Here is a 44,914-nt window from a genome sequence, read left to right on the forward strand (position 1 = left end):
TCCAATAATGGTCGATGCTACCGGAGCAATTGCACCGGCACCAAAACCCTGTATAAAACGAAATAAAATCAATTCATGCATCGAATCGGCAAACCCACACAAGACAGAGCCGATTAAAAAGATAATGATTCCAATAAGTAAAATTGGTTTTCTGCCAAATAGGTCAGAAAGTTTTCCATATATCAAAACCGTAACTGCATTCATAAGCAAGTAACTTGAAAACACCCAGCTATACAAAGAAAACCCGCCAAGGTCTCCAACAATTGCAGGCATCGCTGTCGATACGATCGTTCCCTCTATGGCATTCATGAACATTGCCAGCATCACTGCAGCCAGCACGAAGGTACGCTTTGTCACCTTTTCTCCACTGTTTTTTCTTGCTGTCTGTTGCACTTCGTTCACCCTCTATGTTTTCAATATGTATTTTTTCCAGAAGGCAAACATAACGCCCCCGGTAAAGGGAGCGTTATGTTTGCCTATTTAGCAGCATCCAGAAGATCTCGATTAACTTTTTTCAAGATTGCTCTTCTTGTTAAAATTCCTTCAAATATTCCATCTTCATCAACCACACAAACAAAAGGATGATCAATTAATAGTTCAAGCCCTTTTTTTATTTTATCTTCAATATGAAGACGCGGAATAGTAAGGGTCATAATCTCAGAAACTTTTTTGTTTTCAAGTTCCTCGAACTCAATTCGCTGCAGGCCTAAGATGGACTCAAGGATTACCGGTGTACTGATAAGACCGTGTAGTTTATACATAGGGTCTAACACTGGAATAGCTGTATACCCGCTTTTAGTTAATACAAGCAGGGTATGCTCTAGGTTGTTCGTCACTTGGACGTGCGCAACCCTTTCAGAAGGTATCATCATGTCTTTCACGCTGCATTCGAGTAAATTCCCATCATGAATACCAATCATGTCAAAACTCCTTACCTAATAAAAGTAGTCATATTTTTCTTACAGTTCTAGTGTAACATAGGAAAAGGAAAGATTCTTTCTTTGAAATAGAAATTTTGTAAGCCGTTTCAATGGCGTTTCATTACCCTTTACTTACCTGGATGTTACGAAGTGTGTAATCACACTCTAAACATTTATAAATTACATTTTGATTTGATTGTGCCGTTATCACTCTATTCAAATCATTTGTTTTGTTACACAAAGGACATACACATTTAGGCATTTTCATTTTTCAGCCCTCCTGCTTTAGGATACAGCAGAAAGTGAAATAAATACCTATTACTAGGATTTCTTATTCAGATTAGTTTCTATTTTTTCAAGTGTCTGCCGAATGGCAGCTAATTCTCTTTTTGCGAAAATGAGCTCTGCCCACAACAAAAGCACCCCAAAAAATAATAATACCAAAATGAGATATAAACCCATTGTCCACCTCTTTCAAACGCAAGAATTTTGCTAAAGTAATGAACTTGCAAGCTTTTGATTGTTCCAAAAACTCTCCATTGCCATCAGAATGTTATCGGACGGATACGGGCTTTAATTATACCACATGTTTCCAGTAAAAAATAATTTGTTGACTATCATCAAAAACAAGCTTACCAAAAAAAACAGCCTGAGATAACATCAGGCTGTTTTCCTATTTGTGATGCTTTACAGTAAAAGATCAAAGATTTCAATTGTAATCATATCAATATTATCAAATTGATATTTAGAAGACTTGTTCTTATCACTAAATACTTCTAATTCAAACATTTCCGTTTTGCTGAAATATGTAACTTGGCATTTTTTCACTCCATCTATTTCAAAAAAACGCTCTGCAGATTCGGTTTCCTTCGCCTGCTCTTGTAAACTTTTCAATCTGGTAAGAATGCCCTGTAATTGAGACATACTCCCACTCCCTTCTAATAAAAACCTATTCGATAGGTTTCACTATATCACAAAAAACTATCCAATAACACGCATGTTTTAATTTCAGAATCTTAAAAAACTTTAATATAATCGGACAGACAAATTTTACATATTAATTAGCTGCCAATAATAAACAGTTATTAGGAGAATTCCTCCTAAAAAGTCCAAGCAAGGACGAAACTGCCTTCAGAGTAAAAGAAGAAAGAAATGTGTTGATACGGTTTTCTATTCAAGCTCTTCAATTTCTTCTATAATAATAAAGCTATTACTTTTATCTGGAGGTTTCTGAACAATGACTAACGTAATACTCTATACTCAACCGGACTGCCCGCCATGCAAAATTGTTAAATTGTTTTTTAAAGAAAATAAAATTACGTATACTGAGAAAGATATACGCGCTGATTCTACAGCGATGATTGAGCTGACAAATAAATATGGATCATATTCAACTCCAACGGTCATTATTAAAGATGAAGTCATAATTGGATTTGAAATAGACAAAATGAAAAAAGCATTATCCATAGACTAAACGCATAAAACCCAAGCCCGCATATGGGCTTGGGTTTTATTTTAGCAGGATATCATCAATTGTTGAAAAAGCCTGAGATTGAAAACGATTAAAGGAAGTAATAATACTCTGTGGAAGCATCCCAAATCCTAATGTTTCTGTACTTAATTTTTTTATTGTAAATTTACTGCTTAGTTGATTATCCTTTACTTGTTTGTTTTTCTGGTTTTTTTCAGTTTCAAGGCTTATTTCATGCACTTTCCATTTTCCTTGCTGCTTGACCAATATTACTATTTCAGAATCCGTATAAGTTATCGGACCCTCTGAATGTTCAGCCAAATCTTCACTAATCACCAGTTTTTCTTCGTCCTTACTTTTTTCTATAATTGTATGCTCATTATAACTAAAGAATGGAATATAGTTTTCTGCGGAATCTGATCCTAAAGTGGCATAACCGCCATCCACTTCTACAACATTTTCTTTAACAAATTTATTAATCATTTCACTCGTAAAATACGGTTTCAGTTTTTCTTCAATTTCTTGGATGCTTCTTGCTTTCTCACTGATCTCAACTTGTTGATTGAAAGCTTTTTTAAGTGTGGTAAAGACCTCATCTCTAGTATTCTCAGCAGAAGTTGTTTGTGCCAAGGTAAACAGACTAAATAGGAATACCCCTGCAAATAATGCCCGGAATTTATTCATAATTCGCCTCCTAAGATGTGTTGTAACGGTAAGTTATTAATTATGTACCCGCTTGTCTAGAAGGCAAACGTCATTCTTTAAGTTTCTCTTTTGAACACGTTCGAGATAACACAAAAAACTTGCAGGCTTTATCCTGCAAGTTTTTTGTGTTATTTAAAGACATAATAAAAAATAAAGCCGGCTACTACTACTGCAGCAAAAATTAGTGCAAGAAAAATTGGATTTAATAAATAAGGGTGATCATGAGCAGACCCTTCAACAGAGGGATCCAGTTCTCGTTTTTTATCTTTTTGTGTTTTAAGTACCACCAGGCTATAGTAAAGGGAATATAGAATAATGATGATTACTAAGATGCATAAAATCCAAATAAAGGTACTCAATGATTACGCTCCCATCATTTGTTTCCTATAGCTTGACACTTGATACCCTAGTTTATGCATCAAACGGGTGATTATAATAAGTCATCATTTTCATACAAATACTCATACGAAAGATCGATAAATAAATAGCTGTTATGATCGAGTGGGAAGGAGAATGTTCGAATGGTTTCCCCTGATTCGATATCACTATATAAATCAGACAAGATTCCTTTTTTTTCATGCTTCATCTGAACGATATTTTCAAGGAAATAAGGACGCCAGCTCCAATTCTTCCCCATATATGTTTCCTGTACAATCCAGTTTCCTTCTTTTTTCAGGATATTAGGTGAAATTTGAAATCCTTCTTCGTTACAAATATAAAGACGGAAGGACATCGATTCAATTTTTTCAGCCAGAGTATGGAGCCATTCTCCATAGCCGGCAGTTTTTTTGTGTTTAACCATAAAGGACTTCATGTCTTCATTAAATTTATTAGTTAATTGATAGACGTTTTCCAGCTTTTTCATTTCTAAAGTGATAAAGCCACGACATTCTTTCTTGAAATTTTCCCGTAATATATCCCGGTCAACCAGCTCTAATTCAGGTTTGGCGAGCAAGAACCCTTGATAATAACGACCTCCGTTTTTCCATGCATACCTTAATTGATATTGGCTCTCGATATGTTCAAACAACAGATTAGCCCCAATTTTTCTCGCTAAAAAACTTAAAGAAAATAGAATGACCTGTGTAACTTCACCGCTCGTTTTTCGCAGTTGTTCTAAATTCACCTTTAAAATATGAGGTGATATTTGCGCAATTCGATCCATTTTACTTTCTGCCCCATTATGATCAAGCGCAATTTTCATCCCAAACGTTCTATAATACGATAGTACATGCTGTAACGAATCAAGAATCTCCTCATAATCGGTATCCGATAATTCGAGAACGATTCGTGAAACGGCATCCCCCTTAAAATAGGTTTGGATAATGGATAAAAACTGTTCTCCATGGTCAATCATCAGCAAATTGGGATCTCGATTAATAAAGATTAAAAAATCCTCTTCTTTAGCGGAAAGGATGGCTAATGCTTTATCCAGTAAATTGTTATCCACTTCATTTCGATACTCCATTGGAATTTTGCTATCAAGGAAAAACGGACCCAGGCTCTGATAACCGGTTTCAGTTTTATAACGGCCTAATATTTCAAACCCTGCCACACGATGCTCATCAGCACTAAAGATAGGTTGAAAAAAAGGCTGGACCCGGTCAAGGTTAGCTAATATATCTTCTGAATTCAAGACGTTCCCCCCTATCATCATCTCTACATAAAAAGTATATCATTAGTTGACTGGTACGAAAATTCAAAATAATAGATAAAAAAATCCGTACCTTAAAGGTACGGATTTTTTTGGGGGAGTCCATTTCCCTTAGAAAGGGAAAAAGAGCGGGATGGTCACAATTACAATAAGACCAATTAAGACTTGCATTCCTATTCCAACAATGGCAAAGTCTTTATAATTATAGTCACCAGCTGTCATAACCAGTGCATTTGTTGAGGATGCTCTTGGAGTTGAAAACGCCAGAGCAGCAGCCACTGTTACACATACTAAAATGGGTATTGGACTATAATTCATATTGACTGCCACAGTATATGCAATTGGAGCTATAAACATTGTGATCGCAATATTGGAGACAAATTGAACACCAATCAAGGTCATTATATAGAGTAATGCTAATAAACTATAAGGACCGGTATCTCCAATTATTTGTTCAATCCAAATACTTACCTGAATCAAACCTCCGCTCTTTTCAAAAGCAGCCATGAGTGGGAACATCGCGACCAGAAGTATAATGGATTCCCAGTTGATTCTCTGATATGCTTCTTCCATCGATCGAACACACCCAGTAATCACCATAAGAAATGCTGCCATTAATACAGTATAAACCTGGGGAATGACATTAAAGGCAAGCAGAAGAATCATAAGGATCACGATAGAGGCAGCAATTGGTGCTTTCGCTTCCTGAACAAAATCACTTTCTTCTGTCGCACTGCCCAGAACAATAATATCTTGCAGGTCAGCCGAAATCATTTCAATATTCACCCATTCACCATGAATGAGAAGTGCATCCCCTGGTTTTAATATTTCGGTACCAAGATCAGCTTGAATATATTCACCTTTACGATTAATAGCTAGTACACTGCATTGATATTTTTCCCGAAAATGAATATCTCGCAAGGTCTGATTTTCATAATCAGAATGAGGCATAATTAAAATTTCCGTCATCCCAAATTTACTATTAGCCAGATGTTTTTTTACTTCTTCCTGGTTAAAAGGCCGTGTTTCTAATTCATAATCGACTGTTAGACGAGTTACCGCTTCTGCTTCACCAAAAACTAAGATTACATCGTCTGGATGAAATACTTCGTCTGCTTTTGCCGACAAATTTTGATGTTTAGAAAGGAGACCGAGTTGCTTATCTTTGGATTTTCGTTTAATTTCAATTACTGTAATCTCATAATTAATAGGCAGCACCAAATCAGAAAGCCTTTCACCTACTAAATCAGAGTGTTTAGGTATTTGGAGATAATGAAGCCTATCATATACCTTATACATCCCAGCTAGTTCACCAGCTGATAGATCTTTCCCGCTGCTTTTGGCAGCCAAATGCTGATGAGGCAGCAGCTTTTTACCCATAAACAGAATTAATAAAAGAGCTGCTAGGAGCGTAATAAGACCAATTGGCGTCAATGAAAAAAAGGCTAATGGTTCATAATTATTTTTTGTCAGCACCTCATTTATAATTAAGTTAGATGGTGTACCCACTACTGTCAACAGACCTCCTAATCCACTTGCAAAAGCTAAAGGAATTAAAAACTTCGAAGGACTTCTCCGCTGCTTGAGGGCTGTACTCATAACAATAGGGAGCATGATTGCAACAATCCCCGTACTGCTTAAGAAACCTCCAAAGAACCCGGCTGAAAGCATAATAACGATCATTAGTCTCCGCTCACTGCCTTCACTCCATTTCAAGAGCGGATGAAAAGTTTTCTCAACGAGTCCAGTATTAAATATACCAGCTCCCACTATGTACAGACTGGCTAGAATAATCGTGATTGGATTAGAAAATCCAGCTAATAGTTCCATTGGTTCTAATATGCCGATTATTCCTAGCATCAGCATAGAACCAAGTGCAACAATATCTGCACGGAATTTTCCATAGATAAATAGAGAAAATACACATAACAGGATGATAATCGGTAAAAACATTGACTGCGTAGTCATAAAGTACCCCCGTAAAGATGTTCAAAATATAAGTGATAGTGAATGCCTATTTGCGGTTCGCACAAGCTTATACTTTGATTTAAATGCAATAAAAAACAACATATTCTTCTTTTTATGATTATTCTTTGTTAGTATGAGGTAGTAATATTTTTACAGAATAGGTTGATTAATAGTGAAAAAAAATATGTCGAGAAGATCTTTTTTAAAAAAATCTGCAGGAGCTTTACTAAGCATTACAGGACTTGGCATGGGCGGCCATTATTACGCCCATGATATCGAGCCTAGCTGGATCGATATCAAACGAATAACGGTCAAGCACAAATTAATTCCTGAAGGCTTTAATGGTTTTAAAATCGTTCAATTTAGTGATACACATCTTGGATTTCAGTTTCAAATTAAAGACTTGATCTCTGTCATTACCAAAATGGAAAAGCTTCATCCAGATGTCATGATATTCAGCGGCGACCTAATGGATCAGCCGAACGAATATCCAATGCCTGAAGAAATCATTCCATATTTAAAGAAAATCAAAACACCATTCGGTAAATATTGTATATTTGGAAACCATGACCATGGTGGAAATGGTTCTGAAATTTATCGTAATATTATGGAGAAGTCCAATTTTAAAGTACTTCAAAATGCTCATTCTAAGCTTTCACTTATGAGTGGAGAAGCCATTTATTTAGCCGGCATTGACGACGCCATGCTTGGAAGCCCAGACTTTAAAAGTGCACTATCGGGAATTCCAGATAATGTTTATACTATTCTTTTATCTCATGCACCTGATCTAGCTGATAAGGCTGTTGACTATAATGTTCAGCTGCAGCTCAGCGGCCACAGTCATGGGGGACAAATCCAAATTCCTTTAGCAGGAGCCTTAGTCACTCCGCCATATGCCGAAAAGTATACAGAAGGCACGTATGACATTCAAAATATGGTCCTGCATGTCAATAGAGGACTAGGGACAACGAGGCTGCCCTATCGTTTTCTTTCTCGACCTGAAATAACTTTATACGAATTACAGAAAGAATAAAAGAAAATCCGGAAAAATAAGCAATCGTGCCTAATTCACTACTAAAGTCCCATTCCAATGAATTATATCATTAGTTTGGTAATAGAAAAACAGCTTTTCTTCTTATTTCTGCAATTATGTGTTTGGCAACGAGCTTTCGGCACAGAAATGCCATGGATGATTCCATGGCTTTTTTATGAGCTTTTCTAATTAGGCTATGATTAAAAAAATTCGTCCCTTATAGCAGGTAACCTGCTGAAAAGAGCAGCATTCCCCCAAAAACGGTTACTACAATATAGATAGCAAGATGCAGGTAGCTCCCTTTTTTAAGTAATTCAATAGACTCCATACCAAACGTAGAGAAAGTAGTAAATCCGCCTAGTATACCAGTGATCAAAAACAATTCAGAGGTTTTCGACACATCTCTATTATCTGGAAATACAAACCCGATGACCAGTGCACCAATTAAATTAACAGAAAGAATTCCCCATGGAAAACTGGTAATAATTTTTCTGGATAGGTACGAACTTATACCAAACCTTGCAACAGCACCAATAAACCCTCCAATCAGTACTGCCAATATATCTATCATCCCTGTACCTCACCTTTTTGAAGAAATATAAATTCCTATTAAACCGAAAATAATTCCTAGGATTAGAGTAGCACTGATATACAAACTTGAAAGCCACACGGACGTTTCAAGTAATCGTATCGATTCCGCTGTGAAAGTCGACATTGTCGTAAAACCACCACATAAACCCGTACCTAACAAAAGAGGCACTGGTTGATTTCTTTTTGAAAAGTGCCCTGTCAGCATCCCTAGGATAAAGGTTCCGATAAGGTTGACACTTAAAGTAGCTAAAGGAAAGACTGGTATATGGATAAATACATTTACTCCATAACGCAGAAAAGAACCTAAAGCACCGCCAATTCCGACAAAGAGATACTTTTTCAGCATTCCCAATCCACGTCCATTTCATATATTCATTCTTACATTATATCAGAATCAGTATAAACAGGCTCTTTTCAATGAAAATGTCATAGAATGAAAAGAACTATAGAAAAGGAGGTCTTTTCATGCACTCCCCCTATCCAGTTTATTCCCCTGTCTATCAACAGCAGCACATGAGAAATGGCTACCCGCCTCCCCAGAACGGGAGATTTGTTCCATTCTTTCCATTACTTCTTCCTTTTGTAGCTGGTTTGGCTGGCGGAGCACTCGCCGGCGGTGCATTGTTATATAACCGGCCGCCTTATCCATATCCATATCCTCCGCAGCCTTATCCGGGCTATCCACCAGGGTACCAGCAAGGCTATCAAGGCGGTTACCCCGGCTATCAAGGATATCCTCCACAAGGTTATCCCGCAGCCTTTGGAACCCAGCAGGCAGTAACCGACAATATTAACATCTATACTGGTTCTGGAAGATTAACAAATCTATAATCGACATTCCGCACCAACTGTAGGCTGACGAGAAACTTCGACAGCCTTTTTTATTGGCCTCTAATTTTGGTCTATGACCTAGATTTGCTATAATATAGTCAGCGTACTAATCTAATTAAACTTCTTCCGTTTCACCTCTTCATCTCCAACTAATTTCAATGTTTTTTTTTCTTCCCTTCCTTTCAATAGTGATAATGGTATAATATGTACTGCAAGGCACCAGTATTTTAGGAAAGGAGTTTCTATATGAAACCAACAACCGGGCAACGGGAGCAAATTTCCCCATCCGATAACACTCTTGCCCAAGCTATTTTTATTGTCAATAAACATGCGAAAACAGCACCTGAACCCAAAGCTTTATATGAATTAAAACGCTTGACCATACTAAAATTATTAAGCGAGGGGAAAGCAAAAAAGTTAGGTCTTCACTTTTCTGATAACCCTAAGTTTTCTGCACAACAATCCGATGTAATTATCCAATGTGGAGATTATATCTTCCATCTTCCTCCTACCAGGGATGATTTAAAAACCCTTCCTCACCTCGGGAACCGCTCTTCATCCGTTCGAAACCCGAAAGCTGTATTATCCTTATCACGTGCGAAACTAATTTTGCAAACGTATATTGGACAGACAGTCGAGACAAAAATGTCCAATGTGAATACCGGCAAACCTAATCAACCATCACGCCGGCAGCAAAATCAAAAATACGAAAATACATTTCTTTCGTCATTTTTAGGAAAAGGATATAAATCACGTTAGCTTCTGCGATCTCCTAAACGTTTAACTTTCCCTAATACTCTCCAAAAAGAGAAAAATCGGTGCATGAATTGCCCGATTTTTCTCTTTTTTAGATACGTTTATAAAATTAGTTCATCAATCAGTAAGATCAATTCGGCAATTTCCGGCTTACTAACCTGTGCATCTGCTCCCACAAGTTGTCCCTTATGACGAAGATCCTCCGTGATCAAAGAAGAAAAAATGATGATTGGCAGTTTCGCTAACTCTTTATGCTCTTTAATTCGTTTGGTCAAATGATGTCCATCCATCTGGGGCATTTCAACGTCTGTTATAACCAACTTCACTTCAGAAACCGCGTTTCCCCCGATTTCAATCAAATTCTCCAAATAGTTCAAAGCATCTTTGCCGTTCTCAAAAAATTCGAGGTTTTCAAATCCTGCTTCTGTTAACGTGTCATGTAAAAGCTGCCTTAAAAGTGGTGAATCTTCTGCGACGACGATTCGTTTATTCGACCGTTCCCGCTTCCCTAACTTCTTTACCTGTTTACTATTAATTCCTGAATCCGGATTAATATCCACTACTATTTTTTCAAAGTCCAGCAGCAACAGCATTTCACCATTCAACCTAATAACCCCGGTCGTCTGACTTTCAAGGCCTTGAAACATTTCAGAAGGCTTTTCTATTTGATTCCAAGAAAGCCGGTGAATCTGAGTAACTGTATGAACATGAAAAATTATTTTTTGTTGATTAAATTCGGAAACGATAAACTTATCTTGACTTGGGTTCTTCGAAGGTGGAAACCCCAGCGCTTCAGCAACATTAACGACTGGAAGCACTTCTCCACGCAACTCAATAAGTCCTTCGACATTTTTATTGCGTATGCGGGACAAAGGTAACGGGTACAGGATTGATAATTTCCTTCACTTTAATAACATTAATCCCAAATTTATTTGTCCCAATTCCGAATTCTACAATTTCCAATTCATTGGTCCCGCTTTCCAGCAGGATTCCTTGTTTATTTTCCATCTCGCACTTCCAATCTTCATGTTTCAATTTAACGATCTATTTGATCCAATCAGTAGATCTTTCTTTATATAAATCGGAATAAACAGACCTCATGTTAAGGGATTTAAGAAAAAAAGCCGATTTCTGTGGAAGAAACCGGCTTTTTTCTTAAAATTATTTTTTCACAACTAATGTACTTGCTATCATATCATGCAGTGTTTGTTTTTTTCCGTAAAAGCAGCCATCAAATAACCGATGTAAAATATCATCCCTGACAGTATCGTTGCAAAGTATCTGCCGGTCGCACGACCAAAGGTAAGACGATTTCCATTCAAATCTGTTACAATTAACCCCATTATTTTTTTCCCTACAGTACCTTGCATTTTCGACGCTGTTGTCAAAATATAATATAATGCTATAGCTACTAACGCGATAATGTAAATAACGGTGTACCCAAGAAGCATCGTCACCATTTCTCCATCAGTAGCAGTACCTTCATTTGGTGCCATAATAAAGCTGTAAATGATGAAGAGAACGCTCAGTGGAACTGAGATAATGATTCCATCAATGATTGAAGCAGCCACTCGAACCCAAAAGCCTCCATACCTTTCACTTACATTTCCATAGTTATTTACAGCTACTTTACTCACAATACCTTACCTCCTTTAAACCTAGTTAACTACTAATAATTGCATATTAATTGTACCAAAGTTGTGTTATTTTAGCCAAAATCTTCATAGGAAAATCCCTAGAAAATAAGGAAAAAGGATGCTATTACTTTATCTATTTTTTGTAAGTTTCATCCTTATTTCCTATTTTTTCGATTGATGGTCAACCAATTTTTTTGACAAAGTACATAAACATACACAACGCAATTCCACCCATACCCCCAAGAACTATGTAATAACCATAATGCCATTCAAGTTCCGGCATGTTTTTGAAGTTCATACCGTAAACTCCTGCAATAAAAGTTAATGGCATAAAAATCGTTGTAATAACCGTTAACGTCATCATTGTTTCATTCATATTATTTGAATTAACTGAGAGATAACTGTCCCTAATATCTGAAGAAAAATCACGATACGAATCAAGCATTTCTGACAGCTTCAATAAATGATCATAAACGTCATTGAAATATAGATGCTGATCAGTTAAGAATTTCAGTCTGTCAGAATGAACCATGCGATATAACAAGTCGCGCATCGGCAGAATAGTTTTTCTGAATATTGATAGGTCTGATCGTAAATCAAATAAACGATCCATTAAATGACTTATGTTTTTATTGGCCCGATTATCTTCAATCTCGTTTAATTCCCGCTCCATGTGATAAATTAACGGGAAATATTCATCCACCAGCTTATCGATAATTCCATGCATTAAAAAGAAGGGTCCTTTCAATGGCTGTTGACTTTGGGTAACCTTGTTCCAGGTTTCCTCTATCTCTATAATAGCTTCTTTATGAAATGTGACAATAAAGTCATGGCCGACGAACATGTCCAGCTCCACGGCATTTAGTCGTTTTTTTTCAAGCGCATGGATGACTAAAAATTCATAGCCATCATAAAAATCAAGCTTCGGTCGCTGCTGATAATGATCTAAGCAATCCTCAATAGCTAAGGGATGAAACTGAAAAAAAGAAGCTAATTGTTCAATTTCACTTTTTGACGGCTGGTTAAAATCTACCCAGTACCATTCGACATGATCTTTTTTCACTTCTACTAGCGGACAATCTATGATCATTTTATGATCTTTAGTAATAACAAACGTATTTATCAAGTCATCAAATCCTCAACTGTTTTTATTATATATATGGCTTAAAAGTCCAGTTTATTGGATGTTTCGTCTAACGATAGAAATTCACCCCATTAAAGTGTTAAAATAAGTAGTAGTTAAAAAGGGGGCACTATAAACATGGAGCATTTACTTAACCCACTCGTAAAAAAAGTTGAAATCTCAGGAATTAGAAAATTTTATAACTTGGTGTCTGGAAACCAGAATATGATTTCATTAACCATAGGTCAGCCTGACTTTCCTACTCCTGATCATATTAAAACAGCTGCTAAACAAGCCATTGATGATAATTATACCGTGTATACGCATAATGCAGGCGATATTGAGCTGAGAAAAGCCGTTTCAGCATATATTTCAGGGAAATATCAGCTGCAGTATGACCCTGACCAAGAAATTATTGTGACCAGCGGTGCTAGTGAAGCCATTGATATCACGTTCCGGACAATTTTGACACCAGGAGTTGAGGTCATTTTGCCTGGGCCTGTATATCCTGGATACGAACCTATTATTAAGATGTGCGGTGCAACGCCGATATATGCTGATATAACACAAACTGGTTTCCGAATGACAGCTGATATTATCGAAGAGTTACTCACACCAAATACGCGCTGTATTGTGCTTCCTTATCCTTCTAATCCAACAGGAGTAACACTTACTGCTGAGGAATTGCAGGATATTGCAGCTCTCATTAAGGATAAAGAGATTTTCATTCTTGCAGATGAGATCTATAGTGAACTCGTTTATGAAAAAAAACATACCTCCATTGCGTCGTACCTTAGACAGCAGACAATTGTTTTAAATGGTTTGTCAAAGTCCCATTCCATGACAGGCTGGCGAATTGGTTTTTTATTTGCCCCTGCTGTGATTGCTCAAGAAATTCTCAAAGTACATCAATATAATGTTACCTGTGCTTCATCCGTTTCACAAAGTGCCGCTCTAGCTGCAGTTACCGATGGTTACGATGATGCCACACCAATGAAAATGGAGTACGCTAAACGACGAGACTATGTATATAATCGGCTTCTCGATATGAACCTAACTGTTATCAAGCCCGATGGAGCTTTTTACTTCTTCATTCAATTACCAGAAGGTTTCAACACATCACTCTCATTTTGTCTCGAGTTAGTGGAAAAAGCAGGCGTAGCAGTTGTTCCAGGCAATGCCTTTTCTGAGCTTGGGGAAGGGTATTTCCGTTTATCTTATGCGTACTCTATGGATACACTTATAGAAGCAATGAACCGTATGGAAACATTTCTTTCTAACAAGACTAAATAATAAAAAGATGAAGACGAGCTTAAGCAGTATCAAGCTCGTCTTTCTTTTTTAGTATGACCAGTGCTTTAAAATCGCTTGTGTACCACTGCTTTCTTCTCCTGCTTCTGCAAGCTCTTCATATAGCGACTTTGCCAGCTTCAATCCCGGAACATCCATCTGCATTTTTTCTGCTTCTTCAAGGGCTATCCCCATATCCTTAATGAAGTGTTTTATATAAAATCCGGGAGCAAAATCTCCTTTAATCATTCTAGGAGCAAGGTTGGATAGTGACCAGCTTCCTGCAGCTCCTGCTGAAATACTCTGTAATACTCTTTCCGGATCAAGACCTGCTTTTTTTGCATAGACGACTGCCTCAGCAACCCCAATCATGTTCGAAGCAATCGCAATTTGATTACACATCTTTGTGTGTTGACCAGCCCCAGCTTCACCTTGATAGATAATATTTGTACCAAAGATCTCTAAAATACTTCTAATATCTTCAAAGTCATCTTTCGAACCCCCGGCCATAATCGTTAACTTACGCTCTCTTGCCCCAATATCTCCACCAGAAACGGGGGCATCAAGTGCCTTCACCCCTGCATCAAGTGCCTTCTCATAGATTTTCACAGCTAAAGAGGGGGTTGAGGTGGTCATATCAATAACATATTTAGTCCTTCCAGTATCCTTTAAAATTCCTTTTTCACCTAAATAGATTTCCTCAACATCTTTTGGATATCCAACCATTGAAATGATTACATCTGCCTGCTGTGCAAGCTCCTCAGGTGAAACCGCCCATTTCGCTCCATTTTCCAGCAGATCTTGAGCCTTTTCTTTGGATCTTGTATATACGATGAGTTGGAATCCTGCATCCAAGATATGCCGGGACATACTGTTCCCCATCACGCCTGTACCGATAAAACCAATTATTGTTTTTTCTTTTATGATCCTCACGTATTTCACTCCTGTTTTTTACTTTTTTAGTTTATCCATGAGTCATATTGACCTGACATTACCACCATCAACCAAGAAGGATTGACCTGTGACATAGGAATTTGCATCTGAAAGCAAGAATGCTGCAAACTTAGCAAACTCTTCTGGTTGACCATATCGTTTCAATGGTATTTTTGCGCTTACTTGTTTCTCTACTTCTTCAATTGTCATTCCCTGTTTATCCGCGGCAATGGCATCTAATTGTGCCAGCCGATCTGTAGCAATACGACCAGGTGCAAGAGTATTAATCATAATATCAGGTGCTAATTCAACAGCAAGTGTCTTTGCTAGGCCAACAACCGCAGTTCTAAAGGTATTCGATAAAATTAAACCCGGCAGAGGTTCCTTTATCGCAGACGACGCAATATTTATGATTCTCCCTCCATCCTTACGCAAATAAGGAAGGCTTGCCCGAATGACTCTAATATAACTCAATAAATTAAGTTCATACGATTTTTGCCAATCTTCATCCGTCATTTCACTAAACAATCCACTTGGCGGACCCCCAGAGTTATTCACGAGAATCTCAAATCCACCAAACTCCTCAACTGTTTGTTTAACCAAAGCTTCTACCTGATCCGCCTTTGTAATATCCACTGTTTTAAAAGACACTCTCCCGCCTAAACCGGTTAATTCCTTTTGCACTGCCGCGAGTTTCTCTTCATTTCTGCTCGCCAGCATAACATCTGCACCTTCCTTAAGCAATTCAGCAGCAATTGCTTTTCCAAGACCTTGACTAGAAGCAATAACAAGCGCACGTTTATTACGTAAACCTAAATCCATTGTTCCTCCTCCATTTCTTTACCGAATGATTACATAATTATAGCTTATCTCAATTAAATTTTAAGCGAAAAATCAGACAATGTTAAGCATACTTTTCTAAAATTGGATTTTTTGTGACTATTTGTATTTTTTATTTCTATCTTGTGTAAAACGATGTATGTTAGAAACAAAGTATGTTTATGAAAGGGTGAAGAAGATGTTTCTATACTATTTACTAGGCATATGTATGTTTGGATTTATTGGCCTTTTTACCCCTGAACTTCTTAAGAAAAATTAAGTTATATTTTCTTTCCTCAAAAAAAAACCGGCTTATCCTTACTTAGCCGGTTAAAAAGGGGGAAAATGAGAATGTCAGCTGCTTTTACCATACTAAAACAACTGTGCTTGCTCTATTAATACCCACTGTTACATGCTCTAAACATTTTGTTGAAAATAAATATAAAGAACCCAATCAACATTCGTTGATTGGGTTTTTACCTTTAATTAAACTTAGCAACTGCATCTTCAACAGCGGCTTTAACAGCATCATTGGTATCCATAGCTAATACAGATACAGCTAATGATTCCATCTCTGATTGTGACAATTTAGTAATCAGTGAGCGAGCCTTCAGAATTGATGTTGCACTCATAGAGAACTCATCAAGTCCAAGACCTAATAACAACGGAATCGCAACTTCATCCCCTGCCATTTCACCGCACATACCTGCCCATTTTCCTTCTTTATGAGCTGCATCAACAACCATCTTGACCAAACGTAAAATAGCTGGATTGTATGGTTGATACAGGTAAGAAACCTGCTCGTTCATTCTATCCGCTGCCATTGTATATTGTATCAAGTCATTTGTACCGATACTAAAGAAATCTACTTCTTTAGCAAAAGTATCAGCCATTACAGCCGTTGAAGGAATTTCAACCATGATTCCCACTTCGATATGATCTGAAACAGACACACCATTTTTTAGAAGCTCTTGCTTTTCTTCTTCAAGAATGGCTTTAGCCTGACGGAACTCACCAAGCGTTGCAATCATAGGGAACATAATCTTCAAGTTTCCAAACGAACTTGCTCTAAGAAGAGCACGAAGTTGTGTACGGAATATTTCCTGTTCTTCAAGGCATAAGCGAATTGCACGATGGCCAAGGAAAGGATTCATTTCTTTCGGTAAGTTCAGGTATGGAAGTTCCTTATCTCCACCGATATCAAGTGTACGTACAACAACTGGCTTTCCTGAAAGACCTTCTAACACAGCCTTATAAGCTTCGAATTGTTCATCTTCCGTTGGAAGCTGATCGCGGCCCATATACAAGAATTCAGTACGATAAAGGCCTACACCTTCACCGCCATTTTGAATAACACCGGTTATATCTTTAGGTGTTCCGATATTAGCAACCAATTCAACTTGTTTGCCGTCAACAGAAATAGTTGGCTCATTTACAAGTTTAGCCCATTCAGCTTTTTGTGCTTCATACGCTGTATACTTATCTTCATAGCGCTTTACTAATTCTGGAGTAGGATTAATATGAACGACCCCTGTTAATCCATCAACAATGACTAAATCACCGTTCTGAATTTCTGCTGTTGCTGCTTTTGTTCCAACCACTGCAGGAATTTCCATAGAACGAGCCATAATTGCTGAGTGAGAAGTTCTTCCACCTACATCAGTAGTAAAACCTTTAACAAATTGGCGATTTAGCTGTGCTGTATCAGAAGGAGTTAAATCTTCTGCAATGACGATTACTTCTTCTGCAATCATGCTAGGATTAGGAATTTGAACGCCTAATAAGTGTGCAAGGACACGCTTAGTAACGTCACGAATATCAGCTGCACGCTCCCGCATATATTCATTGTCCATTTGTTCAAACATCATAACAAACATATCTGCTGTTTCTTTAAGAGCAAACTCGGCATTTATGCTTTCAGTTTTAATTCTATCTTCAATGGGAGTCAAGAGTTCTGGGTCAGATAAAACAAGCAAATGCGCCTCAAAAATAGCTGCTTTATCTGCGCCCAAATCTTTTTCTGCTTTATCTCGGATGCTTTCAAGTTCTTGTTTTGACGTTTCAATGGCTGCTCTGAACCGTGCTTGCTCATCAGCTGGAACTTCTATTGTCCGTTTTGATGTGCTTAATTCTGGTTCAATCAAGCGATACGCTTTAGCAATTGCAATACCATTTGAAGCGGCAATCCCATTTAATAATGATGACATTACTCAGCTAATCCTTCTTTATTCAAAGTATCAGCCAGCGTACGAAGCGCATCCTGCTCGTCACTACCTTCAGCAGTAATTGTAATATCAGCATCTTTACCAATTCCAAGAGACATTACGCCCATAATAGATTTAAGATTTACCTTTTTACCATTAAATTCAAGATTAATATCAGAATCAAATTTACCCGCAGCTTGTACAAGTAGTGTTGCTGGACGAGCATGAATTCCTGTTTCAGCGATTACTTTAAAAGATTTTTCGACCATGTTGATCATTCTCCTTCATAATAAATTAATTGGGTTCTTCTTATAGAAGTCAACTATAGATTAAAAATTACTTAGATTTCCATATGAAGGAATACATTGGAAATGAAAGCATTTACAGTTGACTCATGGCACTAAAATACTACTAACCCCTCTACAGAATAGCATTCCTTGAGTCATCCGACAATTTTTATCTCTTAAAAATGCATGTAAATTTAATTTGTCTTTTTATACTGAATTTTATTACAACTTTATATCATTATACGAAATTCTAGCGCATCTCAATTCTGCTTATCACACATCCAATTGTGCGTGTTTGGTAAAAAAGGCACGGTATCCGAGGATAATAAATAGAATCACCGTTAATGATACACTGCCTAGTATACCAAGCAAAATTGCAATTTGGTATTCAATCGCTACTAATGGGCTGATTCCCGACAGCATTTGCCCTGTCATCATTCCCGGCAGAAAAATAATTCCCATCCCTAACATATTATTGAGTGTTGGCAATACTGCAGAATCAAATGCTTTATCAACATAAATCTTACTTGCTTTGGCCGGTGCAGCACCAAGCATTAACGCTCCTTCAACTTTATCACGATGTCCTTTTAGGTTATCGAGAAGACTTTTTAGAGCTAACGTTATACCAGTCATCGCATTTCCGACAATCATTCCAGCTATCGGGATAAAATAACGGGGTTCATACCATGGCTTAAAGTGAATCACGATACTGTTAAAATACAACAGCGCAAAGAGTGGACCGCATAACATCGAAAGAGCAATTACTCCTTTTATCTTATTGTGCAGCGGGTAACCAGTACTCTTAAAAATAGTATAAATAGAAAATAGCGACATAGCAGCTAAGAATAAAGTCGTGAGCAGGGGATTTGGGTTAGCAAATAGGTATGTCAATACATACCCCGCAAGAACAAGTTGGATCGTCATACGGAAAGTTGCAATAATGATTTGTTTTTCCCGAGCAATCCCCCTCCACCTAACAATAATCAATAAGATTAAGACAAAAAAGTAAGCAGCCATCAATCGCCAAAACTCTATATCTATTATTCCTTGTCCTTCCATATTCATCCCTTCACGGAGCAACTTTTTTTCATGATTATCTGATATTCAGAATAAACGTCCGTCAGTATTTTCGAGTGTGAAATCATGATTGCTGACCCTTCTGTTTTTTGTATAGCTTGAAAAAATCGCTCCATCACCAGTAATTCTGCCTCTTCATCTAGGGCAGAAGTCGGCTCGTCAAGTAAATAAACTTCTGGTTCTAAAAGCAGGAGCCGGGCCAATGCCAAGCGCTGTTTTTCTCCGCCTGAAAGTTTTTGAGCTTCTGTCTTCAATGTCTTTTCCAATAATAATGTTTCCATTACAGCCTTTAACTGATTTGATGATGCTGTTTTTTTTCGGTAAGCTGCAATCCCATCTGTAAGTTATCTTCCACTGTTCCGTCAAAAATTAACGGTGTCTGGGAAAGCATAGACACTTTTCTTCTATGTTCTACTGGGTCGATTTCATCAAGATTTTGGCCTTTATAGATTATTCTCCCGCTTGTCAGATTTGTCATCCTATTCAATAGACGAAGAAGCGTGGTTTTCCCCGTACCACTTGCTCCTACTATGGTTGTTATAACCCCTTCGTTTATTTTCATTTGCTGAATGTTTACAATATCTGAATAAACTACATTTTCCAGCAAAAACACAATCCACATCTCCTTCCCATACTGTTAAGTATAATTTAATTCATAAAATGATAAAACCGCAGGATTAAGCATAACCATAGTTTAAAATAATAATTTATTTCCATATGTATTGCGTTATATTACAATAGATAAAGATTTCAAAATGGAGGAAGAGTTATGAAATACAATCGTGACGAACCATTCCGCTTTACATTCACCCCCCCTATATCAGGATTTTTCAGTATTACACGCTTAAGAGGGGTAAATGGGCAAAGTCGGAAAGGCCAGATGGAACTGCTTGATATTAGTCCGCGCGGTGTTAAATTCCAATCCATCCTTGATATACCCAAGTCAAACGATATGGAGCTAGTCCTAACGTTCTCTATAAATGAGGAAGAATTTATACGTTCTGGGAAAATCGTTTGGAAACAGGAAGGGTATAAAAAGCATACATATGGGGTTATCTTTCATGACGATCCAATTGTTAACAAGCGGATCATTGAAGAATTAAAAAAATATAATAAAAGTAAAAAAATCTAACTCCCTCAACATGCATGTATGCGTACTGGCGGAGTTTTTTATATGGACACTTTCATACCTCAACTCTTTTAAAACGAAAAATCCGGATTCAAACCTTAATTGTTCGAAATCTTGGTTTTCACTCTACAAACCCTCAAATTGCCAAAAAGAACCTGTCCGCAGAGGTATTATTTTAGTTGTAATCACTGGATTGCTCTTTGGCTATTTCATCTATTCTTTTGTACCTTTACTACACCGGGAATAAATGAAATATGCATATTTCAGAAGGCGCACAATATGGAAGAATTTTCTGATATAGTTGAGCAATATACGCCCATGATTAACCGTATTATTCGTTCATTAATGATTTATAAAGATCAAGATGACTATTTTCAAATTGGTTTAATAGCGCTTTGGGATGCTTACTCACTCTATGATCCAGAAAAAGGAAGTTTCCTTTCGATTGCCTATAGCATGGTCAAAGGTCGAATTTTACATGGACTGAGGGATGAAGCAAAAACAAACTTACTCGTATCTCCCTTTGAACCAGGTTCCGGACAAATCGAAGAGACTTTAATAACGGAGGATAAACCCTTACAGCATGAATATCTTCTTGCTTATTGTGAAGGATTAACGGAATCACAAAAAAACTGGGTGCTTTTGACCTTTGATGCACAGTTGTCGATTTCGGAAATTGCTGTTCAACAAAATGTGACGATTGCGGCAGTCAAATCCTGGAGAAGGTCAACACTAAAAAAGCTGAAAACCTCTTTAAATAGTCATTAAACCTGCAGCTTTGTCAGAACAACTGATGTGGGGTGATGGACATTTTGTGCGCTACAGGTCTTTCAGAGGATAAAAAGGCCGTCGAGTATGTCTCGACAGCCTTGGCAGCCATTTTAGTAATGGCTGCTTCTATTAACTTCTTGCCGTATCTGTATACTGATAGATAATTTCAGCATTATGTTCGGCAATCCCTCTGAAATGTTTAAAATCCGGTCGCTTAATTAATAATTGCCGGAAATCCATAAACTGTTCTTTACTCACCTTATATTCGGAGATTTCTTTATTTGCAAGTTGATCCAATATTCGTTCTATTTCTTTGGTTTCCATCAAAGATCCTCCTTTTGATGCGTAGATCCTTATCCAACACTTTTACTATTTTAAGCCATCCTTGAAAGACAAGCAATCCATGCGAATGTCTAAAAAAACAATTTCGGGCTGTAATTAAGGTAAAAATTGCAAGATTATCAATTAAATTCTTTACGTATAGATAAAAATAGTGCAAACTGTATTATAAATTATTTAGTTTCTAGGCTGTATTCAAACGTAAGCTGACTAATCGAATCATTGTCTAGAGTATGTCTTCAAATGATGAGGTACATTTGATCTCATCATCGATAACTTAGAAAATGGAAAAGTAAAGGGTGGTCGAGATGAAAAAGGCTGAAGTGGGAAATATTATTGAATTTCGCGAAGGATTACAAGGTATTGTCGAAAAAGTTAACGAAAATTCGGTAATTGTGGACGTTACCTATATGGAGAATTACCGTGATTACGATTTGGAGCAAAAAACAGTTGTTAATCATAAAAACTATAAAATTATCAAACAATGAAATGATAACGGTTACTAGTTTACTCAACTATTCTTCCCTTTGATAGCAAGTTGAGCGACGTTTTTAGATTCTGCACGATACCAAATAAAAAGAAAAAGTCGCAAAATATGTAACTTTTTCTTTTTATATGCGTCATTATTGTTAAAGCATTCCCCAGAAATCGATTGATTTTAGAGATGCTTTTATTCAGATTCTATGACAACCAATAATATCAAGGGGGAAACAAACATGAGAAAAATCAGTTTTTTATTTACAGGCGCGTTACTGTCAATGATCATTTTAACAGGCTGCGGGACAAGCGATAAAGAGGATACAGCCAATGACTCTAAACCTCAAGAAACTGAAAACAATCCTTCCTCGGAAGAAACCAAGAATGGTTCATCATCCGATTCTAGTAATGAGTCTGATTCATCTGCCGATTCTAATGAGACTGATTCATCAGATACAACGGCTGAAAAAGAGGAAGATGCCACAAAAGAAAAAGTTGAAGATCCTGAGAAAGATAAAGTTAGAATTCTCGAACAAAATATTGACTATAGTGTGAATGGGGAAAGTAAACAAAACACTGCTTTTTTAACCACCAGCGATAATCAGCATTTCACAATGTTTGTATTGCCTGAATATGAACTATCTGCTGAGGAACCGATGAAGGATGTCCTTCTATTATCAGGGAAAGAAGATGTATTCATGAGAATTGAGATTCTCCCTGCTGATATAAACTGGGACGAAACTGAAGAAAATGTAAAAGCCCAGCTTGGCTCCGTCTCAGAGAGTGTAGAAACCTTGAATGCAGGGGAATTTTCACTAACAAACGGTTCGATATTTGAAGCCAAAAACGGTAATGACGTCGTCACCTCCGTTTTAATCAAGGATAAAAGTAATCCTGTTCGTCTTACCTTATTCACAACCAAAGATGAGGATCATCGGGATGCCTTCATTAAAATGGGCAGTACCATTATTAAACAATAATACCAAAAACGGAAGACATACTTGTCTTCCGTTTTTTAATGCATCGGTTTATTTAATTTAGCCAGCCAAATCAAGAATAAAAATAATAAACTGATGTAACCGAATATCGGATATAAATAACTAAGGAGAGTACCATATTCAAATTGACCAATGATAACAGACAGCGTACAGATTAGTAATGTAACCAACAAATTGGGGAGCTTTATATAAGCATTTATTTGCTTCTGCAATCCAAAAATATTGCCGATCACTGAAGTGAATATTTCACAGTAAATAACTAAAATAAAGACCCAGTACAGTCCCGAAGCAGCCTTCTTCATCAGTTCAGCCGTTGGTATTTCATACGTTAATACGTTTGGAAGTGCCAAAAGGGATATATGCCCAGCCAGCAGAATAAGTGTTAAAAACAGCCCTCCCAATACAGCTCCCTCACGTATAACTTTTTCATCCTTAACTTCATAAGCCACCGGTATTAAGATGGCTTGGGCCAAAGCCAAGTTAAACGCTGCATAGGCAAAAGGAGATAATACAGCGTCCATTGATACAGTACTTGGCAAGAAGAGCATACTAGGCTGTATACTGCCATCAGCAAGCGTTAACACACAAAGCATCACACTAAAGAAAATCATAATGGGCACAACGAAAGAGTTAACTAGGAATAACCCCTTTAACCCAAGCATTAAAATAACCGAAGCGCCAATAATGGTTACCGTTACACCAATCAGCCTCGAAAGACCTAATTGCTCTTCAAACACAGCTCCAGCCCCGGAAATCATAACAGCTGTGACACCTATAAGCATAACAAGAAAGAAAATATTAACGATAGGCGCTAATCTTCTCCCAAATAAAAAACGATTAAATTCTTCGTACGTCCGTGCTTGAGCACGTGCCGATAAGATCATCATCTTTGTTCCCGTATAAATAAATATATATCCGGCAATTAATATTCCCAGAAACCCTATAGATCCATATTTAGTAAAAAATTCCGCTATTTCTCTCCCGGTTGCAAACCCCGCACCGACTACCGTTCCTACATAAACTGCAGCAATTTGGAAGGCGCCTGTCCACCTTGCACGCATTAAATCCCCCCTCCTAAAGAGTATATGTGACAGGGAGGACATTTAAGACAGGCTTTCCCTGTTTTGAACGACAAATAGAAGCTGTCCAGAATAGATACAGCTTCTCTTTAACGTTATACTATTTACAGTTTCTTATCATCAATCGAAGATAACCACTTATCAATAACGGCAGTTACTGATTGAACAGCTCCTTCTTCAAATGGTGATACAAGATGTGCGGATTCAACAAGCTCCAAGAAAGACTGACTGCCTCCAAGCTTACATAAACGGATATAATCCTCCCATGCTGTTTCGTCTCCCTCAATTGAACGTTTCCAAAATTGGAAAGCACACAGCTGGGCTAGCGTATAGTCAATATAATAAAACGGTGTAGAATAAATATGACCTTGGCGCTGCCAATATCCGCCGTTTTCAAGAAATTCCAGTCCCTCATAATCACGATCTGGAAGATAGATTTTTTCTATATTTCTCCATGCTTGCTTACGGTCAGCAGGTGATGCTTCAGGATTTTCATAAACGAAATGCTGATATTCATCAACAGCCACTCCATATGGTAAAAAGGTAAGCGCACCGCTTAAATGTGAGAACTTATATTTATCTGTATCTTCTTTAAAAAATAACTCCATCCAAGGCCAGGTTAAAAACTCCATACTCATTGAATGAATCTCAGCAGACTCAAATGTTGGCCAGTAATATTCAGGAACCGTGAATGAACGGCTGCTATAAACTTGGAAAGCATGCCCAGCCTCATGGGTCAGCACGTCAATATCCCCTGAAGTCCCATTGAAATTTGAAAAAATAAAGGGTGCTTGCATATCCTCAATAAACGAGCAATAGCCCCCGCCTTCTTTTCCTTTTTTAGCAACAAGGTCCATCAAGTTATTTTCGATCATAAATTCAAAGAATTCAGCTGTTTCAGGTGACAGCTCCTGGTACATCTTTCTGCCATTTTCAATAATCCAATTTGCATCTCCCTTAGGTACAGCATTGCCTGTTTGAAATTCAAAAGCTTCATCATAATATGTAAGATGGTCAAGATTTAGACGATTGGCTTGGCGTTTCATCAACTTACTAACAAGCGGAACAACTGATTCCTTGATTTGTTTACGATAGTTCGCAACATTTTCAGCATTGTAATCAGTCCGGGCCATTCGATAATACCCTAGTTCAACAAAGTTTTTATATCCTAGTTTCAATGCCATCTCGTGCCGGACCTTTACAAGCTGATCAAAGATATCATCCAACTGCTTTTCATTTTCTTCAAAAAAACCAAAATAAGCATGGCTGGCGCCTTTTCTTATATTCCGATCAGGTGACTCTGTGAAAGGCTGAAGCTGGGCAAGCGTTCTTTCTTCCCCTTCGAAATCTATTTTGGCTGAAGCAATTAGCTGCGAATATTGTGTCGTCAGACGATTTTCTTGCTGAAGTAACGAAATAATTTCCGGTGAAAACGTTTTAAGCTGAGCATCTGCCAAGGCAAATAATTGACTGCCGTACTCCGCTTCTAGTTCATTACGAAAAGCAGAGCTTACTAACGCTTGATAAAACTGTGATTCTAGCTCTTCTAACTCCGGACCTACTTCATCGACATAATCCATTTCCGTTTTGTAAAAAGAATCCGTTGTATCAACTGAGTGTCTAATGGAACAAAGGGCGAACATGCTGTTCACACTATTTCGCAATGTATTTATTTCATTCATCGCTTGTCCCTGAATTTTTGCATTCTCTGCGTCCTTAAACGTATCCAGAGCTTGAGTAAATGACTCTTTCACTTCAGCCAAAACAGGCCGTTTGTATTCAAATGTTTCGAATTTCATTCTATTCACTCCACTCTCTTTATTTACATACAATGCATCATACTAAGTATTCTCTTAAACTAGTGATATCCCTTCTTAGAGATTTAAAGTTTAGTATAAATACCCCGATTTCATTACTTGTGTAACCATCACTAATTCCTTTTTAATGGTCTTTAAATATGCTGAAAGGACTTTGGCTAGTACATACCACTTCCTATCATCAAGAAAATTAATTCCTCTTTTCACCTTACTCTCCCGCAATTGTATTTGGCTATCAATATGATCTATTAAAGTTTGGTTTACTGGTTACTTTTCTTGATTTGATGGCGAATTATCGGCTCCTTTTAAAAAAGACAATAAGATCGGGTAGAATATAGGGGGGTATTTCTTCTCTTTTTTCCCCATTCAAGCCGTTAATCCCGTCTGGAATCCCTTATTCCCGTCTGAGACAGCGTTAATCCCGTCTGGACCCATCATATTCCCGTCTAGAGGCAGCGTATTCCAGTCTGGACACTATTTACAGCCAATAAATACCCCTTGGGGCATATTTATTTCTGTAAAGCCGTACGGACTTTTGCCCGGCTATACTTGCTTAGAGGCTTTCAGCACTTATCCCGTTCGCACGGCAACTATGCTTTTGGCAAGACAACTGGTACACCAGCCGTACGTCCATCCCGGGCCCTCTCGTACTATGGAAAGCTCTTCTCAAATTCCCTAAGCTCACGACGTTGTGAACCCACCTCGCGTACCCTTTAATGGACGAACAGATCAACTACAAATTCTAAGCTTTTCCTTAAAGGCTATGAATGTTGTGAAGAACAAAAAAACCTTCCATAAAGGAAGGTTATTTTTGTTCTTGATCTAAGGCATTGTAGCCAATCTTTTTGATTAGTTCAGTAGCCATTTCTTTTTCTTCAGAAGTCAAAACATTCATAATGTCATCAATTTTCTTTTCGTGGTCTGGGAAGATACTTTCAATAAAGGTTTTGCCCTTTTCAGTGATTTTGGCAAAGGTGACACGTCTGTCATTTTTACAGGCAATTCGCTCAAGAAATTCTTTTTGCTCAAGTTTATCTACTACATACGTAATACTTCCACTGGCAAGGAGTATTTTACCCCCAATTTGCTGAAGCGGCTGTTCTCCTTTATGGTACAGAAGCTCTAGTACTGCAAATTCAGTCGGATTTAATCCTTGTTTTGCAATATATTTATTCACAACATCATTCATTGATCTGTGGGCTCTGGAAAGGACGATAAATAACTTAAGAGATTGCTGGATGCTGTCATTTCCCATTGTTTTCACATCCTTTTTCAAAATATCTCGAATTCAAATTAATTATAATAAAAACACTCTACCTTGTCAATTCACTCCATTAAGGCGCCCTTTTACTGTTTATTTTGATATATAATGGAAAATATCATTATCACTTGTCAGAAAGGAGCAGCATATGGAATCATCGACTACAGCTGCACAACTTCCTTCTAAGACCTCGTATGGAATTCTGATTATTATGGGCATCTGCCACTTACTAAATGATTCACTCCAAGCCGTTGTGCCTGCAATGTTTCCTATTCTTGAAACATCTCTTGGACTCAGTTATACCCAGCTTGGCTTGATTGCTTTTTCATTAAACATGGTAGCTTCCGTTATGCAGCCAATCTTTGGTTGGTACACGGATTCATTTCCTCTTCCATATGCCCTGCCTCTTGGTATGGGAAGTACGCTATGCGGAATGCTCCTATTAGGACTAGCCCCTTCCTATACCGTTATTTTGTTCTCAGTCATGTTGATTGGAGTTGGTTCTGCCATTTTTCACCCGGCAGGATCACGTGTTGCCTTTTTGGCGGGTGGAACAAGGCGAGGGCTTGCTCAATCTATCTATCAAGTTGGCGGGAACACTGGCCAAGCATTGGCACCCTTAATTACCGCAATTATTCTGCTGCCATACGGACAAAAAGGAGCCCTATGGTTTGTACCAGTTGCTTTACTCTCTGTCTTTCTTTTAGTTTTAATCGCTAATTGGTATAAAGGAAGACTATCTTCCTTTCTAATAAGAAAAAAGTTACTGAACAACAGACAAAAAAGCCTAAACAAAGAATATACAAAGCGTTAGGTATTGTCCTCTTTTTGATCTTTGCGAGATCATGGTATATATCTTGTATGACTAACTTCTATGCGTTTTATCTGATTCACGATTATCATTTTACCATCCGTTCCTCCCAGCTTTATCTTTTTGCATTTTTGGCTGCTGGAGCTTTAGGAACCTTTTTAGGAGGTCCTTTAGCCGACCGGTTTGGCAGAAAAAATATAATTTTCTTTTCTCTTGCAGGCAGTGCTCCCTTTACAATTATTTTGCCCTATGTATCTGCTTCAGCCGTGATCATCCTCTTATTGTTGGCAGGATTCGTCATAATGACTAGCTTTTCCGTAACGGTTATATACGCTCAAGAACTCTTTCCGGGAAAAGTCGGAACCATGGCTGGGCTAACGGTAGGATTTGCATTTGGCATGGGAGCGGTTGGATCAGTGGCACTTGGTATTGCAGCTGATTTTATAGGTATTGCGTCAACCATTAAATGGATTGGATTTCTGCCTTTGTTAGGTATTTTCACTCTCATGCTTCCTTCTGATACTGTGCTGAAAAGATGGCATCAGGAATGACAAAAAAGGCTGCGTCATCCGCAGCCTTTATCTTTAATAAGTTACGTATTTTTTTCTTCATAAAGTGGGAGACGAATATGAAAGCTGCTCCCTTTGCCTATTTCACTTTCCACTTTAATCATGCCTGAATGTTCTTCGATAATTTTATAACTAACCATAAGCCCCAGACCTGTTCCCCTTTCCTTTGTGGTATAAAAAGGTTCGCCTAGTTTTTTAATTTTTCTTCTGGAATTCCTTGGCCTTCATCTGTTATCGTGATTTGAACTTGGTTAGTCCCCCACCTTCTTGTTTTTACCCGAACAATGCCTCCAGAAGGCATCACTTCAATGGCGTTTTTTAGAATGTTAATGAACACCTGTTTAAGCTGGTTCGCCTCACAAAAAACAGGGAATTCTTTTTCCTCAAAATCACTCTCAAACTGAATATTTTCTAGCAGTGCCTGTGCGCCCATCAATTCAAGTGTTTCTAGCATAATACTATTAATATTTTGACTAAAATAATGTACAGCTTGAGGTTTAGCTAATACTAGAAATTCTGTAATAATGGTCTCGATTCGATTCAGTTCAGTCGTGATCACATGAAAATAAGTACTGAAATCTTCTTTAACACTCGTCTGCAGTAATTGAATAAATCCTTTTACCGCTGTCATCGGGTTTCTTATTTCATGTGCAATTCCTGCGGCGAGTTCTCCCACTACACTCAATGTATCTGATTTACGAATTTGTTCCTGCATGACAAGATTTTCGGTAACATCTCTAATGATTGTAAGGTGCAGACCAGAGTATAAATTTTCTCTGGTTGATATTTCTAAATGTTTCGTTTTACCATTTCTCATCACTAAGGGCATTACGGAAGTTTCTGACCCATTTCGAAAGACCATTTCCAAATGATTTTGTAATGACTTTCTATTTACCGAGTTCTTTTCAACTAGTGAATGAATAGAAATTTGAAGCAACTCCTGCTTTGACAGTTCAAGTATTTTTAAACCGGCTTCATTTATATCGATAAATTCGGACGATTTCCACAGAATCATCCCATCTAAGGAACCTTCAAATATCTTGCGGAATTTTCGTTCACTATCTCTAAGCTCCGTTTCAATCCGCCAGCGTTCACTCACATTCCGAAGGATCGTCAAATTATAGCCTTCATCTCCATGCTTTTTTGATGTTAGTTCAAGGAGTTTAATCTGTTTATTAGGCATTCTAAAAAATAGTTCTCCACGAACTGAGCCTTCTTTTGCAAAATGCTCTAATAATTGTTTGTATTTCTCATCTTTTTTATAAATGTAATGTCCGATTTTTCCACCAATTAAATCTTCCTTGTTGTTTTCGAAAATTTTACAGGCAGCATCATTTACCCTGAAAATAATATTGTTCTTGTCCGAGAAAAGGATGGCATCCATTGATTGTTCTAATAGCTCCTGAGTAATTCGTTCACTTTTCTTAAGCTTCTGTTCCATTATCCGTCTTTCCGTAACATTCCTAAAGATAGACATAAACAATCCATTCATGTTATTTGAGCTGGTTGTATAATCAAAACTTATTACTTTTCCCTTTGAAACCATTTCGACATCGCCTTTATACGAACCTGAATAATGTACATGAAGAATCCCCTTACGCCATTCTTCTATGTACGCAGCAGTGACCAAGGTGTCGATGTTTTTTCCGACAATTTTTCGTTTTTCTAATTGAAGAGCTCGGCAAAAAGCATCATTAATATCCATTACCATCCCACTGCTGTCATAGATTGCAATACAGTCGACTGCCTGATGAAACATATCTTTAAACATTTTCATCGACATTTGTTTCTCCTGTTCCGCTAGATGTTCAGATGTAATGTCTTTTATTTTATATAGCTTATGTCCCTCTATATTAAGCGTCAGAACGATGCATTCAATTGACTTAATCGCACCATCTCTAAGTTGTATCTTCCATTGGTACTTACCTTCTGTATGAGGATAGATATCTTCTCCAGAAAGCGTCGAAGCGACAGCGCCAGTAAACAGGTCGGTTATTTTAGCATCTAATAAATTTTCTTCTGTTTCTTGAAAAAGACTGCATGCCGGTTGATTAACAAAACAAATTTGATTTTCACCATCAGTAAGAATGAACGGTTCAAACGCTTGATCAAAAATCACTTTGTATTGCTGAATAAGGCTCAATAACGTATGATTTTCCTGCTGAATCCGTAGAAAATCTTCAGTTTTTCCCACCATTATATTCATCCCCTAAAATGCTCAATTCATTTCCATAATTCAACAAAATAACATATTATTCCTACCTAATAGCTAAAAATAGGAAAAAAGGTTTAGTTTAATCTTCATTTTAATTCCGCTATAATATGTTAGGTTGATTCGTATAAAGCAAAAAACATAGGTCAAACGTGGTTTTTTTAGCGTAAAGGTTTTTTAACTTTTAAATCGGGTAATGAAGGAGAGACTTCTCATCGGCTATCTATACAAAGGAGGCAATCATGAATAAGCGCAGTTATTATTTCGATAATGCTAAATTTATATTAATGGGCTTTGTTGTCTTTGGGCATCTATTAAACAGCTTTATTAATGATAATGAACTCATTTATGCACTTTATAAAACCATCTATACTTTTCATATGCCTGCCTTTATTCTAGTATCAGGATTTTTTGCAAAAGGCTATTATAAGAAAGGCTATTTAGCAAAAATTACGAAGAAATTAATTCTTCCCTATATCATTTTCCAAGTAATCTATACGGTTTTCTATTATTTTTTATATAGAAAAGATACATTCCAGCTTGATTTATTTGATCCAAATTGGGCGTTATGGTTTCTCATTAGTTTATTCTGCTGGAACATCATGCTTCTCGGCTTTGCCAAACTGAAACCTATGTTAGCTATTACACTTTCGATTGTTATTGCCCTGTTGGTTGGGTATGTTGATTGGGTAAGCAATTACTTAAGTCTTTCTAGGACATTCGTTTTCTTTCCAATGTTCTTAATCGGGTACCATCTTAGTAAAAATTCTTTACAAAAACTCTTTTCAACTAAGATCAGATTGACCTCACTTTTCATAATGGTCATTGTCTTTGCTTTCTTTTATTTAATGCCTGATATTAACTACAAATGGCTCCTTGGTTCTAAACCCTATTCGGAGCTTGAACAAGCAAGTTTAATCTCTATGTTCAAACGACTTGGATTTTATGGCTTAAGTGTCTTAATGACTTTTTGTTTCCTTTCCTTTATCCCTAAAGAAAAACATTTCTTTACGAACTGGGGGACACAGACACTTTATGTGTACTTATTACACGGCTTTCTGGTCCGTACATTCCGTGAAAGTGATATGCAAACCTACTTTACAAATGTCGAGAGCTTCCTGCTGCTTGGATGCCTATCATTGATTATTACCATGATTCTTTCTAGCCGGTTAACAGCCTCACTTGCACAGCCTATTATTGAACTGAAAATCAGTCGAACCATCGGATTAGTTAAGAATATCCGTCACTCTTTCCACTCAGTAAAAAAACAGATTGATAAATTGGCAAACAACTAATTGCAGAAAAAACACCTCAAGAGTTTGAGGTGTTTCAGACTGTAGACAAACTCGGGTGAAACCAAGTTTGTCTACAGTCTTCTTTTTTTAGTTTTTAAAATGGGGCTGTTGATTGCAGTGAAAGGAGCTTCGCTTTCCGCGGGCGGACTGTGAGCCGCATCAATGCTTATGCTCCTGCGGGGTCTCACCTGTCCCGCTATTCCCGCAGGAGTCTTCACGCCCTCCTCTCCAATCAACCGTCTATCTAAGGTTGATTTGGATGTAAAACCTAGCGATTGAAAGGAAACACGTACTACCCTAGAACAAATTTAGGAGGACACAAGTGATCTTAAAAGCAGATACTACGTCAATTAAGAAATAATATAACAGTACGCCTATTAAAAGCCATGAGCTGCCTCGATAAGCAGAAAAACATCCATGAAATGTGTTCAAAATACCAAAAGAGGTACGGAATGAAATCATTCCGTACCTCTTTTGGCTACTAACTGAAACACCTCAAGAGTTTGAGGTGTTTTTTCTTGGCTTTATTTGTCTTCAACTATAATATAAGCTGCTCTTACGGGTCCATGAACACCGACAACGAGGTCCATTTCTATATCAGCTGAATTGCTCGGCCCGGTAATAAAGTTTATACAGGTAGGAAGGATCTCACCAGTTTCAACTTTTCCACGAATAAGTTGTGCTGCTTGAGTCATCCTTGGCACAATACTGCTTTTTGGAATAATAGAGATATACGTTTTAGGAAGCATACAAACCGTTCTTCCCTTATTACGGTCACTGAATAAGACTACCGTAGCTGATTCGGCTAATGTTATTTCACTGAATGTAATTCCTATATTGGCTTTTTCTGCAAGCTTGATATTTTCTCTTCCCTTTGTGTAGTCCCATACATCCACATGATGATCTGCCATTGACTCTGAAAGTCCATATTCCATAAACCGATCATCTTTTGGGAGGATAATCCGTCCTCCGCCAAATTCGTTGATCACATACCGTAGAGTAGTTGGGAGATTGGAAACGCTTGTTTGATAAAAGTCTGTATGAATTCGTTTACAATGTTCCTTTAACACGAATAAGAGATCATCGGTTGATGCTGATTTCATCACCTCATCTTGTGGTCGATACACCCACTGCGGCCGTTTCACTTCTTTTTTTGAGGTTCTTCCATATTGACTGGCTATGTTTTTCATAAACACATCCCGATTTTGTATTATCCCTGTCATGATTTTTCCCCTTCCTTATCACGACTCTTGAACCAGTCACGGAATCGTTCCTTATTAGGTGCCGGAAATTCTCTGCTTTCCGTCCAAGCTTTTAATGGACCCGGTCCTTTAGAAATACTTGTTCCGGTTGTAAACGGGCTCATCGCAGATGGTGCTATCTTTGAACCAAATTTATAGAGCATAGGTGAAGCAGCTCCTAAACCAAACGCCTTCATTGCCAGTTTTTCAGATATCGGGGCTTTCCCCTCTTTTTCAACTATTACCTGCCGGTGGCGTAAGAGAAGTTCATGAAGAGGAATTTTAACTGGACATGCATCCGTACAAGCGGCGCAAAGGGAAGAAGCATATGGAAGCTCCTTATAATCTTCATAACCACCCAGAAGAGGTGATAAAACCGCTCCAATCGGTCCTGAATAAATTGAACCGTATGCATGCCCCCCCACATGCCGGTACACCGGACAAACATTCACACAAGCAGCACAGCGAATACATTGAAGAACTGATTGAAATTCTGTCCCTAGAATTTTTGAACGTCCATTATCCACGATGACCAAATGAAACTCTTCTGGCCCATCTACCTCGTGAACTTGTTTAGGTCCGGTCAATACCGTGATATAGCTCGTAAGTCTTTGACCTACTGCGCTCCTTGTTAAAAGACTAACAAGGACTTCAAGTTCCTCATAAGTAGGAACCACCCGTTCCATTCCCATTACAGTAATCTGTGTTTTAGGGAGGCTTGTGACAAGGTCAGCATTTCCTTCATTTGTTACTAACGAAATAGATCCCGTCTCAGCAACTGCAAAGTTGCAACCGGTTATGCCAATATCAGCATGTAGAAACTTTTCTCGTAGAATTTCCCGAACATGGGCGGTCAGCTCATCTGGGTTTTCCGTTTTGGTATAACCCAGCTTTTCCTTGAACACATCACGAATCTGCTCTTTATTTTTATGAAGGGCAGGCGCAACGATATGGGAAGGCGGATCATGTTCATCAATTTGAAGAATATATTCACCAAGATCTGTTTCAAGCACCTCACAGCCAACTTCTTCAAGCGCTGCATTTAAATTAATTTCCTCTGTCACCATGGATTTGGATTTAACTACTTTTTTGCCATTCTTTTTTTGAATCACTTCTTTTATATATGTGTTTGCATCCTCAGCAGTTTCGGCAAAAAACACGTGGCCGCCAAGTTTGACAACGTTTTCAGCTAACTGATCAAGATAGTAGTCAAGGTTCTCCAGCACATGCTGTCTGATTTCTTCACCATGGGAGCGCCATTCCTCCCAATTACCGAGTTCTTCTGCAGCAGCCAATCTCCGTCCATGCAAACGTTCTTGAGCACCTGATACGGCTGCCCGCATAAAATCATTTTGAATCCCGGAATCTACCCGTTCTTTGAAGTTCTCCGTGCCGATTTTCATTGGCATATGCTACACTCCTTTTCTTTTTATCTATCAACCTGTCAACGACTGTTCAGTACTTCAGCGAGATGCATAGACTTAATTGGCATACCTTTCCGCTCAATACGTCCGCCAATATTTATTAAGCAGCCGGCATCCCCGCCAATGAGATAATCTGCTTTTGTACCGCTGATACTCATCACCTTTTCATCAACCATCTGTTCGGAAATTTGTCCCATTTTCACTGAAAACGTACCTCCGAACCCACAACAATTGTGTGCACCAGGCAATGGAACCACTTCAAGGCCCTTCACATGTTTAAGTAAGGTAAACGGAGCGTCGGTCACATGGAGAAGACGTGTCATATGACAGGATGTATGATAGGCGGCTGTACCCTCAAGTCTTGCTCCAACATCTTCTATTTTTAATACATCTACAATAAATTGTGATAGTTCATACGTTCGTTCAGCAATCGAAATTGCCTTTTGCTCCCACTTTTCATCGCCCTTAAAAACATGCGGATATTCCTTAAACATCGCTGCGCATGATCCTGAAGGAGTAACAATATATTCAGCATCCTTAAAGGTTTCGATCATCCGCTTCATCGGTTCTTTTGCTTCATTAACATAGCCACTGTTATACGCCGGCTGTCCACAGCAAACCTGTGATTCTGGAAAGTCAATAACACATCCTAGGCGTTCAAGTACCTCTACTGTTGCTTTCCCAACATTGGATTGAAACATATCAACTAGGCATGTAGAAAACAGGGTCACTTTCATTCTCATTCCTCCATCCTGAATGTACATATAATTCAACAGGTCATCTGATGACTTAGATAAAAATTATCTAATAAAACTATACCATTTTTTACAATTTTGGAAAACATGCCATTCCTCATATAGTAACTTATTTCTGTGTATCCAGAAAATGAGTCAGTACCTTCTCCACATTCTCTAAATGTTTCATCATGGCTGCACTTGCAGCTTGTGATTTCTACATGTTCCTCATTAATCTGATTAATGGTTGTATCCTTATCAAATAGGGCAATTCTTCTTGTCTCTCTCATTGTTTCAATCATCATCCCAGAAACCTGATGCATCAAATCTGCTAGAAGTGGATTTTTCGAAGCCTTAGCAATTTCTAAATGAAATAATAAATCAGCTTCTTCTCCAAGCGCTTGATTTCCTCTCGCATTTTTCATGTCACGATAAGCCTGTTCAATTGGAATTTCATCACCTATTTCGAATTTAGCTGCAGCGGATGCAGCCGAACCTGTTTCAAGAATTTTCCTCACCTCTAATAAATGCAGGATGTCCTTTTTTGTCATTAGAATCGATGTATCTAAAGCTAGAGTAGAATCATATTTCTTAACATAGGTTCCTTCGCCCTGCTTCAAATCAATAAGCCCCATCGAGCGCAGCGCACTCAGCGCTTCACGTATAGCAGAACGACCGACCTGAAAATTTTCCGCCAACCGCTCAATCGAATCCAACTTTTCTCCCGGCTTAAGTTGTCCGCTCTTAATACTTTCAAAAATTGCATCTGCAACCTGTTCGTAAATTTTCTTCGATTTAATTTTCTTGTAATCCATTTCCTAATTTCTCCCTACTTTAACTATTTATCTTTTCATTATATAAGGATTGGATAAATATCACACTTTTTTCGATTATCTTGAAGTTAGTTTAGCTTTCTTTATGACAATACTATGGTAAAATAAACCGTTAGATTCAAAGTTTTGAACGGTTGAAAGGAGCTATTTTAACACTTATGAAAACCATTATGTGTACCCTAAATGCTAAATATATTCATACTAGTTTATCTATTCGCTATCTTAAAGCCTATGCTGAACCTGAATTCCCTGTTCAGCTAGCGGAATATACTATTAAGGATCCCATTTTGAACATTGTCAGCGAACTCTATTCTAAAAAACCGGATGTTATTGGGTTCAGCTGTTACATTTGGAATATCGAAGAAACCATTAAAGTTATCCAAGCTCTTAAAAAAATTCAACCAGATCTCTGTATCATTCTTGGTGGACCGGAAGTTACCTATGACGTAACAGAGTGGCTTGAGCGGATACCTGAAGTAGATTTCATCGTAGTTGGTGAAGGTGAAATTACATTTAAGTCCCTTTTAGCTGCGATTTATGGAGATAATGATTTTTCTAAAATTGGTGGAATCGCCTACCGATGCGATGGGAAGAACGTTGTTCATCCACAGATTGGTAAACTTGATTTAAAATCGATTCCTTCTCCATATCGCTTTGAAGAAGATCGAGCTGAATTAGGTAAGCGTGTCACCTATATTGAAACGAGCAGAGGGTGCCCATTCAGTTGTCAATTCTGCTTGTCGTCTATTGAGGTAGGCGTTCGCTACTTCGACAGGGAAAAGATTAAGGAAGATATTCGTTACTTAATGGATAATGGAGCAAAAACCATTAAATTTGTTGATCGGACCTTCAATATCAGTCGTAGTTATGCCATGGAAATGTTTCAGTTTCTAATTGATGAGCACCGCAAAGACGTCGTCTTTCAATTTGAGATTACCGCTGATATCATGCGGCCAGAGGTCATTCAATTTCTGAATGACCATGCACCAGCAGGATTGTTCCGTTTTGAGATTGGTGTTCAGTCGACCAATGATCAAACAAATGAACTGGTTCAACGCAGACAGAATTTCGATAAACTGTCTCGTACGGTTACGATGGTTAAAGAAGGGAAGAAAATTGATCAGCATTTGGATTTAATTGCCGGCCTTCCTGAAGAAGATTACCATTCTTTCCGTAAAACCTTTAACGATGTGTTTGCCATGCGTCCTGAAGAACTACAGCTAGGCTTTTTAAAAATGCTTCGGGGCACTGGTTTACGGATTCGTGCGAACGATCATCAGTATATATACAGTGATCACGCACCATATGAAATCTTAGCGAATAATGTTCTATCATTTGATGACATTATCCGTATAAAACAGGTTGAAGATGTGTTAGAGAAATACTGGAACGATCATCGAATGAATGCTGCGGTTGAGTATCTGGTCACAAAGGTCTTTTCGTCACCATTTGATTTCTTCCAGGAATTCGGAACATACTGGGAAGAGAGAGGCTGGTCGAGAATTGGTCACCAATTAGAAGATTTATTCCAGAGGCTCTATCAATTTTTAGAGGATAAAGAAATTGAAGATTTAGATGTGGTCCTCGGACTAATGAAATATGACTATTTCAAAACGCATAAATATAAACCTAGAAAACCTTGGTGGGAACAATCCTACAATAAGCAGGAGCGTTCAGCAGTTTACTCCTCTGTCTTAGAACATCCCAACCAGCTCGGATCGGATTTTTTAAACCTTCGTTTAACAGAGAAAGAAATGTACAAGCATACCATGCTAGAAGAAGTACCTTTCGATTTATCACAGTATTTAAATACTGGTGAATTAAACAGAAGCCAATGTACTATGCTTGCTTATTTTGATCCATCAGGGGTTGGAACAGCCGTTTTCTCAATAAATAAATAAGATAAAGGGACCGGCCACAATATGGCCGGATCCCTTATTTTTTGGTTTATCAGAACTAATCAGATCGTAAATCTTTGCGGCATTTAAATCTCCTGAAAATTCCATACCAAAATCTTCTCTACTTTTGCTAAGCAACTCTGTCTTTTTTTCATCTTCTTTATTTTTCTGCTTCTTCTTCATTTGCCTTCTCGTCCATGTTTAGAATTCCGATTGGCACCCTTCATTGGGTTTTCATCTGCAGCAAATTCATTAGAAAATTCATTTTCCGCTTGATTGCGCTTTGGTGTCTTGCTGGTTTTAACTGCACCGTCTACATTGGCTTTTCTCTTCATTCAGAACACCCTTTCTTTAATGATCGATTCCTTAAAGCGGTATACCGCCTATATTAGAATGGGGCGAACTGAGGAGAATTTATACGGTCAAAAATTAAAGTTCTGATTACTTACTGACTCAAGACAGCTTCACTATTTGTTCACCTCTATAATTAGCTTGCCTTTTGTTTTCTTACTTGGAGTGCCTCATGAACCTTTGCAGCTTGATCTCAGGAATAAACACCGCCAATTGTCAGTTTTAGCTTCCCTGAAGCTGCATAGGTGTACAATTCATTCATGCTCGACTTTAACAGTTCTTGATTTTTCATAATCTGCGGCAAGAAAAAGCCAATCACTGATTGATTTCGGCGCATAAGCTTCGTAGGGTCAAATTGATACGGCACACTGCTGGCATTACCATAGACCACAATTCTTCCCATCGGTGCCAAGCATTTAAGTGTATGTATAAAGGTATCTCCACCGGCCATTTCCAACCCTAAATCGACACCGAGCCCATTTGTTGCCTCCAAAACCTTCTTATCCCAATCAGCTTTAGTATAGTCGATCAGTACGTCTGCCCCCATGCTCTCTGCAAGCTGAAGTTTCTCAAATGAACTTGCCGTTGCAATCACTTTACCTGCTCCAAATAGTTTAGCTAACTGGATAGCAATAGTACCAAGACCTCCAGCTGCAGCATGAATTAAAACAGTTTCATCACGCTGAATACGTCCCATCGTTTTTAAAATATGATAAGCACTTAAACCTTGTAAAGGCAGTGCAGCCGCTTGATAGAAATCAGTGCTGTTCGGTAATTCTATAACTGTGTCTTCATTAGCCACTGCATAGTCCGCATATCCGCCTGATTCAATTAAGCTGACTACTCTCGCGCCGGTCTGAACCCTCGTAACCTTAGCACCAATTTCCGTAACAATTCCTGCAACTTCTGCTCCTGGAATAAATGGCAAAGATGTGGGAACAACATATTGCCCACGGCGTCTGGCTGTGTCTGCATAATTTACACCTGCTGTATGAACCGATATAAGCACCTCATGATCAGCCGGCTTTGGCTTCTCTACATCAATATATTCCAATACTTCTGGACCGCCGTATCTACTGAATTGAATAGCTTTCATTTCTTTCTCCTCCTTTACCTAATCTGGAGAACTAGGACTGATTCCCCTTTTATAAACGGTCTGTATGCAGCTCAACACCTGACGTATTTGTAATCACGCCATTGATGAGTGTAGGAGCCATATGTACGCTCCCCGTATCAGCTGCAAAGGACAATACTTCATGGCCGTGTTGATATAAAAGTCTGCCTACCATTGACGATTGCAATGCATGAGCTGCATCTCCCTGCCAACCACGATAAAGAGACAATGCGGAAAGTGCCGCATCCGAAAGTTTCAGGCAAACGGATATCTGCTGTTCGAGCAGACAGGAGACAAAATGACCAGCACCATAGAAATCTTCAAGACTTACTTCGCCCGCATTACCTGAACAAACAATGACAATTGTTTGTTCAGCATCTTCTTTCAAAATCGTTTGGGCTACAAAAAAATTATTTAACAAGCTTGAAATATATACTATTCCTGCTGTATTGCTTTTCCTAAGTGCTATCGTACCATTCGTAGTAGAAAGGATTAACGTCTTCCCCTTTATCTCTTTATTAAGTTCAAGCGGATTAGGATATATAAATCCTTCAAGTGGTTTAGCATCCAGTTCTCCAGCTAAAAGAAAGTGGCCAGCTGCAAATTGCTGTGATATCCTAACCCCTTCCCCCGCATCTATGACGGGGATAACTTGTAATGCTCCATTGTCTAATGCGCTGACAATTGAAGTAGTAGCTAAAAGGATATCGAGGACTACTACCACCTTATTACCTGCGATCTTTTCTGCCTGAATGTCTTCTTTTTTCATTAACACATGTACCTTTCTTACAGCCATATCAAAGCTCCTCTTCAATAATCGATAACCCATGAATCATCAGACTATTTACATATTCATTGAGCGAGGCAAATCGCGGATCATCTGTTTGCCCCAATTTATATCGATAGTAAATTTGTTGACAAATTCCGGCCAACTTAAAGAAAGCAAAGGCTAGGTAAAAATTGATATGTGTTACGTCCCGACCGCTTTTTCTTGCATACAGATCGATAAATTCACTGCGGTCAAGAAAACCGTCCAACATCGTTACCGACCTGCCGGGTCCATTCTGAATAATTGTTGGATCACTCTTACCAATCCAGTAACCGAGTGCGACTCCCAAGTCAGCGAGGGGGTCGCCAATCGTTGCCATTTCCCAATCAAAAAGCCCTTCCATACTGGTGAAATCTTCGTTAAACATCATATTATTCAATTTATAATCATAATGAATTACCGCAAATTCATGCCGCTTAGGAATGTTCGCTGACAGCCACGTCGCCAGCGGCACAACAGCGGGATTTTCATCCGTTTTCACCCGTTCATAGCGTTTAATCCAGCCATGCACCTGGCGTTCCATAAATCCCTCAGGCTTAGAAATTTCAAGCAAAGAAGTTTGTTGATAGGGAATAGCGTGTAGTTCAGCTAGTTTAGATACCATAATTTCTGAAATCTGCCTATTAATTTCAGGGGTCGGCTCTATACCCTTAGGAAATGTTCCGTCTATTACCAATCCCCTTTTTCTTTCCATTAGGAAAAAGGAACTCCCTATAATCGATTGATCATTAGAAAAAAGAATGGGTTTAGGTGCTGGTGAAAAAAAGGGTTGAAGGCTCGATATAATTTTATATTCTCTTTCCATATCGTGTGCCTTTGGTGCAACTGGACCATGCGGCGGTCTTCTTAATACCGCTGTCCATTTACCCACTTTCAGCTGGTACGTCAAATTCGAGTGGCCGGCTGGAAACTGCTGAACTTCGAGTATATCGTTAGGCAGATTTTCAATGTTTCTTCTTAAAAACAATTCTAAATCTTTATATGGCAGCTCTTCTCCCAAACGTACAGCTGCTGTATCACTCGTAAGCGGATGCTGCATACATCTTCTCCTCCTATCCAATCAATTCTTAATTACGATTTTTTTATCCAGCTCTTCTCTTAAAGAATCGGATAGAACGATGCTTTTTTGTTTCTTGAAATCAAAATTCACTAACACGGATTGACTCCTGCCTATTAGCTGATTTGTTTGCGAACAGGCAATTTCTTGTTCCAAATTGAAGCTTTTTGTCCCTATTCTGGTGACAAATGTTTTTACCGTCAACAGTTGATTAAAGTATGCTTGGTTGATAAAATCACATTTTATTGAAGCAAGAATAAAGGAGCAATCGGTTTCATCTAGTCCTGCTCGAACCGTTTCAAAGAACTTAATCCTGGCTTCCTCTAAATAGATAAAGTAACTAGTATTGTTCACATGTCCCAGCGCATCTGTTTCACTAAATCGAACACTTACCTGAATTTCATTCATATCGCTATCCTCCTTTTACCCTGAATTAGGTGACAAGTCGTACTGCTTCGGAATGGAGTCATTGCTAACTCTAATCTCCGCAAAATAGAGGGATTAATTGTTGAACAAATTCACCGCAATGCTGCCCTCCATCATTAGCATTTTAACGGGAACCTATCTCTAAATCGTTTCAGCTTTCAAATGGCCTCGACTATCAATCAAGGTTTCACCCATTTGGATTAAGAAGCATCCAGGAGAATCTCTCCTAGATGCACAGTCAACCTCTATTGCATAATAATCTATTTCTTTAAAACTTCTTCTTCACGCAGAGCCCGGCGAAGTATTTTTCCTACATTCGTTTTTGGAAGCTCCGAACGGAATTCTATAGAATGTGGTACTTTATAGGCAGCAAGATTTTGCCGGCAATATTCGATTATTTCTCCTTCATCAACCGATTGACCGGAATTTAACACGAGAATGGCCTTCACGTTTTCTCCGCGGTATTTATCTGGAACTCCAATGACTACCGCTTCTTGTACAGCAGGATGTTCATATAAAACTTCTTCTACATCTCTCGGATAAATATTGTAGCCGCTCGCAATAATGAGATCCTTTTTCCGATCGATGATATATAAGTACCCTTCTTCGTCAACACGGGTAATATCACCTGTGTACAGCCATCCATCTCTCAAGCTCACAGCAGTTTCTTGGGGCATATTCCAGTAACCTTTCATAATCTGCGGTCCTTTAATAATCAATTCTCCTAGTTCACCAACGGGTACTTCCTCTGTACCTGTGGCCAAATCAACCACTTTATAATCCGTAGAAGGAAATCCAATTCCTACACTGCCTGGCTTTCTTTCGGCGAACATAGGGTTACAGTGTGTAGCTGGAGATGCTTCTGTCAGTCCGTAGCCTTCATAAATTTTCGAACCTGTTTTCTTCTCAAACTCACGAAGCAGTTCAATCGGCATCGGTGCACTTCCACTATTACAGACTCTAATTGAATTTATTCCATACTCCTCAGCGCGCGGATGACTGTTAATCGCTACATACATGGTAGGAACACCAGGGAAGATCGTTGGCTGTTCTTTCTTAATGGTATTCAATACCTCTTCTAAATCAAAACGCGGCAGCATAATTGAATCATTGGCTGTATAGATAGAATAGTTCATAGCAGAGCTCATCCCAAAGACATGAAAAAGAGGAATAATGGTTAGAAATCGTTCATTTCCAATTTCAGTACTCTCTTTGAAAAACTCATAGGTCTGAAGAACATTCGCAAAGATATTACGATGTGTCAGCATAGCACCCTTTGAGCGTCCTGTTGTCCCGCCTGTGTATTGCAGGACAGCAATATCGTGCTCCGTATCTAGTTCAACAGGTGTAAAATTTCCAAGACCAAGTTTCAGGAATTCATCAAAATAATGATCTGGAGTAATATCACGGTCTGAAGGCTGGAGACTTACGACAATTATATTTTTCAAGCGTACATTAGGCTGAACCTTCTTAACTAGAGGGTAAAATCCGTCCAAAACAACGATTGTTTCGGCACCTGAATCCTCTAACATGTATTCAAGCTCACGTTCAACGGACATCGGATTAATTTGTGTAATGATTGCACCTGCTGCCAAAGCACCATAATAAGCCATGACATACTGTGGACAATTCGGCAGCATAATAGCCACCCTGTCTCCTTTTTGAATGCCTTTACGCTGTAAGGAAGCGGCAAACGCAATTGAAGCAGCGTATAATTCCTGATAGTTAATTTTCCGGCCAAAAAAAGTGATTGCAGTATTTTGAGGATATTTCTGAGCTCTATCTAGGAGAATTTGAGGTAAGCTAATGTCAGGGATGTTTATTTCCTTTTCAATGGAATCCGTATACTTTGATAACCATACTTTTTCATTCATTATTACTGATACCTCCATCATTTCTATTTTTTAAAAGGTGAGAATGTATTGAGTATCATCCTGCGTGACTGCCCCCATCCACAATTAGACAATCTCCGGTAATATAGTTGGATGCATTGGATGCTAAAAATAATGCGGATCCCTTTAAATCATCGTCACCTCCGAATCTTTTTAATGGAGTAGAACGAAGCAGCGTATCTTTTTCTTGTTCAATGATAACCCTAGACATTTTTGTTGGGAAAAACCCAGGTGCAATGGCGTTGACATTAACGTTATATTGACCCCACTTCACAGCCAGATCTTTTGTAAACGTAATAATCGCTCCTTTGGATGTGTTATAGCCAATCGCATCCAAGACATCTGGATGGGACCCGCCTAATCCTGCAGTAGATGCGATATTGATAATTTTTCCTCCGCCCTGTTCAATCATGACTCTTCCTGCAGCCTGAGACATCAAGAACGTTCCCGTTACATTCGTATTCATTACCTTCTGCCAGGCTTCTAAGGGCATATCAACGACTGGAGCTCCCCAAGAAGCACCACTATTATTGACTAAGATATCAATTGAACCAAAAACCCTTTTCGTTTCTTCAATTACTTGCTGGATATCTTCTTGTTTAGTCACATCACATGTTAGTGGCAATGCTTTTACACCAAGAGCTTCTATCTTTAAAGCAACTTCATCACATGCGGACTTTTTACGTGAGCAAAGGACAATATTTGCCCCTGCTTCAGCCAATCCCATCGCGATTTGTTCCCCTAAACCTCTTCCTCCCCCTGTTACAATGGCTGTCTTGCCTGTCAAATTAAATAACTCGAGACTTTTCATCGTCAATCACTCCTTTTCTTCTTAGACCTCCACTTTCTTATATAAATCATATTTTTTAAGCTCAAGTTTAGCCACTTGTGCACGATGAACTTCATCTGGTCCATCTGCGAGGCGCAGTGTTCTCGCATTTGCCCATTGAGCAGCAAGCGGGAAGTCCTCTGACACACCTGCACCTCCTAGTGCCTGAATGGCTCGATCAATCACCCGTAGTGCCATGGATGGAGCAACTACTTTAATCATTGCGATT

Annotated in this window: 45 protein-coding genes and 5 pseudogenes; 12 read left to right on the forward strand and 38 right to left on the reverse strand. The window is 38.4% G+C overall.

The features are described from left to right. From WYK_RS18700 to WYK_RS18710, 3 genes are all read right to left on the reverse strand, one after another. Window positions 1–324 (reverse strand): MFS transporter (locus tag WYK_RS18700; protein ID WP_152526513.1); only part of this gene is annotated, 324 nt, incomplete at its 3' end. A 152-nt stretch (window positions 325–476) separates the two neighbouring features. Beyond that, window positions 477–920, reverse strand: a complete 444-nt coding sequence (gene cbpB, locus WYK_RS18705) for a cyclic-di-AMP-binding protein CbpB (RefSeq protein ID WP_040375977.1) — start codon at window positions 918–920, stop codon at window positions 477–479. A 687-nt stretch (window positions 921–1,607) separates the two neighbouring features. After that, entirely contained in the window at window positions 1,608–1,844 is a 237-nt protein-coding gene (locus WYK_RS18710) for a YkuJ family protein (RefSeq protein WP_040375978.1), read from the reverse strand. Between the two features lie 313 nt (window positions 1,845–2,157). On the opposite strand from WYK_RS18710, the gene WYK_RS18715 reads away from it, so the two are divergent. Then, window positions 2,158–2,394: a glutaredoxin family protein gene (locus WYK_RS18715; RefSeq protein WP_040375979.1), complete on the forward strand. Its 237-nt coding sequence runs from the start codon at window positions 2,158–2,160 to the stop codon at window positions 2,392–2,394. A 36-nt stretch (window positions 2,395–2,430) separates the two neighbouring features. Here the strand turns inward: WYK_RS18715 and WYK_RS23455 are convergent, their stop codons facing one another. The 4 genes from WYK_RS23455 to WYK_RS18735 all read right to left on the reverse strand — a co-directional run bounded on the left by WYK_RS23455 (window position 2,431) and on the right by WYK_RS18735 (window position 6,718). Next, the gene (locus WYK_RS23455) at window positions 2,431–3,075 is read right to left on the reverse strand and encodes a DUF3993 domain-containing protein (RefSeq protein ID WP_051387691.1); all 645 of its coding nucleotides are present in this window, start codon (window positions 3,073–3,075) and stop codon (window positions 2,431–2,433) included. A gap of 149 nt (window positions 3,076–3,224) precedes the next feature. Then, the gene (locus WYK_RS18725) at window positions 3,225–3,455 is read right to left on the reverse strand and encodes a hypothetical protein (RefSeq protein ID WP_051387693.1); all 231 of its coding nucleotides are present in this window, start codon (window positions 3,453–3,455) and stop codon (window positions 3,225–3,227) included. 71 nt (window positions 3,456–3,526) lie between these two features. Beyond that, a complete protein-coding gene (locus WYK_RS18730) occupies window positions 3,527–4,732 on the reverse strand; it encodes an EAL domain-containing protein (protein WP_040375980.1) in 1,206 nt (401 codons plus the stop codon). A 129-nt stretch (window positions 4,733–4,861) separates the two neighbouring features. Next, window positions 4,862–6,718: an SLC13 family permease gene (locus tag WYK_RS18735; protein ID WP_040375981.1), complete on the reverse strand. Its 1,857-nt coding sequence runs from the start codon at window positions 6,716–6,718 to the stop codon at window positions 4,862–4,864. A 172-nt stretch (window positions 6,719–6,890) separates the two neighbouring features. On the opposite strand from WYK_RS18735, the gene WYK_RS18740 reads away from it, so the two are divergent. Continuing rightward, on the forward strand, window positions 6,891–7,751 hold the full coding sequence (locus tag WYK_RS18740) for a metallophosphoesterase (RefSeq protein WP_040375982.1): 861 nt from the start codon (window positions 6,891–6,893) through the stop codon (window positions 7,749–7,751). Window positions 7,752–7,968: 217 nt separating this feature from the next. Here the strand turns inward: WYK_RS18740 and crcB are convergent, their stop codons facing one another. Further along, window positions 7,969–8,322 carry a fluoride efflux transporter CrcB gene (gene crcB / locus WYK_RS18745; protein WP_040375983.1) on the reverse strand — a complete coding sequence of 118 codons (354 nt, stop codon included), beginning with the start codon at window positions 8,320–8,322 and terminating at the stop codon, window positions 7,969–7,971. A gap of 9 nt (window positions 8,323–8,331) precedes the next feature. Then, window positions 8,332–8,685, reverse strand: coding sequence for a fluoride efflux transporter FluC (locus tag WYK_RS18750; protein ID WP_040376010.1), 354 nt, complete (start codon window positions 8,683–8,685; stop codon window positions 8,332–8,334). Between the two features lie 122 nt (window positions 8,686–8,807). Here WYK_RS18750 and WYK_RS25170 point away from each other — a divergent pair, with 122 nt between their 5' ends. After that, entirely contained in the window at window positions 8,808–9,173 is a 366-nt protein-coding gene (locus tag WYK_RS25170; protein ID WP_051387695.1) for a hypothetical protein, read from the forward strand. A gap of 246 nt (window positions 9,174–9,419) precedes the next feature. After that, window positions 9,420–9,932, forward strand: a complete 513-nt coding sequence (locus tag WYK_RS18760) for a YkyB family protein (protein ID WP_051387697.1) — start codon at window positions 9,420–9,422, stop codon at window positions 9,930–9,932. A gap of 98 nt (window positions 9,933–10,030) precedes the next feature. On the opposite strand, the pseudogene WYK_RS18765 reads toward WYK_RS18760, so the two are convergent. From WYK_RS18765 to corA, 3 genes and pseudogenes are all read right to left on the reverse strand, one after another. Continuing rightward, window positions 10,031–10,937, reverse strand: a pseudogene (locus WYK_RS18765) (chemotaxis protein). 182 nt (window positions 10,938–11,119) lie between these two features. After that, the gene (locus tag WYK_RS18770; RefSeq protein ID WP_235782563.1) at window positions 11,120–11,566 is read right to left on the reverse strand and encodes an RDD family protein; all 447 of its coding nucleotides are present in this window, start codon (window positions 11,564–11,566) and stop codon (window positions 11,120–11,122) included. Between the two features lie 181 nt (window positions 11,567–11,747). Further along, window positions 11,748–12,692 (reverse strand): magnesium/cobalt transporter CorA, encoded by a 945-nt coding sequence (corA, locus tag WYK_RS18775; protein ID WP_040376013.1) that lies wholly within the window; start codon window positions 12,690–12,692, stop codon window positions 11,748–11,750. 135 nt (window positions 12,693–12,827) lie between these two features. On the opposite strand from corA, the gene WYK_RS18780 reads away from it, so the two are divergent. Beyond that, a complete protein-coding gene (locus tag WYK_RS18780) occupies window positions 12,828–13,982 on the forward strand; it encodes an aminotransferase A (RefSeq protein WP_040375984.1) in 1,155 nt (384 codons plus the stop codon). Between the two features lie 48 nt (window positions 13,983–14,030). Here WYK_RS18780 and WYK_RS18785 read toward each other — a convergent pair whose 3' ends face one another. From WYK_RS18785 to WYK_RS23470, 7 genes are all read right to left on the reverse strand, one after another. After that, entirely contained in the window at window positions 14,031–14,906 is an 876-nt protein-coding gene (locus WYK_RS18785) for an NAD(P)-dependent oxidoreductase (protein WP_040376014.1), read from the reverse strand. A gap of 48 nt (window positions 14,907–14,954) precedes the next feature. After that, a complete protein-coding gene (locus WYK_RS18790) occupies window positions 14,955–15,734 on the reverse strand; it encodes an SDR family oxidoreductase (protein ID WP_040375985.1) in 780 nt (259 codons plus the stop codon). Window positions 15,735–16,213: 479 nt separating this feature from the next. Then, on the reverse strand, window positions 16,214–17,938 hold the full coding sequence (gene ptsP / locus WYK_RS18795) for a phosphoenolpyruvate--protein phosphotransferase (protein WP_040375986.1): 1,725 nt from the start codon (window positions 17,936–17,938) through the stop codon (window positions 16,214–16,216). Further along, the gene (locus WYK_RS18800) at window positions 17,938–18,204 is read right to left on the reverse strand and encodes a phosphocarrier protein HPr (RefSeq protein WP_040375987.1); all 267 of its coding nucleotides are present in this window, start codon (window positions 18,202–18,204) and stop codon (window positions 17,938–17,940) included. The genes ptsP and WYK_RS18800 overlap by 1 nt, the downstream gene beginning before the upstream one ends. A 291-nt stretch (window positions 18,205–18,495) precedes the next feature. Continuing rightward, on the reverse strand, window positions 18,496–19,281 hold the full coding sequence (locus WYK_RS18805; RefSeq protein WP_040375988.1) for an ABC transporter permease: 786 nt from the start codon (window positions 19,279–19,281) through the stop codon (window positions 18,496–18,498). Between the two features lie 2 nt (window positions 19,282–19,283). Further along, complete coding sequence (locus tag WYK_RS23465; RefSeq protein WP_051387699.1) at window positions 19,284–19,580, reverse strand: ATP-binding cassette domain-containing protein; 297 nt, start codon at window positions 19,578–19,580, stop codon at window positions 19,284–19,286. A gap of 8 nt (window positions 19,581–19,588) precedes the next feature. After that, the gene (locus tag WYK_RS23470) at window positions 19,589–19,912 is read right to left on the reverse strand and encodes an ATP-binding cassette domain-containing protein (protein ID WP_051387700.1); all 324 of its coding nucleotides are present in this window, start codon (window positions 19,910–19,912) and stop codon (window positions 19,589–19,591) included. 156 nt (window positions 19,913–20,068) lie between these two features. Between WYK_RS23470 and WYK_RS18815 the strand changes: the two genes are divergently transcribed. Both WYK_RS18815 and WYK_RS18820 read left to right on the forward strand, forming a co-directional pair. Continuing rightward, window positions 20,069–20,431, forward strand: a complete 363-nt coding sequence (locus WYK_RS18815; protein ID WP_040375989.1) for a PilZ domain-containing protein — start codon at window positions 20,069–20,071, stop codon at window positions 20,429–20,431. 276 nt (window positions 20,432–20,707) lie between these two features. Next, on the forward strand, window positions 20,708–21,196 hold the full coding sequence (locus WYK_RS18820; protein ID WP_040375990.1) for a sigma-70 family RNA polymerase sigma factor: 489 nt from the start codon (window positions 20,708–20,710) through the stop codon (window positions 21,194–21,196). 132 nt (window positions 21,197–21,328) lie between these two features. Here the strand turns inward: WYK_RS18820 and WYK_RS18825 are convergent, their stop codons facing one another. After that, window positions 21,329–21,523, reverse strand: a complete 195-nt coding sequence (locus WYK_RS18825) for a hypothetical protein (RefSeq protein ID WP_040375991.1) — start codon at window positions 21,521–21,523, stop codon at window positions 21,329–21,331. Between the two features lie 323 nt (window positions 21,524–21,846). Between WYK_RS18825 and WYK_RS18830 the strand changes: the two genes are divergently transcribed. Then, window positions 21,847–22,026: a YkvS family protein gene (locus tag WYK_RS18830; RefSeq protein WP_040375992.1), complete on the forward strand. Its 180-nt coding sequence runs from the start codon at window positions 21,847–21,849 to the stop codon at window positions 22,024–22,026. A 228-nt stretch (window positions 22,027–22,254) separates the two neighbouring features. Further along, window positions 22,255–22,995, forward strand: coding sequence for a hypothetical protein (locus tag WYK_RS18835; RefSeq protein WP_051387702.1), 741 nt, complete (start codon window positions 22,255–22,257; stop codon window positions 22,993–22,995). A gap of 35 nt (window positions 22,996–23,030) precedes the next feature. On the opposite strand, the gene WYK_RS18840 is transcribed toward WYK_RS18835, so the two are convergent. From WYK_RS18840 to WYK_RS18850, 4 genes are all read right to left on the reverse strand, one after another. Continuing rightward, on the reverse strand, window positions 23,031–24,074 hold the full coding sequence (locus tag WYK_RS18840; protein WP_040375993.1) for a YkvI family membrane protein: 1,044 nt from the start codon (window positions 24,072–24,074) through the stop codon (window positions 23,031–23,033). Window positions 24,075–24,196: 122 nt separating this feature from the next. Continuing rightward, on the reverse strand, window positions 24,197–25,891 hold the full coding sequence (locus tag WYK_RS18845; protein ID WP_040375994.1) for a M3 family oligoendopeptidase: 1,695 nt from the start codon (window positions 25,889–25,891) through the stop codon (window positions 24,197–24,199). A 90-nt stretch (window positions 25,892–25,981) separates the two neighbouring features. Next, a complete protein-coding gene (locus WYK_RS26065) occupies window positions 25,982–26,116 on the reverse strand; it encodes a hypothetical protein (protein ID WP_268870067.1) in 135 nt (44 codons plus the stop codon). A gap of 598 nt (window positions 26,117–26,714) precedes the next feature. After that, entirely contained in the window at window positions 26,715–27,164 is a 450-nt protein-coding gene (locus WYK_RS18850; protein ID WP_040375995.1) for a MarR family winged helix-turn-helix transcriptional regulator, read from the reverse strand. A 154-nt stretch (window positions 27,165–27,318) separates the two neighbouring features. Between WYK_RS18850 and WYK_RS18855 the strand changes: the two are divergent. Then, window positions 27,319–28,532, forward strand: a pseudogene (locus tag WYK_RS18855) (MFS transporter). 41 nt (window positions 28,533–28,573) lie between these two features. Here the strand turns inward: WYK_RS18855 and WYK_RS25830 are convergent. Next, window positions 28,574–30,756: pseudogene (locus WYK_RS25830) on the reverse strand (PAS domain S-box protein). A 248-nt stretch (window positions 30,757–31,004) separates the two neighbouring features. On the opposite strand from WYK_RS25830, the gene WYK_RS18865 reads away from it, so the two are divergent. Beyond that, complete coding sequence (locus WYK_RS18865; protein ID WP_040375996.1) at window positions 31,005–32,057, forward strand: acyltransferase family protein; 1,053 nt, start codon at window positions 31,005–31,007, stop codon at window positions 32,055–32,057. 524 nt (window positions 32,058–32,581) lie between these two features. On the opposite strand, the gene WYK_RS18870 is transcribed toward WYK_RS18865, so the two are convergent. The 4 genes and pseudogenes from WYK_RS18870 to WYK_RS18885 all read right to left on the reverse strand — a co-directional run bounded on the left by WYK_RS18870 (window position 32,582) and on the right by WYK_RS18885 (window position 36,271). Further along, window positions 32,582–33,280 carry a LutC/YkgG family protein gene (locus WYK_RS18870; RefSeq protein WP_040375997.1) on the reverse strand — a complete coding sequence of 233 codons (699 nt, stop codon included), beginning with the start codon at window positions 33,278–33,280 and terminating at the stop codon, window positions 32,582–32,584. Further along, complete coding sequence (locus WYK_RS18875; RefSeq protein ID WP_040375998.1) at window positions 33,277–34,707, reverse strand: LutB/LldF family L-lactate oxidation iron-sulfur protein; 1,431 nt, start codon at window positions 34,705–34,707, stop codon at window positions 33,277–33,279. Before WYK_RS18875 ends, WYK_RS18870 begins: the two co-directional genes overlap by 4 nt. Window positions 34,708–34,742: 35 nt before the next feature. After that, on the reverse strand, window positions 34,743–35,459 hold the full coding sequence (locus WYK_RS18880) for a (Fe-S)-binding protein (RefSeq protein ID WP_040375999.1): 717 nt from the start codon (window positions 35,457–35,459) through the stop codon (window positions 34,743–34,745). A gap of 127 nt (window positions 35,460–35,586) precedes the next feature. Then, window positions 35,587–36,271 (reverse strand): annotated as a pseudogene (locus tag WYK_RS18885) (FadR/GntR family transcriptional regulator). A gap of 176 nt (window positions 36,272–36,447) precedes the next feature. On the opposite strand from WYK_RS18885, the gene WYK_RS18890 reads away from it, so the two are divergent. Further along, a complete protein-coding gene (locus WYK_RS18890; RefSeq protein WP_040376000.1) occupies window positions 36,448–38,190 on the forward strand; it encodes a B12-binding domain-containing radical SAM protein in 1,743 nt (580 codons plus the stop codon). On the opposite strand, the gene WYK_RS18895 is transcribed toward WYK_RS18890, so the two are convergent. From WYK_RS18895 to WYK_RS18930, 9 genes and pseudogenes are all read right to left on the reverse strand, one after another. Beyond that, the gene (locus tag WYK_RS18895) at window positions 38,176–38,370 is read right to left on the reverse strand and encodes a hypothetical protein (protein ID WP_040376001.1); all 195 of its coding nucleotides are present in this window, start codon (window positions 38,368–38,370) and stop codon (window positions 38,176–38,178) included. The genes WYK_RS18890 and WYK_RS18895 overlap by 15 nt on opposite strands. Continuing rightward, window positions 38,367–38,522, reverse strand: coding sequence for a hypothetical protein (locus tag WYK_RS25175; protein WP_169732072.1), 156 nt, complete (start codon window positions 38,520–38,522; stop codon window positions 38,367–38,369). The genes WYK_RS18895 and WYK_RS25175 overlap by 4 nt, the downstream gene beginning before the upstream one ends. Window positions 38,523–38,654: 132 nt before the next feature. Continuing rightward, window positions 38,655–39,634, reverse strand: a pseudogene (locus tag WYK_RS18900) (quinone oxidoreductase family protein). Window positions 39,635–39,683: 49 nt separating this feature from the next. Further along, window positions 39,684–40,448 (reverse strand): 2-phosphosulfolactate phosphatase, encoded by a 765-nt coding sequence (locus WYK_RS18905; protein WP_040376002.1) that lies wholly within the window; start codon window positions 40,446–40,448, stop codon window positions 39,684–39,686. Between the two features lies 1 nt (window position 40,449). Then, window positions 40,450–41,520 carry a phosphotransferase family protein gene (locus WYK_RS18910; protein WP_040376003.1) on the reverse strand — a complete coding sequence of 357 codons (1,071 nt, stop codon included), beginning with the start codon at window positions 41,518–41,520 and terminating at the stop codon, window positions 40,450–40,452. Between the two features lie 21 nt (window positions 41,521–41,541). Further along, entirely contained in the window at window positions 41,542–41,946 is a 405-nt protein-coding gene (locus tag WYK_RS18915; protein WP_040376004.1) for an acyl-CoA thioesterase, read from the reverse strand. 278 nt (window positions 41,947–42,224) lie between these two features. Then, window positions 42,225–43,838 carry a long-chain-fatty-acid--CoA ligase gene (locus tag WYK_RS18920; protein WP_040376005.1) on the reverse strand — a complete coding sequence of 538 codons (1,614 nt, stop codon included), beginning with the start codon at window positions 43,836–43,838 and terminating at the stop codon, window positions 42,225–42,227. Window positions 43,839–43,893: 55 nt separating this feature from the next. Further along, window positions 43,894–44,667, reverse strand: coding sequence for an SDR family oxidoreductase (locus tag WYK_RS18925; protein WP_040376006.1), 774 nt, complete (start codon window positions 44,665–44,667; stop codon window positions 43,894–43,896). 21 nt (window positions 44,668–44,688) lie between these two features. After that, window positions 44,689–44,914, reverse strand: a 226-nt coding sequence (locus WYK_RS18930) for an acyl-CoA dehydrogenase family protein (protein ID WP_268870068.1), incomplete at its 5' end; no start/stop codon positions are given.

Origin of the sequence: Peribacillus psychrosaccharolyticus ATCC 23296, assembly GCF_000305495.1 — a bacterium.
Lineage (GTDB): Bacteria > Bacillota > Bacilli > Bacillales > DSM-1321 > Peribacillus > Peribacillus psychrosaccharolyticus.

What these genes read in the sequence shown, in the direction of transcription:
- cbpB (WP_040375977.1), bottom strand. Translation starts at nt 920, where the DNA reads ATGATTGGTATTCATGATGGGAATTTACTCGAATGCAGCGTGAAAGAC.
- WYK_RS18710 (WP_040375978.1), bottom strand. Translation starts at nt 1,844, where the DNA reads ATGTCTCAATTACAGGGCATTCTTACCAGATTGAAAAGTTTACAAGAG.
- WYK_RS18715 (WP_040375979.1), top strand. Translation starts at nt 2,158, where the DNA reads ATGACTAACGTAATACTCTATACTCAACCGGACTGCCCGCCATGCAAA.
- WYK_RS23455 (WP_051387691.1), bottom strand. Translation starts at nt 3,075, where the DNA reads ATGAATAAATTCCGGGCATTATTTGCAGGGGTATTCCTATTTAGTCTG.
- WYK_RS18735 (WP_040375981.1), bottom strand. Translation starts at nt 6,718, where the DNA reads ATGACTACGCAGTCAATGTTTTTACCGATTATCATCCTGTTATGTGTA.
- crcB (WP_040375983.1), bottom strand. Translation starts at nt 8,322, where the DNA reads ATGATAGATATATTGGCAGTACTGATTGGAGGGTTTATTGGTGCTGTT.
- WYK_RS25170 (WP_051387695.1), top strand. Translation starts at nt 8,808, where the DNA reads ATGCACTCCCCCTATCCAGTTTATTCCCCTGTCTATCAACAGCAGCAC.
- WYK_RS18760 (WP_051387697.1), top strand. Translation starts at nt 9,420, where the DNA reads ATGAAACCAACAACCGGGCAACGGGAGCAAATTTCCCCATCCGATAAC.
- WYK_RS18780 (WP_040375984.1), top strand. Translation starts at nt 12,828, where the DNA reads ATGGAGCATTTACTTAACCCACTCGTAAAAAAAGTTGAAATCTCAGGA.
- WYK_RS18790 (WP_040375985.1), bottom strand. Translation starts at nt 15,734, where the DNA reads ATGGATTTAGGTTTACGTAATAAACGTGCGCTTGTTATTGCTTCTAGT.
- ptsP (WP_040375986.1), bottom strand. Translation starts at nt 17,938, where the DNA reads ATGTCATCATTATTAAATGGGATTGCCGCTTCAAATGGTATTGCAATT.
- WYK_RS18800 (WP_040375987.1), bottom strand. Translation starts at nt 18,204, where the DNA reads ATGGTCGAAAAATCTTTTAAAGTAATCGCTGAAACAGGAATTCATGCT.
- WYK_RS18805 (WP_040375988.1), bottom strand. Translation starts at nt 19,281, where the DNA reads ATGGAAGGACAAGGAATAATAGATATAGAGTTTTGGCGATTGATGGCT.
- WYK_RS23465 (WP_051387699.1), bottom strand. Translation starts at nt 19,580, where the DNA reads ATGGAAACATTATTATTGGAAAAGACATTGAAGACAGAAGCTCAAAAA.
- WYK_RS18815 (WP_040375989.1), top strand. Translation starts at nt 20,069, where the DNA reads ATGAAATACAATCGTGACGAACCATTCCGCTTTACATTCACCCCCCCT.
- WYK_RS18820 (WP_040375990.1), top strand. Translation starts at nt 20,708, where the DNA reads ATGGAAGAATTTTCTGATATAGTTGAGCAATATACGCCCATGATTAAC.
- WYK_RS18825 (WP_040375991.1), bottom strand. Translation starts at nt 21,523, where the DNA reads ATGGAAACCAAAGAAATAGAACGAATATTGGATCAACTTGCAAATAAA.
- WYK_RS18830 (WP_040375992.1), top strand. Translation starts at nt 21,847, where the DNA reads ATGAAAAAGGCTGAAGTGGGAAATATTATTGAATTTCGCGAAGGATTA.
- WYK_RS18835 (WP_051387702.1), top strand. Translation starts at nt 22,255, where the DNA reads ATGAGAAAAATCAGTTTTTTATTTACAGGCGCGTTACTGTCAATGATC.
- WYK_RS18840 (WP_040375993.1), bottom strand. Translation starts at nt 24,074, where the DNA reads ATGCGTGCAAGGTGGACAGGCGCCTTCCAAATTGCTGCAGTTTATGTA.
- WYK_RS18845 (WP_040375994.1), bottom strand. Translation starts at nt 25,891, where the DNA reads ATGAAATTCGAAACATTTGAATACAAACGGCCTGTTTTGGCTGAAGTG.
- WYK_RS18850 (WP_040375995.1), bottom strand. Translation starts at nt 27,164, where the DNA reads ATGGGAAATGACAGCATCCAGCAATCTCTTAAGTTATTTATCGTCCTT.
- WYK_RS18865 (WP_040375996.1), top strand. Translation starts at nt 31,005, where the DNA reads ATGAATAAGCGCAGTTATTATTTCGATAATGCTAAATTTATATTAATG.
- WYK_RS18870 (WP_040375997.1), bottom strand. Translation starts at nt 33,280, where the DNA reads ATGACAGGGATAATACAAAATCGGGATGTGTTTATGAAAAACATAGCC.
- WYK_RS18875 (WP_040375998.1), bottom strand. Translation starts at nt 34,707, where the DNA reads ATGCCAATGAAAATCGGCACGGAGAACTTCAAAGAACGGGTAGATTCC.
- WYK_RS18880 (WP_040375999.1), bottom strand. Translation starts at nt 35,459, where the DNA reads ATGAAAGTGACCCTGTTTTCTACATGCCTAGTTGATATGTTTCAATCC.
- WYK_RS18890 (WP_040376000.1), top strand. Translation starts at nt 36,448, where the DNA reads ATGAAAACCATTATGTGTACCCTAAATGCTAAATATATTCATACTAGT.
- WYK_RS18895 (WP_040376001.1), bottom strand. Translation starts at nt 38,370, where the DNA reads ATGAAGAAGAAGCAGAAAAATAAAGAAGATGAAAAAAAGACAGAGTTG.
- WYK_RS25175 (WP_169732072.1), bottom strand. Translation starts at nt 38,522, where the DNA reads ATGAAGAGAAAAGCCAATGTAGACGGTGCAGTTAAAACCAGCAAGACA.
- WYK_RS18905 (WP_040376002.1), bottom strand. Translation starts at nt 40,448, where the DNA reads ATGGCTGTAAGAAAGGTACATGTGTTAATGAAAAAAGAAGACATTCAG.
- WYK_RS18910 (WP_040376003.1), bottom strand. Translation starts at nt 41,520, where the DNA reads ATGCAGCATCCGCTTACGAGTGATACAGCAGCTGTACGTTTGGGAGAA.
- WYK_RS18915 (WP_040376004.1), bottom strand. Translation starts at nt 41,946, where the DNA reads ATGAATGAAATTCAGGTAAGTGTTCGATTTAGTGAAACAGATGCGCTG.
- WYK_RS18920 (WP_040376005.1), bottom strand. Translation starts at nt 43,838, where the DNA reads ATGAATGAAAAAGTATGGTTATCAAAGTATACGGATTCCATTGAAAAG.
- WYK_RS18925 (WP_040376006.1), bottom strand. Translation starts at nt 44,667, where the DNA reads ATGAAAAGTCTCGAGTTATTTAATTTGACAGGCAAGACAGCCATTGTA.